This is a genomic window from Ureibacillus sp. MALMAid1270, assembly GCF_049202975.1.
Taxonomy (GTDB): Bacteria; Bacillota; Bacilli; order Bacillales_A; family Planococcaceae; genus Ureibacillus.
In genome coordinates this window covers 1-57,671 of record NZ_JBMIRP010000037.1, presented here as the reverse complement: position 1 = coordinate 57,671, position 57,671 = coordinate 1, and the positions used below count along the sequence as shown (strand labels likewise).

At 34.1% G+C, this 57,671-nt stretch carries 57 protein-coding genes and 2 pseudogenes (1 of these 59 running past the window's edge); 22 read left to right on the top strand and 37 right to left on the bottom strand.

Going from position 1 to position 57,671, the window contains the following annotated elements; translation table 11 throughout:
* Positions 1-837 carry the 5' portion of an MFS transporter gene (locus tag ACOQFO_RS04515; protein WP_421688511.1) on the bottom strand. 339 nt of this gene lie to the left of the window's left edge, so the window shows 837 of its 1,176 coding nt (coding positions 1-837); its start codon is at positions 835-837; its stop codon lies beyond the left edge, outside the window.
* 631 nt (positions 838-1,468) lie between these two features.
* Between ACOQFO_RS04515 and ACOQFO_RS04510 the strand changes: the two genes are divergently transcribed.
* Positions 1,469-1,666 (top strand): SE1561 family protein, encoded by a 198-nt coding sequence (locus ACOQFO_RS04510; protein ID WP_421688510.1) that lies wholly within the window; start codon positions 1,469-1,471, stop codon positions 1,664-1,666.
* 251 nt (positions 1,667-1,917) lie between these two features.
* The gene (locus ACOQFO_RS04505) at positions 1,918-3,474 is read left to right on the top strand and encodes a fumarate hydratase (protein WP_421688509.1); all 1,557 of its coding nucleotides are present in this window, start codon (positions 1,918-1,920) and stop codon (positions 3,472-3,474) included.
* A 229-nt stretch (positions 3,475-3,703) separates the two neighbouring features.
* On the opposite strand, the gene ACOQFO_RS04500 is transcribed toward ACOQFO_RS04505, so the two are convergent.
* From ACOQFO_RS04500 to ACOQFO_RS04485, 4 genes are all read right to left on the bottom strand, one after another.
* Positions 3,704-5,899, bottom strand: coding sequence for a YhgE/Pip family protein (locus ACOQFO_RS04500; protein ID WP_421688508.1), 2,196 nt, complete (start codon positions 5,897-5,899; stop codon positions 3,704-3,706).
* Between the two features lie 87 nt (positions 5,900-5,986).
* A complete protein-coding gene (locus ACOQFO_RS04495) occupies positions 5,987-6,562 on the bottom strand; it encodes a TetR/AcrR family transcriptional regulator (RefSeq protein WP_421688507.1) in 576 nt (191 codons plus the stop codon).
* Positions 6,563-6,725: 163 nt separating this feature from the next.
* Positions 6,726-7,655 carry a YihY/virulence factor BrkB family protein gene (locus tag ACOQFO_RS04490; RefSeq protein WP_421688506.1) on the bottom strand — a complete coding sequence of 310 codons (930 nt, stop codon included), beginning with the start codon at positions 7,653-7,655 and terminating at the stop codon, positions 6,726-6,728.
* Positions 7,656-7,685: 30 nt separating this feature from the next.
* Positions 7,686-8,009: a YtxH domain-containing protein gene (locus ACOQFO_RS04485; protein ID WP_421688505.1), complete on the bottom strand. Its 324-nt coding sequence runs from the start codon at positions 8,007-8,009 to the stop codon at positions 7,686-7,688.
* Between the two features lie 183 nt (positions 8,010-8,192).
* Here ACOQFO_RS04485 and ACOQFO_RS04480 point away from each other — a divergent pair, with 183 nt between their 5' ends.
* Positions 8,193-8,414 (top strand): DUF1128 domain-containing protein, encoded by a 222-nt coding sequence (locus ACOQFO_RS04480; protein ID WP_421688504.1) that lies wholly within the window; start codon positions 8,193-8,195, stop codon positions 8,412-8,414.
* A gap of 139 nt (positions 8,415-8,553) precedes the next feature.
* Here ACOQFO_RS04480 and ACOQFO_RS04475 read toward each other — a convergent pair whose 3' ends face one another.
* The 4 genes from ACOQFO_RS04475 to motA form a co-directional block, all read right to left on the bottom strand.
* Positions 8,554-9,471: a pseudouridine-5'-phosphate glycosidase gene (locus ACOQFO_RS04475; protein WP_421688503.1), complete on the bottom strand. Its 918-nt coding sequence runs from the start codon at positions 9,469-9,471 to the stop codon at positions 8,554-8,556.
* Positions 9,471-10,565 (bottom strand): PfkB family carbohydrate kinase, encoded by a 1,095-nt coding sequence (locus ACOQFO_RS04470; RefSeq protein WP_421688502.1) that lies wholly within the window; start codon positions 10,563-10,565, stop codon positions 9,471-9,473. The genes ACOQFO_RS04475 and ACOQFO_RS04470 overlap by 1 nt, the downstream gene beginning before the upstream one ends.
* A 116-nt stretch (positions 10,566-10,681) precedes the next feature.
* Positions 10,682-11,446 carry a flagellar motor protein MotB gene (motB, locus tag ACOQFO_RS04465; protein ID WP_421688501.1) on the bottom strand — a complete coding sequence of 255 codons (765 nt, stop codon included), beginning with the start codon at positions 11,444-11,446 and terminating at the stop codon, positions 10,682-10,684.
* Complete coding sequence (gene motA / locus ACOQFO_RS04460; protein WP_421688500.1) at positions 11,430-12,233, bottom strand: flagellar motor stator protein MotA; 804 nt, start codon at positions 12,231-12,233, stop codon at positions 11,430-11,432. The genes motB and motA overlap by 17 nt, the downstream gene beginning before the upstream one ends.
* A gap of 286 nt (positions 12,234-12,519) precedes the next feature.
* On the opposite strand from motA, the gene ACOQFO_RS04455 reads away from it, so the two are divergent.
* Positions 12,520-12,660 (top strand): hypothetical protein, encoded by a 141-nt coding sequence (locus tag ACOQFO_RS04455; protein ID WP_421688499.1) that lies wholly within the window; start codon positions 12,520-12,522, stop codon positions 12,658-12,660.
* A 99-nt stretch (positions 12,661-12,759) separates the two neighbouring features.
* Positions 12,760-13,329 (top strand): beta-class carbonic anhydrase, encoded by a 570-nt coding sequence (locus tag ACOQFO_RS04450; RefSeq protein WP_421688498.1) that lies wholly within the window; start codon positions 12,760-12,762, stop codon positions 13,327-13,329.
* A gap of 42 nt (positions 13,330-13,371) precedes the next feature.
* On the opposite strand, the gene ACOQFO_RS04445 is transcribed toward ACOQFO_RS04450, so the two are convergent.
* Together ACOQFO_RS04445 and ACOQFO_RS04440 are read right to left on the bottom strand one after the other, a co-directional pair.
* A complete protein-coding gene (locus tag ACOQFO_RS04445; RefSeq protein ID WP_421688497.1) occupies positions 13,372-13,968 on the bottom strand; it encodes a GNAT family N-acetyltransferase in 597 nt (198 codons plus the stop codon).
* A 115-nt stretch (positions 13,969-14,083) separates the two neighbouring features.
* Complete coding sequence (locus tag ACOQFO_RS04440) at positions 14,084-14,827, bottom strand: hypothetical protein (protein WP_421688496.1); 744 nt, start codon at positions 14,825-14,827, stop codon at positions 14,084-14,086.
* 118 nt (positions 14,828-14,945) lie between these two features.
* Between ACOQFO_RS04440 and ACOQFO_RS04435 the strand changes: the two genes are divergently transcribed.
* Positions 14,946-15,677 (top strand): tryptophan-rich sensory protein, encoded by a 732-nt coding sequence (locus tag ACOQFO_RS04435; protein ID WP_421688495.1) that lies wholly within the window; start codon positions 14,946-14,948, stop codon positions 15,675-15,677.
* A gap of 27 nt (positions 15,678-15,704) precedes the next feature.
* Here the strand turns inward: ACOQFO_RS04435 and map are convergent, their stop codons facing one another.
* Positions 15,705-16,454, bottom strand: a complete 750-nt coding sequence (map, locus tag ACOQFO_RS04430) for a type I methionyl aminopeptidase (protein WP_421688494.1) — start codon at positions 16,452-16,454, stop codon at positions 15,705-15,707.
* 280 nt (positions 16,455-16,734) lie between these two features.
* Between map and ACOQFO_RS04425 the strand changes: the two genes are divergently transcribed.
* A complete protein-coding gene (locus tag ACOQFO_RS04425) occupies positions 16,735-17,058 on the top strand; it encodes a DUF4870 domain-containing protein (protein WP_421688493.1) in 324 nt (107 codons plus the stop codon).
* A gap of 73 nt (positions 17,059-17,131) precedes the next feature.
* Here ACOQFO_RS04425 and ACOQFO_RS04420 read toward each other — a convergent pair whose 3' ends face one another.
* From ACOQFO_RS04420 to ACOQFO_RS04380, 9 genes are all read right to left on the bottom strand, one after another.
* Positions 17,132-20,209 (bottom strand): AAA family ATPase, encoded by a 3,078-nt coding sequence (locus ACOQFO_RS04420; protein WP_421688492.1) that lies wholly within the window; start codon positions 20,207-20,209, stop codon positions 17,132-17,134.
* Positions 20,206-21,381, bottom strand: coding sequence for an exonuclease SbcCD subunit D (locus tag ACOQFO_RS04415; RefSeq protein WP_421688491.1), 1,176 nt, complete (start codon positions 21,379-21,381; stop codon positions 20,206-20,208). The genes ACOQFO_RS04420 and ACOQFO_RS04415 overlap by 4 nt, the downstream gene beginning before the upstream one ends.
* 195 nt (positions 21,382-21,576) lie before the next feature.
* Positions 21,577-22,806 (bottom strand): aminopeptidase, encoded by a 1,230-nt coding sequence (locus ACOQFO_RS04410; protein WP_421688490.1) that lies wholly within the window; start codon positions 22,804-22,806, stop codon positions 21,577-21,579.
* Between the two features lie 3 nt (positions 22,807-22,809).
* Positions 22,810-23,952 carry a DEAD/DEAH box helicase gene (locus ACOQFO_RS04405; protein ID WP_421688489.1) on the bottom strand — a complete coding sequence of 381 codons (1,143 nt, stop codon included), beginning with the start codon at positions 23,950-23,952 and terminating at the stop codon, positions 22,810-22,812.
* Between the two features lie 121 nt (positions 23,953-24,073).
* Positions 24,074-24,805, bottom strand: coding sequence for an aspartate/glutamate racemase family protein (locus tag ACOQFO_RS04400; protein ID WP_421688488.1), 732 nt, complete (start codon positions 24,803-24,805; stop codon positions 24,074-24,076).
* Positions 24,806-26,026: an ATP-grasp domain-containing protein gene (locus ACOQFO_RS04395; protein WP_421688487.1), complete on the bottom strand. Its 1,221-nt coding sequence runs from the start codon at positions 26,024-26,026 to the stop codon at positions 24,806-24,808.
* Positions 26,027-26,199: 173 nt separating this feature from the next.
* Positions 26,200-27,675 (bottom strand): class I adenylate-forming enzyme family protein, encoded by a 1,476-nt coding sequence (locus tag ACOQFO_RS04390; RefSeq protein ID WP_421688486.1) that lies wholly within the window; start codon positions 27,673-27,675, stop codon positions 26,200-26,202.
* A gap of 157 nt (positions 27,676-27,832) precedes the next feature.
* Positions 27,833-28,066 (bottom strand): hypothetical protein, encoded by a 234-nt coding sequence (locus tag ACOQFO_RS04385; RefSeq protein WP_421688485.1) that lies wholly within the window; start codon positions 28,064-28,066, stop codon positions 27,833-27,835.
* Positions 28,067-28,122: 56 nt separating this feature from the next.
* Positions 28,123-28,821 carry an arginase gene (locus ACOQFO_RS04380; RefSeq protein ID WP_421688484.1) on the bottom strand — a complete coding sequence of 233 codons (699 nt, stop codon included), beginning with the start codon at positions 28,819-28,821 and terminating at the stop codon, positions 28,123-28,125.
* 177 nt (positions 28,822-28,998) lie between these two features.
* On the opposite strand from ACOQFO_RS04380, the gene ACOQFO_RS04375 reads away from it, so the two are divergent.
* Positions 28,999-29,559, top strand: coding sequence for an FAD-dependent oxidoreductase (locus ACOQFO_RS04375; protein ID WP_421688483.1), 561 nt, complete (start codon positions 28,999-29,001; stop codon positions 29,557-29,559).
* Between the two features lie 69 nt (positions 29,560-29,628).
* On the opposite strand, the gene ACOQFO_RS04370 is transcribed toward ACOQFO_RS04375, so the two are convergent.
* Positions 29,629-30,024 (bottom strand): hypothetical protein, encoded by a 396-nt coding sequence (locus ACOQFO_RS04370; protein ID WP_421688482.1) that lies wholly within the window; start codon positions 30,022-30,024, stop codon positions 29,629-29,631.
* 1,104 nt (positions 30,025-31,128) lie between these two features.
* On the opposite strand from ACOQFO_RS04370, the gene ACOQFO_RS04365 reads away from it, so the two are divergent.
* On the top strand, positions 31,129-32,970 hold the full coding sequence (locus ACOQFO_RS04365; RefSeq protein WP_421688481.1) for a trypsin-like peptidase domain-containing protein: 1,842 nt from the start codon (positions 31,129-31,131) through the stop codon (positions 32,968-32,970).
* 133 nt (positions 32,971-33,103) lie between these two features.
* On the opposite strand, the gene ACOQFO_RS04360 is transcribed toward ACOQFO_RS04365, so the two are convergent.
* The 4 genes from ACOQFO_RS04360 to ACOQFO_RS04345 all read right to left on the bottom strand — a co-directional run bounded on the left by ACOQFO_RS04360 (position 33,104) and on the right by ACOQFO_RS04345 (position 36,815).
* Positions 33,104-33,604, bottom strand: a complete 501-nt coding sequence (locus ACOQFO_RS04360; protein ID WP_421688480.1) for a GNAT family N-acetyltransferase — start codon at positions 33,602-33,604, stop codon at positions 33,104-33,106.
* A 70-nt stretch (positions 33,605-33,674) separates the two neighbouring features.
* Positions 33,675-34,667 carry a glutathione S-transferase family protein gene (locus ACOQFO_RS04355; protein WP_421688479.1) on the bottom strand — a complete coding sequence of 331 codons (993 nt, stop codon included), beginning with the start codon at positions 34,665-34,667 and terminating at the stop codon, positions 33,675-33,677.
* A 39-nt stretch (positions 34,668-34,706) separates the two neighbouring features.
* The gene (locus ACOQFO_RS04350; protein ID WP_421688478.1) at positions 34,707-35,720 is read right to left on the bottom strand and encodes a glutathione S-transferase family protein; all 1,014 of its coding nucleotides are present in this window, start codon (positions 35,718-35,720) and stop codon (positions 34,707-34,709) included.
* 198 nt (positions 35,721-35,918) lie between these two features.
* Positions 35,919-36,815 carry a DMT family transporter gene (locus tag ACOQFO_RS04345; protein WP_421688477.1) on the bottom strand — a complete coding sequence of 299 codons (897 nt, stop codon included), beginning with the start codon at positions 36,813-36,815 and terminating at the stop codon, positions 35,919-35,921.
* 290 nt (positions 36,816-37,105) lie between these two features.
* On the opposite strand from ACOQFO_RS04345, the gene ACOQFO_RS04340 reads away from it, so the two are divergent.
* Positions 37,106-37,756 carry a CPBP family intramembrane glutamic endopeptidase gene (locus ACOQFO_RS04340; protein ID WP_421688476.1) on the top strand — a complete coding sequence of 217 codons (651 nt, stop codon included), beginning with the start codon at positions 37,106-37,108 and terminating at the stop codon, positions 37,754-37,756.
* Positions 37,757-37,792: 36 nt separating this feature from the next.
* On the opposite strand, the gene ACOQFO_RS04335 is transcribed toward ACOQFO_RS04340, so the two are convergent.
* Both ACOQFO_RS04335 and ACOQFO_RS04330 read right to left on the bottom strand, forming a co-directional pair.
* Positions 37,793-38,356 carry a TetR/AcrR family transcriptional regulator gene (locus ACOQFO_RS04335; RefSeq protein WP_421688475.1) on the bottom strand — a complete coding sequence of 188 codons (564 nt, stop codon included), beginning with the start codon at positions 38,354-38,356 and terminating at the stop codon, positions 37,793-37,795.
* Positions 38,357-38,369: 13 nt separating this feature from the next.
* A complete protein-coding gene (locus ACOQFO_RS04330; RefSeq protein ID WP_421688474.1) occupies positions 38,370-39,083 on the bottom strand; it encodes an MBL fold metallo-hydrolase in 714 nt (237 codons plus the stop codon).
* Between the two features lie 356 nt (positions 39,084-39,439).
* Here ACOQFO_RS04330 and ACOQFO_RS04325 point away from each other — a divergent pair, with 356 nt between their 5' ends.
* The 3 genes from ACOQFO_RS04325 to ACOQFO_RS04315 all read left to right on the top strand — a co-directional run bounded on the left by ACOQFO_RS04325 (position 39,440) and on the right by ACOQFO_RS04315 (position 40,984).
* Complete coding sequence (locus ACOQFO_RS04325; protein ID WP_421688546.1) at positions 39,440-39,934, top strand: L,D-transpeptidase family protein; 495 nt, start codon at positions 39,440-39,442, stop codon at positions 39,932-39,934.
* 188 nt (positions 39,935-40,122) lie between these two features.
* Positions 40,123-40,734 (top strand): YitT family protein, encoded by a 612-nt coding sequence (locus tag ACOQFO_RS04320; protein WP_421688473.1) that lies wholly within the window; start codon positions 40,123-40,125, stop codon positions 40,732-40,734.
* A 28-nt stretch (positions 40,735-40,762) separates the two neighbouring features.
* Positions 40,763-40,984: an EAL domain-containing protein gene (locus ACOQFO_RS04315; protein ID WP_421688545.1), complete on the top strand. Its 222-nt coding sequence runs from the start codon at positions 40,763-40,765 to the stop codon at positions 40,982-40,984.
* On the opposite strand, the gene ACOQFO_RS04310 is transcribed toward ACOQFO_RS04315, so the two are convergent.
* From ACOQFO_RS04310 to ACOQFO_RS04300, 3 genes are all read right to left on the bottom strand, one after another.
* Positions 40,943-41,818, bottom strand: coding sequence for a radical SAM/SPASM domain-containing protein (locus ACOQFO_RS04310; protein WP_421688472.1), 876 nt, complete (start codon positions 41,816-41,818; stop codon positions 40,943-40,945). The two genes, ACOQFO_RS04315 and ACOQFO_RS04310, sit on opposite strands and share 42 nt — an antisense overlap.
* 118 nt (positions 41,819-41,936) lie before the next feature.
* Positions 41,937-42,239, bottom strand: a complete 303-nt coding sequence (locus ACOQFO_RS04305) for a YunC family protein (RefSeq protein WP_421688471.1) — start codon at positions 42,237-42,239, stop codon at positions 41,937-41,939.
* Positions 42,240-42,306: 67 nt separating this feature from the next.
* Positions 42,307-43,008 (bottom strand): hypothetical protein, encoded by a 702-nt coding sequence (locus ACOQFO_RS04300; protein ID WP_421688470.1) that lies wholly within the window; start codon positions 43,006-43,008, stop codon positions 42,307-42,309.
* A 241-nt stretch (positions 43,009-43,249) separates the two neighbouring features.
* Between ACOQFO_RS04300 and ACOQFO_RS04295 the strand changes: the two genes are divergently transcribed.
* Both ACOQFO_RS04295 and ACOQFO_RS04290 read left to right on the top strand, forming a co-directional pair.
* Positions 43,250-44,914 carry a ribonuclease J gene (locus ACOQFO_RS04295; RefSeq protein WP_421688469.1) on the top strand — a complete coding sequence of 555 codons (1,665 nt, stop codon included), beginning with the start codon at positions 43,250-43,252 and terminating at the stop codon, positions 44,912-44,914.
* A gap of 365 nt (positions 44,915-45,279) precedes the next feature.
* Entirely contained in the window at positions 45,280-46,914 is a 1,635-nt protein-coding gene (locus ACOQFO_RS04290) for a catalase (protein WP_421688468.1), read from the top strand.
* A gap of 81 nt (positions 46,915-46,995) precedes the next feature.
* Here ACOQFO_RS04290 and ACOQFO_RS04285 read toward each other — a convergent pair.
* Positions 46,996-47,628: pseudogene (locus tag ACOQFO_RS04285) on the bottom strand (SpoVR family protein); the annotation flags it as partial.
* A gap of 1,121 nt (positions 47,629-48,749) precedes the next feature.
* Between ACOQFO_RS04285 and ACOQFO_RS04280 the strand changes: the two are divergent.
* The 3 genes from ACOQFO_RS04280 to ACOQFO_RS04270 all read left to right on the top strand — a co-directional run bounded on the left by ACOQFO_RS04280 (position 48,750) and on the right by ACOQFO_RS04270 (position 51,267).
* Positions 48,750-49,232 carry a hypothetical protein gene (locus ACOQFO_RS04280; RefSeq protein WP_421688467.1) on the top strand — a complete coding sequence of 161 codons (483 nt, stop codon included), beginning with the start codon at positions 48,750-48,752 and terminating at the stop codon, positions 49,230-49,232.
* Positions 49,233-49,258: 26 nt separating this feature from the next.
* On the top strand, positions 49,259-49,702 hold the full coding sequence (locus tag ACOQFO_RS04275; protein ID WP_421688466.1) for a hypothetical protein: 444 nt from the start codon (positions 49,259-49,261) through the stop codon (positions 49,700-49,702).
* Between the two features lie 1,031 nt (positions 49,703-50,733).
* Positions 50,734-51,267, top strand: a complete 534-nt coding sequence (locus tag ACOQFO_RS04270) for a hypothetical protein (protein ID WP_421688465.1) — start codon at positions 50,734-50,736, stop codon at positions 51,265-51,267.
* A gap of 519 nt (positions 51,268-51,786) precedes the next feature.
* On the opposite strand, the gene ACOQFO_RS04265 is transcribed toward ACOQFO_RS04270, so the two are convergent.
* A complete protein-coding gene (locus ACOQFO_RS04265) occupies positions 51,787-52,038 on the bottom strand; it encodes a hypothetical protein (RefSeq protein WP_421688464.1) in 252 nt (83 codons plus the stop codon).
* Positions 52,039-52,610: 572 nt separating this feature from the next.
* Between ACOQFO_RS04265 and ACOQFO_RS04260 the strand changes: the two are divergent.
* Positions 52,611-53,686: pseudogene (locus ACOQFO_RS04260) on the top strand (IS4 family transposase).
* 141 nt (positions 53,687-53,827) lie between these two features.
* On the opposite strand, the gene ACOQFO_RS04255 reads toward ACOQFO_RS04260, so the two are convergent.
* Genes ACOQFO_RS04255 through ACOQFO_RS04245 form a run of 3 tightly spaced genes read right to left on the bottom strand, consistent with a single transcriptional unit; the run spans position 53,828 to position 54,857 of the window.
* On the bottom strand, positions 53,828-54,130 hold the full coding sequence (locus ACOQFO_RS04255; RefSeq protein WP_421688544.1) for a recombinase family protein: 303 nt from the start codon (positions 54,128-54,130) through the stop codon (positions 53,828-53,830).
* Positions 54,070-54,675 carry a recombinase family protein gene (locus ACOQFO_RS04250; RefSeq protein ID WP_421688463.1) on the bottom strand — a complete coding sequence of 202 codons (606 nt, stop codon included), beginning with the start codon at positions 54,673-54,675 and terminating at the stop codon, positions 54,070-54,072. The genes ACOQFO_RS04255 and ACOQFO_RS04250 overlap by 61 nt, the downstream gene beginning before the upstream one ends.
* 35 nt (positions 54,676-54,710) lie before the next feature.
* Positions 54,711-54,857, bottom strand: coding sequence for a hypothetical protein (locus ACOQFO_RS04245; RefSeq protein WP_169716208.1), 147 nt, complete (start codon positions 54,855-54,857; stop codon positions 54,711-54,713).
* A 140-nt stretch (positions 54,858-54,997) separates the two neighbouring features.
* Here ACOQFO_RS04245 and ACOQFO_RS04240 point away from each other — a divergent pair, with 140 nt between their 5' ends.
* Positions 54,998-55,327: a helix-turn-helix domain-containing protein gene (locus tag ACOQFO_RS04240; protein WP_421688462.1), complete on the top strand. Its 330-nt coding sequence runs from the start codon at positions 54,998-55,000 to the stop codon at positions 55,325-55,327.
* Between the two features lie 95 nt (positions 55,328-55,422).
* On the opposite strand, the gene ACOQFO_RS04235 is transcribed toward ACOQFO_RS04240, so the two are convergent.
* The gene (locus ACOQFO_RS04235) at positions 55,423-55,653 is read right to left on the bottom strand and encodes a hypothetical protein (RefSeq protein WP_421688461.1); all 231 of its coding nucleotides are present in this window, start codon (positions 55,651-55,653) and stop codon (positions 55,423-55,425) included.
* 128 nt (positions 55,654-55,781) lie between these two features.
* Between ACOQFO_RS04235 and ACOQFO_RS04230 the strand changes: the two genes are divergently transcribed.
* The gene (locus tag ACOQFO_RS04230; protein WP_421688460.1) at positions 55,782-57,245 is read left to right on the top strand and encodes a recombinase family protein; all 1,464 of its coding nucleotides are present in this window, start codon (positions 55,782-55,784) and stop codon (positions 57,243-57,245) included.
* A 108-nt stretch (positions 57,246-57,353) separates the two neighbouring features.
* On the top strand, positions 57,354-57,557 hold the full coding sequence (locus ACOQFO_RS04225) for a hypothetical protein (RefSeq protein WP_421688459.1): 204 nt from the start codon (positions 57,354-57,356) through the stop codon (positions 57,555-57,557).
* The last annotated feature ends 114 nt before the right edge of the window (positions 57,558-57,671 follow it).

Below are 57,671 nucleotides of genomic sequence, written 5' to 3'. Positions count from 1 at the left end.
TGCTATTAATAGTACATTTCTTCTTCCAATTCGGTCTCCTAATAGACCAAGCGGGACTTGAGTGATGATCCCACCAACTGAAAAGGCTGAGATAATCATAGAAACCATCGTTAGATCATAATTCATTCGAAGCGCATAAACCGGGAATAATGCATTGATTGAAGTTTCCAAAACTCCATAAGCAAATGGTGGCAAAAACGCAATCCATGCATATTTAAAAGACAGCTTATATCGAGTAAAACTATTAGAGCCTTTCGCGTCTCCCGCAAGAACTTCAGGGTGTTCATTTTGTATGAAAAATACAAGTGACCATGCCATTAAACATAGGAGCGATGAAACTATAAATGGAAACGATTCAGAAACTCGTACCAGTGGTGTCATTAACGGACCTACAGCAAAACCTACTCCGAAAGATAATCCGTATATAGCCATGCTCTTACCCAGTTTTCCTTGTGGAGCTGAGCTTGTTAACCACGTTTGCGTCGCAAAATGCAAACAATGATCTCCAATCCCAATAAGTAATCGTAAAATAAACCAAAACACAACATGCTTCCATAAGGGGAACATTAAAAGGGATATAAATACAACTGCCCCACCACCGATAATAATTGGTTTATAACCAAATTTTCTTAATGGTTGCTCAACAAATGGGGAAATTAATAATGTACCTATGTATAAACCTGTCGCATTTAACCCATTTAGTGTAGAAGAAACTCCATCCGTTTCAAAAATAATGGAAATAAGCGGCAATAACATTCCTTGTGAAAATCCTGAAATCGATACAATGATAACTAACGTCCAAAACCGTCGTTGCTCATTGTTTACTGCTAAATTCATGCTTGTCCTCCGAATAACTGTTAATATACGTAAATATGTTAACACATCGTTCACGTAAAGCCTCGTATTTTCGATAAAAATTAAGTTAAGATTGGAATCATTTTGGATTATTATTGGAGTTATTCGCCAGATTTGTGGTTATATTCGCCAATTCGAAGCTGTTATTCGCCGATTTGAAGCATTTATTCACCGATTTCTTGAAAGTATTCGCCAACCCGAAACGTATTCGTAATTCTGATGCAGTTATTCTCCAATCCTAACACCCCCACAAACAACAACAACACCCACACATTTTCAAACACAAACAAAAAAACCCTAGCACTGAATGACTTCATCCATTCACTAGGGTTTACATTTTACATTTCACCATCGTTCATTTAAACTACAAATCCGGCAATGATCGCCGAAAAACGTTTAAACTCCCTCCTTTTCGTTTTAGAGTGAGCATTTTTTTCTTTGATCATCTCCTTCGTAATATTTGTTATTATTTTACCACATTGTTTAAATATTGTAAATATTCTGATAACAAATTATTTTATTTGTTTTTAATTTAGTCAAATACTTATTCTTCTCATTTTAATGAACATGCTATAATTAGCGATGTTACAATTAAATGAGGTGAATTTAAAAAATGTCCAATCCAATCACAGATAAAGATTCTCAAATCAGTTATTTAAAAGAACGCCTTCAAATGTTCCTTGAAGTATTAGAAGCAATTGATCCTGAAACTACAAGTCTTGAAGATATAGATAATTTAATTCAAATGATCAATGATGTCGAAGAGAAAATTGAATTATTTAACAATCGCAATAAATTTACAAAGGAATAATGTTTTCTCAAAAAAGTCTTTACATGATGTGCAATACGGAGATGGTCGCCACATTTTAATGTGACTACCCTTGTGTTTAGCAAAAAATCATCATAAAATTCAAGAGAATGTCTTAAATGTGCAACAACATTTTAGACATTCTCTTTTTATTTCAAGATATATAATTTTACGAGACTTTTATTCATAGATTTAAAGGAGTATAATAATATTTGGATTACCAATATAGCTAAATATATGGGGGGAACAAAATAATGTCACAAGTGGCAACTTCTTATTTACAGACTTTAGAGAAAAGTCTTTATGATTTAGTGAGCGAAACTTCAACTAATCTACCTACCGACGTACGTCGTGCTATTAAAAAAGCAAAAGATGCAGAAAATGCTGGTACTCGTGCTGCAATGAGTTTAGCAACAATTACAAACAATATTGTAATGGCAGAAGATAATGTATCTCCAATTTGCCAGGACACAGGTTTACCAACTTTCAAAGTAAAAACTCCTGTAGGCGTTAACCAATTAGAAATTAAAGCTGCTATAAAAAATGCAATTGTACAAGCTTCAAAAGATGCAAAATTACGTCCAAATGCTGTTGACTCATTAACAGGTAAAAACAGTGGAAACAACTTAGGTGATAACTTCCCTGTTATTAAATTTGAACAATGGGAAAACGATTACATAGAAGTAAAGCTAATTCTTAAAGGTGGCGGTTGTGAAAACAAAAATATCCAATATAGCTTACCTTGTGAATTAGAAGGTCTTGGCCGTGCTGGTCGTGATTTAGATGGTATTCGTAAATGTATCCTTCACTCTGTATGGCAAGCTCAAGGACAAGGTTGTTCTGCAGGTTTCATCGGAGTAGGTATTGGTGGAGACCGTTCATCTGGATATGACCTAGCAAAAGATCAATTATTCCGTGCTGTTGATGATGTAAATCCAAATGAAGATCTTGCAAAATTAGAAGAATATATCGTTGAAAAAGCAAATACTCTCGGTGTAGGAACAATGGGATTCGGTGGTGAAGCTACATTATTAGGTTGTAAAATTGGAGTAGGTCACCGTCTACCAGCTTCATTCTTCGTTTCAGTTGCTTATAACTGTTGGGCATACCGTCGTATGGCAATCGATATCGATCCAACTACTGGAGAAATTAAAAAATGGCATTATCAAGATGGTGAAAGAATTACTTTCCGTGATGAAGAAAAAACTGAAAGTAACTCTAACTCTGAAAGTAAAGTAGTAGAACTAAAAGCACCTATTACAGAAGAACAAATTCGTGAGTTAAAAGTTGGGGACGTGGTAAAAATTAGCGGACGTATGTACACTGGCCGTGACGCAATTCACCACCACTTAATGAGTCACGATGCTCCTGTTGACTTAAATGGTCAAGTTATTTATCACTGTGGGCCTGTAATGGCAAAAGATGAAAATGGTAACTGGACAGTTAAAGCTGCAGGACCAACAACTTCTATTCGTGAGGAGCCTTACCAAGGAGATATCATGAAAAAATTCGGTATTCGTGCTGTAATTGGTAAAGGTGGTATGGGACGAAAAACTCTTGCTGCATTACAAGAACATGGCGGCGTTTACTTAAATGCAATCGGTGGAGCAGCTCAATACTATGCTGACTGTATCAAATCTGTAGACGGCGTAGATTTAATGGAATTTGGTATTCCAGAAGCAATGTGGCACTTAACTGTTGAGGACTTCACAGCGGTTGTAACAATGGACTCTCATGGTAACTCTTTACACGCTGATGTTGAAAAATCATCGTTAGAAAAACTTTCTCAATACCAAGAGCGTGTATTCTAATTTATAAGTAAGATCTCTGTAGCTTGATAGGCTACTTGACAGAGGCCATAATTTACTCGTAAGAAATTAACTTGATTTCTTACGAGTTTTTTTATGATCTCAGAAAGATTCATTCAAGCGGAAACGTCAGATTACAAGACACATTAATAAGAAATAAAAAACCGAGCTACTACGAAACACAATTTAGAGTTTCGTTAAATAGTTCGGTTTCTTATTTTTTCAAATCGCTTTATGCATGTTGTTCAACATTAGCTTGTTTAGAGTGACGTTTTTTCACTAGTAAAGTGAAATAACCTAAAGTTAGTGCTAAACATACCACCACAAAAATACTTAAAATTGACCAGTTATACATTAAGAATGATGTATCACCCGTTGAAATTGCCGCTTTAAATGCCTGTACTGAGAATGTCATTGGTAAAAATGCATTAAAGATATGCAATTGACTAGGAACTAATTCTAATGGGAATGTACCTGCACTAGTTGTTAATTGTAAAATTAAAATCAGGATTGCAACGAATCGTCCTGGGTCACCCATAACAGAAACTAGTAACTGAATCAATGCTAGGAATGTAAAGCTAGTAAGAATACTTGTACCCATGAATAACAGTAAATTGTTGACTTCTAAGCCTAGCACACCAATTACAACGATTGCTGTAATTACTGATTGGATAATACCAATTACAGCCAATACAGATACTTTACTAATAAACCACTTAAACCCACTTGTTGGACGAGTTGCTGGTTCAACTAATGGGAACACAATCGATACTAATAATGCACCAACAAATAACCCTAAAGATATAAAGTATGGTGCAAAACCAGTTCCGTAGTTAGGAACATGATTTACAGAAGTTTTCTCCACTTCCACCGGTGCAGCCATCATATCGTAATTATCATCTGATACATTAATGTCTACATTTCCACTAGCTTCCGATAGTTTTCCAGATAACGTTGATGTACCGTCTGTTAATTCCTTTGATCCGTCAACTAATGAAGTAGATCCTTCTGCAAGTTCACCTGTTTTTTCTGAGAGTAAAGTTGTACCATCTGTCATTTGGTTTGTTCCATCTACTAATTGATTAATACCTGATGTTAAGTCATTAGCACCCGCAACTGCACTATCTGCACCAGTTGCTAATTGTTGTAACCCGTTAGCTAATTTAGCGTTGCCATCAGCTAGGCTTGTAACACCTGATATTAATGCGTCCGAATTATTTATTAATTGGTCAATACCTGCAGAAACTTGTAGGTTGCCTTCATTTAAACTTGAAGCACCTTCTGATAGTGCTGCGATGTTATCATCAATACCAGCCGTACCCTCTTTTAGCTGACCTAATCCATTACTAACTTCTGAACTACCTGCTTGAAGTTGAGCCAATGTTTGGAGAAGTTCCTGCTTATTTGCCTCTGGTAAGTTTGCTAGAACCGGTTGTAGCGCTTCAGTTAACTGTTCTATTCCACTTGTGATCGCTTCGGAACCTGCAGCAAGAGATGCAATTTTGTCGTCAAGGTTTTCTGTTCCATTAGCTAGCAATTGTAAATTTGTAGCTAACTCTTGACCACCATCAGTAACTTGTTTTTGTCCTTCTGATAATTGTGCCACTCCATCTGTATAATCCGTGATACCTTGTTGCAATTGTTTGGCACCTGCACTTGCTGCATTTGCACCATCCAATAAAGGAGACGTACCGTTTTGAAGTTGCTTAATACCATCTAACAACTGAGATGAGCCAACTGCTGCTGATTGCATACCTTCTTGTAATGTTTTTGAGCCATCAGAAAGCTCAATTGTACTTGCAGCTAGTTGTTCTAAATACCCATGTAAATCTTCTGCACCCTCAGTAACTTTTTGAGCTCCTTCATCGATTTTTCCTGCGCCATCTGCGGCCGCTATTACTCCATCACCTAATTCAGTAATTGATGTAAATAATTTTTCAGCATATGTTTTAGAGACTTGCGTATTTACCTCTGACTTCACTCGTTCCATAGCTGTATCACCGATTTGTGCACCTAAGAAGTTATACCCTTCGTTTGGAATATACTCAATCGTTAACTTCTCTGGATTTTCATCAAGTAAAGTTGTTGCATGTTGTGAAAAGTTCTCTGGAATTTTTATTAAAATATAATATTCCTGATTCTTTAACTGTTCCTCTGCTTTGTCTGCATCAACTTCTATAAAATGAAATTGTTTACTATCTATAAGTTTTTTCGTTACCTCATCACCAAGTGCAAGATGCTCTCCTTCCATCGTTGCACCAGTATCTTCGTTTAGAATAGCAACAGGCATGCTATTTAAGTTTGCATATGGGTCCCAAAATGCCCACAGGAACATGCCGCTATATAATACCGGAATAAATAATATCGCGATTACTGAAATGAGCATTTTTCTCGTTTTAAAAATTTTTAACCATTCTGCCTTTAACAAAATATCATCTCCTCGAAACTAAGTGACCAAACCTGTCAATCAGTCATTTTATTGGATAAAAAATTTGTTTTCCTATAGAAAACAAATTTAAGGTGCTATGGCTAGCCCTCGAAATATCGTTTCTTTAAAGAGTCCCAAAATTTCCTCTTCATGAAGCGTTTCTTCATGTGTTAGTTGCCAATCAACAACCATCGCCAAATACGATTTTAATAATAGATAACCAACAAGCTTAGTATTACATGGTCGTATTTCGTTCTTATTAATCCCTATTTGAATACGGTTTGCTATATAAGTAACAATCTCTTCTTCTATTTTCATGAGCATCTGTTTTACAGCTGGTGTTTGCATTGCCTTTTCCTCTTCAATTAACTTTGCAAACAATAAATGCTGTTCTCTAAATTGAAGCATCTTCATTAACCCATTGTGAGCATTCTCTATAAAGCTCGCATCAGGCGATATCGTTTGGTCTGCCTCTGCTTTCATGTCACGAATCATAGAAATAACAACTTCTTGTAAAAGTTCTTCCTTATTTGTAAAGAAATTATAGATTGTTCCTTTTCCAACATTCGAAATTTTAGCTACTTGCTCCATAGTCGTAGCTTTATATCCAAACATGGAAAAAGACTTTGTCGCACCAAGCAATATTTCTTGTCTACGATCCACAAGCATTCCTCCAATAAAATGACTAAAATCCAAATTCGGTCAACTAGTCATTATTATACATAAATAAATTATAATTGCAACCACTACATATTCGTTAAAACCAAAAAATAGGATGAAAAACAGCTTTCGCAAGGAACCCACCGTTACGAAAGCTGTTTATTAGTTACTTTTTTCTTTCTTTCATAGCCAATCTTCGACTTTGAAACGTTGCATTTATTAGCCCGCCATAAATTAAAATCATACCAGTAAAATACAACCAGAGCATTAATACAATGACACTTGCAATGCTTCCATAAGTAGAAAAAATATTTCCAAAGTTGTTAATGTAATAAGAAAAAGCATAAATTAGTACAACCCATGCCACTGTTGAAAACATTGTTCCTGGTAGTACACTTAAGATTTTTAATCTTGGTTCTATATTTGGCACTATCCAATATAGCAATAACAAAACAATAAAAATGAGTAATGGGGGTAGAAACAACTGTATATTTGTCCAAATAGTAATAAATGAAGCTTCGACACCTAAATTTTCGAAAAATTGATAACCGTATCTAAAACCAAATATCGGGATTGTTAGTGCAATTAGTATAATCGTAACTAAAGCAATCGTAAAAACAATTGACCAAGCTCTGACAATAAAACCGTTTTTCGGTTCTGTTTCATAGGCTTCGTTTAATGCTTTTATTAAAGCGTTAACACCTCTAGAGGCTGACCATATTGTCCCTATTATACTGATTGATAATATTCCTCCATTATTAGTACTTGTTAAAATATCAACAAGTGCTCCTTGAGTGAGTAAAAAAACTTCAGTAGGTACAATACTTTGCATAAAATCAAAAACGTGTTCATGATTTAAATTTAATAACGGAAGTAAAGCCACTAGGAAGATTAATAATGGAAAAAATGATAGTAAAAAGAAATACGCCAATTGTGCGCCTAATCCTGATACATCAACAGCATACATACGCAGAATTAAATCTTGTATTAAACCTTTAAATGTAGTGATATCTACTTTAGATTTTTCAGGAAAAAGGAAAGAAGTGATCCAGTTTAGACCTTTTTTTGCTGGTAATTTTTTGTCTTCACTCACCATCTATCCCACTTCCTTTCACCTTGACGAATGTTAGTTAATTGGTTTAGTAAAGGTTGTTTTTGTTTCATCCATAATATCTTGTACTGCAATCGGAATTTCTTTAACTTCGTCTATTTTATCTTTTATAAATGAAACATTATCTTGTGTAGTTTCATAAAGCTTTTGAACTTGCGCCATTTTATGTTCAATTATTTGCTGTAGTTCTTCTCGATGTGTCGCATAATATTGAACTGTATCTTTCGCTTTTTTCAAACCTTGTATCGTATGTTCTCTTGATTTCCGGTCAAACATACTAATAGCTGCTCCTATTAAAGCGCCTGCAATCATTGATTTTACTAATTTACTTTGACTCATTTATAAAACCTCCTGTTTGGAAATATTCATTCGTTCCCTTTTATTGGGGATATATCTTTCATTTAACATTTTAAATAAATTTCATGTTTTTTGAAAGTGAGCACCATAAGGGTTACGATATTATTGACATCTTGCTTTTGAAATGAAATGATACTTAAGTAAATATGAAAGGCGGATTATGAAATGGATTTATCGAACCCTACAAAAGAAAATGTTGTTTTCATGATTGAGCAAATTAAAGAAAAACTTCGTATGGTTAATGTGGATGCCATGAATTCTGAACAATTTAATGAAGACAGTTATGAAGACATTCATTACCTATACGAGATGGTAATGAAACGCAACTCATTTAGCCCTAGTGAAATGCAGGCAATTGTTTCAGAACTAGGCTTACTAAGAAAATAAAGCATTAATTTAAAAGAAGTTCTAATATGGGCTCGTAACTTTCCTGTCTTAGCTTTCGCCAACAAGGAGTTTTTTACACCCTATTAGAACTTCTTTTTTTGCAATCTAACCAATGCAATTTAAGTAAAGGATTCGCAAATTATTTTTTATTTTTTTGTAATGCAACGGCAATTTGAGTACCGATTCTAGCATTATTTTTTACTAAAGCTATGTTTGCTTCTAATGATTTACCTTCAGTTAATTCTTTAACTTTTCCTAGCATAAATGGTGTAACATCTTTCCCTTTAATGCCTTTTTCATCTGCTTCTTTAAGAGCATTTTCGATAATTCCATTGATAAATGATGGATCCATCGCATCTTCTTCAGGAATTGGATTTGCAATTACAGCTCCACCTTTTAAGCCAAGATCCCATTTTGCACGCATAGTGTTTGCAACTTCATCTGGCGTGTCAGCTCTTAAAGTTAAGCCAAATTCACTTGCTCTTGTGAAAAATGCAGGCAATGTATCTGTACCATACCCAATCACCGGAACACCTTTTGTTTCTAGATATTCAAGAGTTAAACCTAAATCTAGGATTGATTTTGCACCTGCACATACTACAGCTACATTTGTTTGTGCTAATTCTTCTAAGTCAGCAGAAATATCCATTGTTGTTTCCGCACCGCGGTGAACCCCTCCGATTCCTCCAGTTACAAACAATTCAATACCTGCTAATTCTGCAGCAATCATTGTCGCAGCAACTGTTGTCGCACCTAATTTTTTTGTAGCCACTAAGTAACCTAAATCTCTTCTAGATGCTTTCGCTACATCTTTTGCATTACCAAACATTTCAAGTTCTTCATCAGTTAAACCGATTTTAATTTTCCCATCAATAATAGCAATTGTTGCTGGAACAGCTCCGTATGAACGTACAATGTCTTCTACTTCACGTGCTGTTTGAACGTTTTGTGGATAAGGCATACCATGTGAAATAATTGTTGATTCTAATGCAACAATCGGTAAACCTTTTTCTTTCGCTTCTAATACTTCTTGTGAATATGATAAATATTTTTCCATTATAAATTCCTCCAATTATTCAATTCATCGACTGTTAAGTCTTGTCTTACTGTGTAATCCGATTCAATTGTTTTCGATGCGTTATATAAACCTAATTGAACTGCCTCTTCAAATGTTTCACCGACTAAAATGCCATGCATTGTTGCACCTACAAAGGCATCTCCTGCACCTGTAACATCGTTTACTTCATTTGCTTTAATTGCTTCTAAATGTTTAATACCTGAGGAATTCCCTATATAAACACCTTTGTCTCCAATTGTTAAAACGACATTTTCAGCACCTTTTTTCAGCAGTTCCTCAATTGCTTTTTCGTAGTCACCGCTTTGCTCGATGCGCTTATTTAAGTATGTTTCTGCCTCATCTAAATTGCAGATGAAATAAGTTACTCCATTTAAATCTTCCGGCATATTTTTCATTTTTGCTGATGATACCGGGACAATGGTAAAGTCTATATTTTTATTTATCGCAATATCACGTAAATACTCAACCGTTTCTTTTGGACAGTTAAGATCAACGATAATACATTTAGAATTCAGTAGTGTAACTTCATGTTTTTTTATAATTGGGGGTAATAACGAATCATAAATAGCCATATTAGCTAAACCTAAAACTAAATCACCCTTATTATTTAATATCGCGGAATAAGATCCTGTTTTTTCTTCTTCTAATTTTTCAACTAGTTCAAAATCAACAAATGCACTACTTTTTTCTTCTATAAAAGCTGCATCTTGATCTTTTCCCATCAAAGTAATGAGTTTCGCTGTATGGCCAAGTCTTCCTAAATTTTCAGCAATATTTCTGGCAACACCGCCAACACTAATCGAGATAGTGGATGGATTCGATGTTCCATATTGTACTTCTTCAACTATGTGAAATTTTCGGTCTACGTTCGCTCCACCTACGACAACAACTGTACCTTTTTCAGGCAAAATATAGGCACGTCCAATGATTTCACCTTTTTTCATAAGCCCAGAAATTATATTTGCTAATGTTGGACGAGATATGTTCAATTGTTTTGCCATATCTTGCTGTGACAAATAAGGATTATTTTTAATCATTTCAAGGATCTGTATCTCTTTTTCCGTCAAGCCCACAACCCCCTCTCGATTTTTGCGAACATCTGTTTAATATTATAAACAAAAGTTTTATAAAAATAAAGAAAAAAAGACAAAATCCACTCTATCTTTTAGCTTGAGATTTTGTCTTTAGTTTATTCTACATTATTTGTTGTACCATCTTCGTTCACTAATTGTTGTATTAAAACTTCAACTCTTCTATTTTGCGCTCGTCCTTCAACCGTATCATTTGTAGCAATTGGATTATACTCGCCAAATCCTTTAGCACTAAAATAACGAGGATCTAAACTTGGATTACGTTCTAATATAACTTCTAGTAAACTCACCGCACGCATAACTGATAATTCCCAATTCGAACTAAAGTTACCACCAACTTGTGGGACGTTATCTGTATGTCCAGTAATCACAATATATCGCGCTGGCTCCATTGTAAGAATTTGAGATAATTCGTCAGCTACTGCCATGTATTCAGGTTTAATATTAGCTTTTCCAGGGTCAAATAATATACTATCACGTATTGTTATTAGTAAACCTTCGTCGGTCATAGAAGTTGCAAAGTTATTTTCTAATTCATTTACAGCAATGAAATTATCGACTTCCCCTTGGATTTCCTTTAAAGCTTCTTGATCTTCTAAGTAAGCTTTCTGTGCTTCAGTTAAATTTTCCAAGTTAGGTGCTTGTTCAATGATGGCATTTTCCTCCATAAAGCCTGTCCCACCAGTGAATATTTGGTCAAAGACTTTAGACATTTGTTCTAATTTATTTTGATCAATTGTACTTGATGAAAAAAGGATAATAAATAACGCTAATAATAAAGTTAAAATGTCAGCGTAAGGCACTAGCCATGATTCGCTAATATGCTCTTCATGCTTTTTATGACGTTTACTTTTCTTTGCCAAGGCCGTTCGCCCCGCTTTCAGCCGTTATTTTTCTACGTTCTTCCATCGTTAAATAAGATGCTAATTTTTGTTCAATTACACGAGGAGCTTCTCCTTCAAGAACAGATAATACCCCTTCAATCATCATTCTCTTCTGTCTAATTTCTTCCGCTGATTTACGCTTTAATTTATTGGCAAATGGATGCCATAATACATAACCAGTAAATATACCCAGTAACGTTGCAACGAAAGCAGCAGAAATGGCATGTCCTAGTTTTTCCATATCCGACATATCTCTTAAGGCTGCAATTAGACCTACTACTGCCCCAAGAACCCCTAAAGTTGGAGCATATGTACCAGCTTGTGTGAAAATAGCGGCTCCACTTGCATGGCGCTCCTCCATCGCTTCCACTTCTTCAGATAAAACATCTCGTATGTAATCAGCGTTCTGTCCATCAATCGCTAAAGTTAAACCATTTTTTAAGAATGGGTCTTCAATTTCTGCAGCTTTACTTTCAAGAGCTAATAAACCCTCTCGGCGTGCTAAATCAGCCCAACTTGAAAACATTTTGATTATTTCTAAATCGCTCGTTAACTTTTTATTTTTAAATAAGATTCCAAATAGTTTTGGAGTACGTTTTAACTCTTTCATAGGGAATGCGATTGTAACCGCTGCAATTGTCCCAACAATGATGATTAATATTGCGGCAGGGTTTATTAATACATCAGGCGTTACACCTTTGAAGTACATACCAGCTATAAGTGCAATTGCAGCTAGTAATAACCCCAATAAAGAAGAAATATCCATATGTTAACCTCCAATGACTCTCTTAATTTATATTTCGACATTTATTTGATTTTATTAACAATTCATTAATAGGTATAAAGGGTAATATTTTTGATTTCGACGAAATTATGAATCTTATGAAGTTTGTATTGAACTCATTACCTTTCTTTCATTAGATAAAATGACAAATTTTCGACCCATGCACTAATATTGGCAAGAGATTTTTCGGGATTACCCTATCATTTTCATTCAAGTGTATAGTATAATATTTCTAGACTACTTGGCTTAATAAGAAAGGGGTTTAACGATGGGCTTATTTATAGCAACTATAACTGGATTCATGGCAGTTTTATTAATTAGCATGTCAATGTTTATTCACTATTTACGTGTAGGATTAAATTCTCATTCTTCTGTAGTAATTGATCCAAAACCAACTGAAAAACTATAATATTAAGAAAGTCGACAAAATTTATTATTTAATTTTGTCGACTTTTTTTATTGTTTCTTGGTATAGTATTAAAAACTAATTGAAAAGGAAGTAATATGAATGTCATCACTTCAAGAAATTTTAAATTTTAACGAATCATTTGTTAAGTTTAAACAATACGAACCATTCATTACATCTAAATTTCCTGACAAAAAAATCGTCATTTTAACTTGTATGGATACTAGATTGGTGGAACTTTTGCCTAAAGCCATGAACATGAGAAATGGTGACGTAAAAATCGTAAAGAGTGCTGGTGCACAGGTCAGTCATCCTTTTGGAGCAGTTATGAGAAGTATTCTTGTAGCGGTTTATGAATTAAAAGCTGATGAGGTTTATGTTATTGGTCATTATGATTGTGGTATGAGTGCTATTGAACCTGAACAGATGATTGGCAAAATGGTAGAACGTGGTGTCAATAAAGACATTATTAACATCGTCAATTATACTGGTATTGATTTAGTAGAATGGTTAAGAGGTTTCGGAGATGTTAGTACTAGTGTCCTAAAAAGCGTAGATATTATACGTAACCACCCTCTAATGCCAACTGGAGTTCCAGTTCATGGACTAGTTATGGATCCAGGTACGGGCAAACTAGACTTACTTTCAAATGGTAACGAAAATATTAAATAAGACTAATAAAACAAGGGAGACTCAAGATGAGCTCCCTTTTATTTATAATCGATAATCATCTTTCAATATTGCATACATATAGTGATCTTCCCAAACACCATTGATATAAAGAAGTTTTCTTAATAACCCTTCACGTACAAAATTAGCACGTTCGAGTACTTTAATAGAACCGATATTTTTAGGTGAAACATAAGCTTCTACTCGATTTAAATTCAATTCATTAAATGCAAAGCGCACTAGGTGATTTACAGCTTCTGACGCAATTCCTTTTCTCGTAAACCGCTCATCTATAGAGTAACCAATAAATGCACTGGAATATGGTAGTCTTTTGATTGCGTACAACGAAATATGTCCCATTAGTTGGTGTCTTCCTTTTGTATAAATACCAAAAGAATATTCACGATTTGCACGCATTAACTGAATACTTTCTAAAATTTTTCTAAACTGAGCGTCTTCCGTATAAAAATAATCATCATGTAAGGGCTCATATTGTGACCAGAAATATTTATTGTTCGTTAATAAATCAGATAAGCTTTTTGCATCTGATTCAACGAACGTTCTTAAAAATAATCGTTCCCCCTCAATTCTTACCACTTGATCACCTTTTTTCTGAAGTAAATTTAGAAACTTTCTCACCATGTTCCACCCTGATATACCCTTTCTATTTTAGTGGTTTTTAGTTACTTCCATTCTATTTCAGTTTAATTTGCTACACAAACTATGTGAATATGTTTATTTTCCTGTTTTCCTCTTGTTACTCATGTGGAAGGAAAGGAAAACCACGTTCATTTAGTTGGTGTTTCACCCAGCTAATGGTTTCTTTTAATACTTTTATGCGAGCATAATTTTTATTATTTCCTGGAACCAATACCCAAGGTGCATGAACTTTGTCTGTTTTCTGGAAAGTTTCATTTGCAGCTACTATGTATTCATCAAATTTTTCACGGTTCCGCCAATCTTCATCTGTTAGTTTCCATTGTTTGTAAGGGTCATTTTGGCGATTTTGGAATCGAATTAGCTGTTCATCTTTATCTATATGAATCCAAAATTTCAGTAAAATATAGTTTTCATCTGTTAATGTTTTTTCAAAAGAATTGAGTTCTTCATAGGCTCGTTGCCATTCTTTATCGGTTGCAAAACCTTCAATTCTTTCAACCAATACTCTCCCATACCAAGAACGGTCGAAAATTCCGATTTGACCATGTTGAGGTATTTTTCTCCAAAATCGTTGTAAATAGTGGTATCTTTTTTCATGAAATTTTGGTGCAGAGATTGGATGAACAACAAATCCTCTTGGGTCAAGTCGTTCTGTTAATCTTTTAATTGCACCTCCCTTTCCGGCTGCATCCATCCCTTCAAAGACGAGTATGAGTGCAATTTCTTTTTCAAAGAGAAATTGTTGTATATTCAATAATTCAAATTGAAGTTGCTTTAATTGTTCTTTGTACTGTTTTTTGTCTAATTGTTTTGTTAAATCGATCTTTTCAATTCTTTTCATGAAGGTCACTCCTCCAATATTTTCTTTTATATTTTAACAAAAACTTGTCTGTTATTGGAAATTGTTGTTGAATGTTATTTATATGTATATAATTTTAATGAAAGGAGTGAACGCAAATATGGTTCGATTAATGTCTATCCTTCTGTCCATTATTGTAGCTGCAGTCATTACATTAAATGCTTTTTTGCTAAAGCTTAATGGATATACAACAATTGAAATTATTAATCGACTACCCGTATTATTCGCACCTTCTGATTACGTCTTTTTAATTTGGATATTTGTGTACGTCTTTCTTTTCATTTGGGTTTTCAATTATTTTAAATTACGAAAGGACAATCAAACTGTTACTAATTTACAAACAATCCTTTTCGTATTAACCATGTTATTTCAAGTTACATCAATCCTTAGTTGGAATTACGAGCAATTTATCTTGTCGCTCTGTTTGCTTGGATTACAATTAGTCACATTATTTATATTATATTTGACGTATCCATTAAAAACTAAGTCGATTCAATTAAGGTACCCAATTGCAGTATATTTAGGTTGGACAATCTTTTTATTCATTTTTTGTATATGTTATGTATTAGTACATATTCAGTGGCACGGATTTGGTTTAAGTAATGCATTATGGTGTGTCTTTGCAATGACAATTGGTGCTGCCATTGTATTACATCTACGTTATCACCATCACGATATTGCTTCTCCTATTGTATTTATTTGGTGTTACATAGGTATTGCCATTTCCAATGGTTTTGATGAATTGTTAGTAGCTACAGCAGCCATTTTCTTAAGTGGTGTAATGATTGTAGGAATTTTATTTATGAAAAAAAATCCTGTTTCCTCTAAATAAATTAGAGAGAACAGGATTTTTTATTGATTAATCGATTTTTGTAATAATAATTGGCTTATCTTTTGTAACTATAATCGTATGTTCAATTTGTGCTACTAAAGATTTATCTGGTGTAATAAAAGTCCAGCCATCCCCAGATTCAACAATATGTTCAGCTTTTTCAGAGATAAATGGCTCTACTGCTAAAACCATTCCTTCTTTCAATATTGTTGTATCCCAAGCATCATAATAATTAAGTATGTGATCAGGAGCTTCATGTAATGCTCTTCCAACACCATGTCCTGTTAGATTCATAATTACATGTAATCCATGATCTTTTGCTTCGCGTTCAACTGCTTTACCAATTTGGTTTAACTTTGAGCCAGCTTTAACTTTTGTCATTGCTCTTTCAAATGCAGATTTTGCAACCTGACAAAGTTTCTCTTGTTTCTCATAGCCTTCTCCAACAACAAATGAAATTCCAGTATCCGCAAAATAACCATTATATGAAGCAGATACATCGATATTTACCATATCGCCTTCTTGAATGATACGCTCGCCAGGAATTCCATGAGCAACTTCATGATTCACACTTATGCAAGTGTATCCAGGGAAATCATACTCACCCTTTGGTCCTGAAATAGCTCCAGATTCTTCAAACATACGACCAGCAATTTCATCTAATTCTTTTGTAGTGATACCAGGTTTAGTTGCTGCCTTCATCGCATCTCTAATTTCTGCACATATTCTGCCAATTTTTTTCAGAGCTTCTAACTCCTCTTGTGTTTTAACTATCATGTAATGATTCCTTCCTTCTACAATCTCTTTATATAATATACCACATCTATTCCATTGAAATTAGGCTGATTGTATTTCACAATTGTAATTATTGAAATCTTCAATTTCCCGGACCAATTACTCAACAAAATTGTTACTTGAGATTATTAATAAATCTAAATTATCCTAGAAATATTTTTATATGCGAATAGAAATGAAATTTAATATCAATAATTGTATTAAACCATTACCATCTAAACAAAATAATGGTAGTTTTTCTTTATTTTTTTGGAGGGATCTTATGTTTAACCCTAAAACATTATCAGCCGTAAGCTATTTAAGTATTTTATTTGCACCATTTTTACTTCCGGTCATTTTATTCTTTGTATCAAAAGAACAAGAAGTTAAATATCATGCAAAACGTGCATCCATATCTCATCTTATTCCAACTGTAATTGGTGTTGTTATTTCCTTTGTAGCTCTCATTAGCCTATTTTCTTTTAACGGTACCATTTATGATGCAACGTTTTATTCCAACTTTATGATTTGGATGTCTGTTTATTTTGTCATTTCAATTGCAATCGTCATATGGAATTTAATACAGGCTGTAAAAGTATATCGGTAATATGTAGTAAACGAGTCCACAGGTTATATGGACTCGTTTTATTTTTGTGTAATTTTATTTTTCTTTTACAATGTTATTTTACTAGTATAGAAGTTTTACTATACCCTTCTTTAAGTTTTTCAACTTGGAGTATAGCTGGCATGGCAGCTTTTAATTCGGCAACATGGGAGATTACCCCAATCATTCGACCTGATTTTTGTAGGTCAATTAATGTATCGATTGCTTTCAATAAGGATTCTTCATCAAGCGAACCAAAACCTTCATCGATAAACATTGTATCAATTTGAACATTTCCTTGGTAGCTTTGGATAACATCTGCCATTCCTAACGCTAAACATAAGGAAGCATTAAACTTCTCTCCGCCAGATAATGTTTTTACATCACGGGATTGTCCAGTATAAGTGTCATAAACATCTAAACTTAATCCACTTTGGCGACCATGAGATTCTTGGCGTTCCGAACATTGTAAATAAAACTGACCATTTGATAAATTTCGTAATCGAATGTTTGCAGCTTCTGTAATTTGTTCTAAGTATCCCATCTGAACATAACGTTCAAAGGAGATTTTTTTACTGTTTTGACCGCGCAATAAATTATATAGATCTACAATTTGACCAGATGTCTCTTCAAGTTGAACGATCTCATGTGCGATTTCGTTTAATTTCTCTCCAGAACTAATACATATATCTACGTAGTTAATCGATTCGTTTAAATGTTGTAACGCACGTTCATAATCTCTTTTCAATAAATCTAATTGTTCCTCTGCCTCTTGCAAATCGATTTTCTCTTTATCCTTTAACTGCTCTTTTTCTTCATTTACTTGTGTTGTTAATGAATGCAGTTCTTTTGAATAATTTATAAATTGATTGTAAAGATGTTGTTGTTCAGATTCTGATCTTTTTGCCATCTGGAATTGTTCAAAGCGTTCGAATCCAGCATTTTTCAATGCCGTTTGGAACTCTTCTTTTGAAAGGTCTAATTTTGCAGAAAGCTCTTGCACTTGTTGAGAAATTAAATTTAATGTTTCTTCATTTGTTGCAAGTGAAGTTTGAGCATCTTGATAAACTTTTTGTGCGTTTTCCAAATCCTTCATCAGTTTTAATTTTACTTCTACTGCTTTATTTAAAGCCTCTTGTAATTCATTTAAACTATGAATTTCGCTTGGTATAGATAGCTTTTTCTGTTCCAAAATTGTCTTTTGTTCTAATAGTTGACTGTTTTTTTCAACATAGCGTTGTTCTACCTCATTTTTTTGTAACTCTAATTCAGATTCCTCAGAGGCAATAGTCTTTAATTGTTTTCTTTTTTCAGATAGTAACTCTATATCTTTTTGTAAAGCTACAACTAATTCATTGATTTTTTCGAATCTACTTTGGAAAAGTTCCTTTTCTTCAATTTTCACATTCAATCTTTGTAGTTCTTGATTGATTGTTTCTAATTGACTATTGGTTGCGTTTATTTTAGCTTCAAGTTCAAATTTTTGTTTTCCCTTATTTTCTCGCGCCAGTTTCAATTGTTTAAGTAAACTTTCATCAACCATCTCAGTTAATTCTTCGATTGATACTTGATGTTCGGTACTTCCACAAACTGGACACGGTTCTCCGGGTACTAATTTCTTCGCTAATAAAGCAGCCTGATTACTTAGCCACTTTGCTTCTTCAAGCTCATATTCCTTTTCTGCTTCCTCAAAATGTTGTAAAACAATTATCAATTCATCATTAAGTAGATGGAGATTATTTTGTACTACTTCATATTGCCTTAAGGCTTGTACAACTTCTTTTAGGTAGTTTTGTTCATTAATAGTTGATTGGAAGTTTTCTGTTCTTGTCTCAAGTTGTTCAATTAATGAATCGATCGATTGACGTATTGATTTTTTCTCCTGGAGTTTATTAATAGAATTTGTAAGCTCCGCCTTCTTCGTTTCAACTTCATTTTGTAATTGTTCAACGATTTTTACTTGCTTTTCAATTTCTTCAAACATAGGAATTAGCTTTTCTAAATCCATTACTTTTTTAATAGACTCTTCACGTAAAGCTGCTTTCTTCATCTCTTCTTCATATTTTTCTTTTGATTCAAGTAGCTTCACTTTAGACAGGTCTAATTGCTCTTTAACCTCTAGCAATTTCTTTTGTTTCATTTGGCATTCATCATCTACTGAAACTACTTGGTTATATAAAGGTGCAATTTGACTAGCACGGACTGCAGATTCGTACTCTACTCTCAGATTTTCAAAGAATGGTTTTTGTTCTTCAAGTGCTTCTAATTTTGTAAGCTTTTGATAATAAGCATCGATTCGTTCATTTAATGATTTATTCGCAAGATACAGCTCGTATTTTTGCTTGTGAAGGTTGGATGAATCTTCATACACTTTACGATCTTCTTCAGTTTTTTGTTGATAATATATTAACTCTTCCTGAAGTGCTTCTTGAATTTGGTAAACGTTTGAGTTTTTATCTAATAGAGTAAATAAAAGCGAATCACGTCTTGGTAATACACTTGATATTTGGCTTATATAACTGTTTTTTAAGACTTTTGCTTCATTTAGCTTTTGTTCAGCATGCAGCTTTTTTGCCTCAAGTTTAATTGCCATTTCACCATAGCGATTCGTTTTAAAGATTTTACGTAATATTTCTTCTTTATTTTCGGTTTGAGATGTAAGTAATTTTCGAAATTCTCCTTGAGGCAACATAACGATTTGGCTGAATTGGTCATAGGTTAAACCAATTAATTCCTCAAGTTTTTTATTAACATCGGTTGACTTTTGACGTTCAACTGCTGGAACTTCTTCTCCATTATCTAGTATTTCGAAGAGCTCATATTTTTCACCTGTTGCACTTTTATTTCCTTTTTTCACATGAGGTATTTGACGTAATACTCTATATGTTCGGTTATGAATTTCAAAAATAAGTTCGACAGCTGTATGAACATCATCGTCAGCAAAATCACTACGAAGCATCTTAACTTCTTTTCGATCTGATCCACTTCCTAAACCATATAAAGCAAAACAAATTCCATCAAAGATTGTCGTCTTTCCCGCCCCAGTTGCTCCAGAAATTACGAAAAGTCGGTTGTCATGTAATTTAGAAAAATCGATTGTCTCTTCTTTCTTATATGGACCAAAAGCGCGCATAGTTAGCTTAATAGGCTTCATTTACTCATCACCTCCACTTTAGATTCTCGTTCTTCAGATAACATCTCATTTAATATTTCTTGAAATAGCTCTACTTGAACTTCAGACGGAGATTCACCGACTATTTCAGTATAAAATGCCTTAAATAAATTCAAGTCATCCATTTGTTCACGACGAACAATATTTCCTTCAGGTGTAATAAGTTGTTGCTGCAATGCTTTTCGTTCAACGTGCATCGCATTTGGATAAACTGAGCGGATTTGTTCCATCGCACTTACAACAGGATTTGGGTCCGTTAGACGAACAAAAACATAATCTTCGCTTGGTTCGTGTTTTAATATGTCATGAAATAATCCTTCAACAATTTTTAAATCTCGTCTCGGTTTAAAAGGTCTTTTTTCTACTGAGACTTGTCCATCCGCATCTAAGTCAACAATTAAAAAACCTTTTTCATGATTTGCTTCTGATGCAGAATATTTTAATGGTGAACCTGAATATCGAATTGTTTCATTTAATACGTAATGTGCCTTGTGTAAATGGCCTAAAGCCGTATAATGGAACGATTTAAACAGTTCAGCACTAACATATTCAGAACCACCGATTAATAAAGGTCGTTCTGATTCACTTGTATTCTCTTCCATTTCCCCATAAGGCGTTACAAAGGCATGTCCAATAAAGACACGTCTTTTAGACTTGTCCATCTTTTCTTCTATTACTTCAACTATTTTTTTCATAGCATCGTTGTAATTTGAGATGGAGTCATCACCAAACACGTGCTTCACTGTTGATGGCTCTGAAAAAGGAATTAAATAAAACTGAACCTCGCCGTGCTCATCATTTAGGATGACAGGTTCAATTGATGCGCTTTGTTCACCAACAATGTACAGGCCACTTTCCTTTAGTAATTGCTGTGCAAATCCTACTCTGGTCGGGCTATCATGGTTTCCCGCAATACTTAAGACTGGGATTTTTTTCTTTAATACTATTTCAGCTAAAACTGAATCTAGTAAATTAACTGCTTCAACTGGAGGTACTGCTCTGTCGTATAGATCCCCTGCGATTATCACTACATCTGGCTTTTCTTCATCAATTGCATGTAAGAACTGGTTTAAAACGTATTCTTGGTCCTCTGTCATGTAAACACCTTGAACTAGTTTCCCTAAATGCCAATCAGCTGTATGAAATATTTTCACTGTTGTTCCTCCTACTATTTATCGTACTGCTATTCTAACATTTATTATGGACGAAAACCACAAAAATAGAACAAACGTTCTTATTAAACTTTTAATTATATATTTCCAATTATATTAAATTCGCTCCATGAAACAGAAAAAACTGCCAAAGCACTATATGCTCTGACAGTTTTGAAAAAATTCTATTCATTAACATTAAAATGCCCAATTACCATTACGAAAAATTGCAACAGTAGTGCCGTCCGGAAGGATTCCGTCAATATCCATTTCAGCACTTCCAATCATGAAATCCTCATGAGTAATAGAATTATTAATTCCTAAAGAATCAAAATCTTCCTCATCAAGATCGCGTCCACCCTCGTAACAAGTAGGATACGCTTCACCGATTGCTAAATGGTTAGAAGCATTTTCATCAAATAACGTATTGTAATACAAAATACCAGATGTTGAAATTGGTGATTCATGTGGTACTAAAGCAACTTCGCCTAAATAACAAGAGTTTTCATCTGCAGAGATTAGTTCTTGTAAAAGTTCATTACCTACCTCTGCTTCTGCTTTCACAATCTTACCATTTTCAAAAGTTAACTTAAATCCATCAATGATATTCCCTTGGTATGCTAATGGTTTTGTATTACTTACATATCCATTCACACCGTATTTTGAAGGAAGTGTATATACTTCTTCTGTTGGCATATTTGCAATAAATACAGTACCCTCTGGAGTTCTGCTACTACCTGAAATCCATAAATGTTTTTCAGGTAATTCAATCGTTAAATCAGTTCCTGGTGCTTTGTAATGTAACTTCGCAAATTTCTTTTCGTTTAATTTCGCTGCTCTATCTTCTAAGTTCACAATATGAGCCTGCCATTTTTCAACTGCGCTACCTTCACCAATTCGAACCGTTTTGAAAATTGCTTCCCATAATGCTGATACTTGTTCAGTTTCTGGTAAGTTCGGAAATACCTTAGCTGCCCATTTTTTAGAAGGTACCGCAATAATTGACCATGCGATATCATCGTTCATAACTGCTTTACGATAATTAACTAGGGCAGTTCCACCTGCTTTTTGGTTTGCAGAAATACGTGATACTGGAATTCCTGCAAGTAAATCTGGATCTTCGTCATCAATCCAAAGAAGAGCTCCTTTTTTCTCAATTAACTCTTCACGTTGTGCTACAATCCATTTCGGATACTTACTAAATTCCTCCTCAGCACCATTTTCATAAAACTCTCGAGTCATGACAGAATCTGTTAACTGTACATGAACTCGGCCTGCTCCTGCCTCATATGCTTTTTTCACTACGATTCGAGCAAACTCTAATGCATCAGTTGATGTATTGATTAATAAGTATTGCCCTTTTTGAATATTAACCCCTACTCTTACCGCTAATTCAGCATATTGTTCCAACTTTTCTTGAAATCCCATTTCTTATCCTCTCTTTGCAACGGTTTTAGAATTACCTTCCACTATATTACCTTTTAGCCAAACCTTCTGGATAGCTTTTATTTCCAATTCTCTTGTTAATTTTTTGTAAGTCTTTTCATCTTTATAAGAGAGTAATGTTAATACTTCACCATCTGCTCCTGCACGACCTGTACGCCCAGAACGGTGCGTATATTGTTCGATTGTATGAGGAACATCTACATGAATGACATGAGTTAAGCCTTGAATATCTAAACCTCGTGCTGCTAAATCAGTTGCAATAAGAATTCTTGCTTCACCTTTTCGGAATGAATCTAAAGCTTTCTTTCTTTCCTCTTTTTTCATATCCGCGTGTAAAGTTACAACCCTTGCATCATGGAATTTTAGTTTCGATTCTTTCATAATGACTTGGTCTACGTTATTACTAAATGCAAGTCCTCTTACACCTTCAATGTTTGCAAGTCTTCTTAACATATCTGTTTTATCGCGTTCATCAACTTTAATATAGGAATGAACTACCTTTCCTACCTTCACCATATCTTCAGGTTTAATTGCGATATGAATAGGCTCAAACATCATACGACTCGCAACTAGTTTAATCTCTTCTGTTATCGTTGCAGAAACGACAACAACTTGTCGACCAAAAGCAGCACCCTCGATAAAGGACTTGATGACAACTCGATAATCTCTACTTAATAGTTGATCACACTCATCTAATACGATTGTCTCTATTTCTTTTAGTTTTAATTTGTTTGCTCTAGCCAACTCGTTAAGGCGACCAGGAGTTCCTACTACGATTGTTGGTTTTTTCTTTAGTTTTTCGATTTGACGTGCTGAATTCGCACCACCGATTAATTGTTGAACTGTAATGTCCGTGCCAGTAGTCCATTCACGAATTACTTCAACAATTTGCATAGCAAGCTCCTGTGATGGAGCAACGATAAGTGCTTGAGTTTGTTTTTTGCTACCATTTACTTTATTTAAAATTGGTAATACATATGCAAGCGTTTTTCCTGATCCTGTTGGAGACTCTGCAACGATATCTTTCCCTTCTAACATTGCAGGAATCATTTCATCTTGTACTTTCATTGTTTTTTCAAATTTCCATTTACTTTGTAATGTTTCATTCAATAAATTAATTACTGACATGTCTTCCCCACCTTCATTTCTTGCGTTTAGTGTACCATATTTTTGAAAAAATACACGAAGAAGGGGTGCCCGAGAAAGTAAAGTCTCACGACACCCCATCTAATACTATCGATTAAATTGTCTATCTAATTGTCTGGATCATTTTCTTAGAGGGTTGATCTACTATTTCATAACCACAAGAAACAATGGCACTTTCAGCAAGTACTATAAGCGAATCAATGTAATAATCACTTAGTTTAAGATCCTTATTAACGATAGATAATTCTGTACAACCTAAAATTACTTTTTCACAGCCAAGTTTTAACATGGCTTGCTCAATTGATATCCACTGCGAAGCAGTAACATCTTTTCCAGCTTTCACAAAATCATAAATGATGGACATAACCTCTTTTTGGGTTGCCTCATCCGGAATGACGGGTTCGATCCCTTCTTCCAATAAAGCCCTTTGATAAACTTCGGCTTTAATGGTGCCATCTGTTGCTAGTAATCCAACACGTTTTGCACCTAAACTTGAAGCTCTTTTTGCAGTTTCACGAATCATATGAATCACAGGAAGTTTAGTTGCAGCTTGTAATTCATCGTAAAATGTATGGGCTGTATTACAAGGAATACAGATTATATTAGCTCCAGCATTGGCTAATTTATTTGCATCTCGAATTAAATAAGGAACTGGGTTTTCCTTTGTTTGATCCAAAATATAAGCTGTTCTATCAGGTATTGTTGTATCATTATCAATGATCGTGTGTACGTGTTCCTGATCTGTAGATGCTAGTGTTCGGCGTACAATCATTTCACCAAGAAACATAGTTGCAAGTGGACCAACCCCACCGATAATACCTAATACTTTTTTCATTTATTCAGCCAAACCCTTTTTATTAAAGTATTTCTTATATTTGCGATAATAATTTAAATTATTTAACGTTAATTTTAACCAACGTTTGAAATTCATATCTTCTTTAAAGAAGAGTGAATTCGTCCACTTTCCTTCGTGGATTAATTTTTTGGCTTCAAGCTTTAATTTTTCATTTGAAGCATATTTAAATAAGACACCTTTTGGGATAATCATCCATAAATGCTTATTATTAGCGTATGTTAATTCTTGTGGAATGTTCAACATATGGTCATCAGCCACATATTTCATAATATTATAGCCTGCAGCTGTTACAAAGTAGCTTGAGCGTCCATTTCTTAAGTTGATTTCAAACAGTTTGTATTCTCCATCACGGGCATCATATTTCATGTCAAAGTTTGCAAATCCTGTGTATCCTATATCTTCAAGGAAGAAGCGTACTTTGTCCATTAATTTTTCATCGTATGTCGTAATAATAGCTGCGTAACTACCAATCCCCTCCGGTGAATGCTCTTCTAATATAGGATTACCTAAACACATTAGTTTCACTTTACCGTCTTTTCCTACATATGCATTTAGAACACGCATGTAGGAATCATCACCAGGAATAAATTCTTGAACGATCATCGTGTCTTGATAAGAAGAAGCATAAATTGCTTTTAAAATTGCTGACTTTTCCTCTTCGTCATGCGCAACGAATACTTTCTTTTTACCCGGAAACGAACATGCCCAATAAGCAACTGAATTAGAGGCTTTTAAAATAATTGGGTACTCAAATGGCGGAGTGAAGTTTTCATAATTATCCGCTGTAACTGTTGTCGTTCCAGGATATTTAAATTGATACTTTTCACACATTTTATAAAAGTTTTCTTTTAATAAAATTTGATCCATTAATGATTCGTCAATGTATGGAACAGTAAAGTATTTTTGTAATGCTGGTTTATTTTTAATAATAAGTTTTGCGTAGTCATCGCCACAAGCAAGTAATAATAAATTCTGACCACTATATTCTTTAGCGATTTTTTCCATTGCAGGTACAAACGTTTCTTGTTCGTTTAATTTTGCAATCTGTTTAAAATGTAAAATGCTACTATCTTGTGTTGCAGTTAAATGCGAACGTCCTAACACAAGGGGTTTAATGCCATATGCTTCGTAAAAAGCACGTGCCATTCCATATGCGTTCATATCTGAACCTAGTAATATTGGTAAAAATGATTGCTCCATAAATCTCAGCTCACTTTATAGTTTTTATATTGAAAAAAGCTTTCGTCATTAAGTATACATACATATATAATCTCATATACTATATTCTTTTGAAAAATAATAACGCTAGCTATTTCCATTTTAGCTAGCGTTTTATAAATATCATATTAAATTTATATGAAATTTTCACTACATTAAAGTCTTAATGTATGTTTTAACACTTTTCCTGAAGCATTTCTTGGTAATTGTTCTAAAAATTCTACTTCATATGGAATTTTATATTTCGCTAATCGAGTTGCACAATAAGCTACAATTTCTTCGCTCGTAATGGATTGACCTTCTTTTAACACAACGTAAGCTTTCGGTACTTCACCATAAACCTCATGTGGTACACCAACAACTGCGGACTCAAGCAACTGTGGAATTTGGTATAAAACTTCCTCAATCTCAATTGGATAAATGTTTTCGCCGCCTCGAATAATCATATCCTTTTTACGATCAACTATATAAAGGAATCCTTCTTCATCAAAACGTCCTAAATCCCCTGAATATAGCCAACCATCTTGGATTGTTCTTGCGGTTTCTTCCGGATTGCGAAGATATCCTTTCATGACTTGAGGACCTTTTACACAAATTTCACCTACTTCACCAAGCAGAACTGGTGCACCTTCAGAATCTACTAACTGAACTTCGGTATGTGATAGCGGTTTTCCTACTGAACCAATTTTTTGTAATGCAAACTCATCCGTTAAAGAAGTTGCTGCCGGTGTGTTTTCAGTTTGACCATATAAATTTTGTACTTTTACTTGAGGGAATGTATCTTTTAATTTTTTCACTAATTCGTACGGCATTGGTGCTGCACCATAACAGAATAGCCTTAATCGACTAAAATCGTAGTTTTTAAGCTCAGGTTTATTTAATAAAATGGCATACATAGCTGGTACACCGAAGAAAATAGTACTTTCAGTTTCCACAAGATTCTTTAAAGTACGGTCTGGAGAAAATGCTTCTTCTATAACAACGGCTCCACCTTTATACATCGTAGGTACTGCAAAAACATGACTTCCTGCACAATGAAATAATGGTGTACAGATATACATACGGTCATTTTCTGTCATTTTCATTGATTCCGACCAAATTTCTGCAGTGGAATATATGTTTTTATGTGAAAGCATTACTCCTTTTGGTTTCCCAGTAGTACCAGATGTATACATGACAACTGCAGTATCATTTTCATCTAAATCAATTTGATGGTTAAAAGTCGTGTTGCTTTTTAAAATATCTTTTATTTGAGTAGTGCTGATTTTTTCTTCAAAGTTGTAGGATGTTTGTTCGATGATGTTCGATATTTTCTCATCATAGAATAATACTTTAGCTTCCGAATGATTGAAAATATACTCAATTTCAGGTGGAGCTAGCTTTGTATTTACAGGCATAATTGTCAGTCCAGCTAATTGAACACCGTAATAAACTGCGAGGAATAGATCCGAATTTAACATAAATTGTGAAATAATATCGCCTTTTTTATATCCCTTCTCTAGTAAATAAGCGGCGATTTTTTTAGAATGGTTGTAAAGTTCACTATAATTCCACTCGCTACTTTCAAATACTACTGCCGTTGCGTTAGGATTTGTTGTTGCGTGATTCGCTAGAACATTAATTATAGACATGCATTTCCCCCTTAACAAAAATATACTTGTTTATATATATGCAACGGCCAGTTAATATAATATAAACCAGTAATTTTATATTGATAAATTCGTGTTAAGAGTTAACGACAAAATAAAAATACCCTGAAATTGACGTTCAGGATATTTCTAAATTGGTTTATGAATGTTTTTTCTCATCCGGTGACTCTTTTCTCCATACTTCTTCTAACAGCTCATCACCTTCTGTTTTTACTCTTTTATTTAGCTCTATTACAGGGATTGCATCAACAGTCTGCATATCTTCATGTAAATCAAAAAGACTAATATTTTCTGTATCTACCATGTCCGGTTTTTCTTTAACTGGTAAATCCATAAATGCTTTTTTTGATTCGGGAATTGTATCCTTTTTCATGACAACACACTCCTTTTTAATAGTGTGTTATTTGTTTTTTTTATTATACATTTCAACTATGCCATTAAATAATGAATTTGGTCTGCTAGTGTTAAATTATTCGTTTTCCATCTCCTTGATGGACAATCTACAACTTTAAAAGGAATATTTAACGATTTAACAAACCGAGTAAACTCGTTATCAAACCAAGGTGGACTCCAAGCACCAGAACGGCATATATGAATTACATTTGTACTTAAATTGATTAAGTCTTTCATTTTTAAATATTTTATATTAAAACGTTTGTTCATTTTATTAAAATATTCAGGTCTTTCCTTCGTATAAGGACTATAGATTATATTCGCTTCTTTAATTTGTTTTTGTTTTAACAAATGTCCAAGCCAATTTGCACAATTTACTTCAAATGTTAATGAAGAATAGCCTCCATACCCTAAATCAGCATGGGCATCAAAAAGGTATACTTTATCGCATTTGAAGTTTTTCGCAATATTATAAGACAGTACATGAGAATCAGATACAAATACTTTCGTGCTTTCTTCTATTCGAAAGATTTGCTTTATTTTATCCCAAAATGTATCAATTTCATTCGATAATTGATAATACTGATGAATGTCCAAACCTTTTGATTTCATTTTGAAATATCGTTTATACCATTCTTCAATGATTGTTCTATTATTTTCTACACAAGATAAGATATCTTGATCCTCGGAAGAAATAAAATAATCCCAATCAATCGATAATAAACTGTTCCCCATACGATCACCCCAAAAATTTAATATTAAATTATTAATCTTTAAGAATATAAAAAACAGTTTATACCTTAATTTTAGTAACTTAGATTTGGATTTTCAAATAATGACATAAGCAGTATTTAAGATTTGAATGGGGATTTTTGATAGAATTATAATGATGAATTTTAAGGAGGAATACATATGTATGATGTAGCGATTATTGGGGGCGGACCAGCTGGAGGTAGCGCAGCAATTTACACAGCTAAAGCAGGTAAAAAAACTGTAATCATTGATAGTAATCAAGGTGTTACAAAACGTGCAATGCTTTATAACCACTACGGTGTTGCTGAAATTACAGGTCCAGATTTAGTTGAAACTGGCTTAAACCAAGCAAAAAAATTTGGCGCAGAATTAGTTGAATCAAAAGTAACAAACATTACTAAATTAGATGAAGGCTTTAATTTAACTACTGAAAATGGCGAATATGAAGCTAAACATGTTATCCTAGCTACAGGTTTTTTAACTGATCTGGCTGAACAAGTTGGTTTAGCTACAAAACCAGGAACTGAGCCAAGAGTAAAAACAATTTTTGATGTGGATGCTAATGGTAAAACAAATATCGAAGGAATTTGGGCAGCGGGTACTTGTGCAGGAGTAAGTGTTCATACGATTATTACTGCCGGTGATGGAGCAAAAGTTGCCATCAATTTAATTAGTGAATTAAATGGCGAACGTTATGTTGATCATGATGTTTTAAAATAATTTTTACTCATAATTAAAAATATTTTACACATAATAAAACGCCCCTGATATAGAGGCGTTTTATTTATTTTATTGATTGAAGTTTTTGTTTTGGTTTGACTGTGCATTTTGACGTTTTACTTCGTCAATATCTGTTCCGGCAACTGTTTGGTTACCTGATGATTGGCTTGATTGGCGAGAAGCTTGAGTTCCAAAAGGTCCTGCTTCTTGAGCAATTTCTTCACGCACTTTTTGAATATCTGTGCCTGAAGCTGTTTTGCCAAATGTTGATTGGCTTTGTGAGCTTGGTTTGCTAGCAGCAGATTGACTTCCACCAAATCCAAATGGTCCAGCTTCTTGTGCAATTTCTTCTCTCACTTTTTGAGGATTAGTCCCAAAAGAGCCACTTGCTGAACCACCTGCATTTTGTTGTTTTACTTCATTAATGTCAGTACCTGTAACTGTACGATTTTTATTGTTTTCCATTATTGACACCTCCAAATTGTGTTACGTCTTTTATCATTCCAAAATCCCTAGTAAATATGAGTCATTTTCTAAATTTTTTTTTCAAAAATGACGTATAAAATTAGCGGTCTTAATTAGAATAGCTATTCATAGGGTCTTGTAATTTGTTTGCAATTTTTTCCTATAGATTAGTGCCAGAAGTATGAGGGAATGAAGATGAAATTTTGTCGGAGTAAGTCTTAGGATGGTGAAGGACAGAACGAGGCGAAATTTGAGTGGAACTAGCCATCATAACTGTGATGAAGGACAATACGAGCCGATTTTTGATTGAAACTTGCTTTCATAAGCGGGATGAAGGACACAATGATCTTTTTTTTGAGTGGAACAGTCCTTCATGACGATTAAGGCAAAAATAGGTAGATAATAACCATCTCCGCTTCATTATATCGATATAACTCTTTGTAGCATCCTACTGTAAAAATTTTTATTCTTCCTCACTGTTCCCGAATGGATAATCTTAATTGTGCACCATATAATGCATACTAACAGACATAATTATTATACAAATACGAACGTTTAACCCCCATCAAAATCGTTTAGATCAAATCCAATTTTTCTTTGGATCGCTCCAACGTCTGCAAATGGAGATTTCCTATCCTCACAAGTTTTTTATTAATTGTATGAAATGTAAATGGGATTTTCGTCATATCATAATAATAAAAATACCTATTTCCTCCTAACTATACGAATGAACTCTCCATCAATTTTTTACTTTTTTTACTCTTCTCTAAATCCAATATCATACAAGTTCATCAAACCCATTTAAAAAGAATAATTCAAAAAAGTTATTTCGTATCTGTTTTTAATCGGTTAAAAAAATTTCAATTACGATTCCCTCTAATCCATTCGGTAGGTATATTGATTGTTAAAGTATATTTTCTAAATTTTAGAAAATTTATCATTTCCTGTTTACAGTTCATCATGTATATTAAGTATGTGATAAATTAACTTAATACTATTAAAATATGGCCTTATTTTATTTAATACATGATTACCTTTTTAATAGTAAAATAGTTTTAGTATGTTTTAAAAATATTTAAAATTTATTTATTAGGAGGTGGGGTAATGTTTTGTCCAAATTGTGGTGGAAATAACGATCAAAGCGCGAAGTTTTGTGGGAATTGTGGGCACGCTTTTTTAAATAACCACTCTGGAAGTCAGCAAAATAGCGATTCTTTTCAATCACACGATGAACAATCATTAAATCCTTTTTACGATGATCAACAGCAACATCATTTTAAACAACCAGGAAATCAGCATGTGCAACAACCAAATGATGGTGCATTTCAACAACCTGGAAGCAATCAGTTCCAACGTCCGGATTCAAATCAGTTTCAACAACCTGGTAATCAACAGTTCCAAAAACCGTATGATGAATTTCAACGTCCTGATAATGGGCAGTTCCAACAGCCTATTAATCAGCAGTTCCAGGGGCCAGAGAATGGACCATATCAACAACCAGTGAATGGCCAATTCCAGCAATCTGGTGGTGGACAATTCAGACATCAAGGAAACCAACAGTTCCAACAGCCTGGTAATCAGCATTTCCAACCGAATCAGCCACAACGATCGAATCCAAAACCACCTAAAAAGAATATGAAAGTTTGGATTATTTCTGGCGTTGCAGCACTCCTAATCGTTATATTGGCGGTAAGCTACGGGCTATTTACTTATTTTAACAGCCAAAACAATGCAAATCCTAATAATGATAATAATTTAGGTCAAATGATTAACAATAATAAAGACAATGAAAATAAAGATCCTGTTGAAGATGAAGACGATAAAAAGGGAAAAGACACTAAAGAACAAAAAGAAATAAAAGTAGTACAAGAAAAAGAAAAAACACAAGTCATTAAAGAATCCATGCCTAAAGTATTCACAATTATCACTCAAGATAGCCTTGGTTCAGGCTTCCTATATGCTGATGGTGGATATATTGTAACAAACGCGCACGTTGTAGCAGGTTATTCTGATGTCCTTGTTAGAAATAGTGCAGGTCAAGAATCACCAGGAACAGTTATTGGTATTTCTGATACTTTAGATATTGCACTAATTCAAAGTGATGCTTACGCAAAAACGGAGCCACTTCCGATTGAAAATAAAACATCTGACATTGGTATAGAAGTAATTGCAATTGGTAGCCCTCAAGGATTCGAAAACTCAGCTTCTATTGGTTACCTAACTGGTACAAATAGAGAAATGACAATTGATGGCTATAATTTTGTCTATGATGAGTTGTATCAAATTGATGCACAAATTGACCAAGGTAGTAGTGGTGGACCATTATTTGATGCGAAAACTGGTAAAGTTATTGGTATTAATTCGATTGTCTACTTAAACTATCAATCTTTTGCATTTGCAATACCAGTTTATACTGTTACTGATTATTTTGATGATTGGATTAAGAACCCAATGTCAGCAAGCGAAGTGATAGCTGTAGACGTTTATGCGGGTTATGAAACGGATGTTAATGACCTTGGCGAAGATTACTCAGATGTATGGGATAATGATGATTTCGATTATGGCTATTACTTTGATGAAGAAACTTTATCAAGCTTTATAACTTCATACTTCGAGTATTACGAATGGTCAATTAATGACGGAGATTTCTATTGGATACAAGATATGATCTCACCAGATAGTAATGCTTATCTTGAATTACAAAGACAAATTGAAGACTATTACGGTGCCAATTACACATTTGATTATTGGTATACGGAAATAACAGGTATTGATATATTCCAAGAAGAAGGTTATGCAATAGTCACAACCTATGAAGAATATGATGTGTATGATGAAAATGGAGAATATACAACCTACGCCGAAAACGTTGAATATTATGTAGAAATTGATGAGTTTGGTTACTATTTAATCTCTGATATTTATTACTATCAAGTAGAAGAATAAACGGAAAAGAGGCATCGAAATTGTTCGGTGCCTCTTTCTAGTATAATAACGTGAGATTGCTAAAGGTTTTCTGTCCCTGTGCCTAGGTGGGACAGGGACAGAAAACCTTTCCCTATTGTCCCATAATTGCGAATTAGAAAGTGATACGAAATGCTTTTACAACAATTCCATCTTCTAACGGAATAAAGTCCTCTTCTGGTGTTCTTACAAATCCTATTTTTTCATACAACTTCATAGCAGTTTCCATATAATCAGCTGTATGTAATCCCATAGAAGCATAACCCTTCTTTTTAGCACGATTAATACACTCTTGAATTAAAGCTTTTGCTACACCTTTCCCTCTTGCCTTATCAGAAACTGCTAATTTTCTTAGTTCTGGATAGGATAGTTGGTTGTCAACTAATCCTTGATATGCTGAGGTTTCTGCAGGATATAATACTGCCGTTCCGACAATCTCTCCGTCAACTTCTGCTACTATTGTTTCGATCCCTGGAGTATCTTCGTCTGCTATAATTTGTTGTTTTAAAGCATTCCAGTGACTCTCAGGTACTTTTCCTGCATGTTCTTCATAAGCAGCGAGTCGTATTTCCTTAACTTTTGCAAATTCAGTTGGTAATGCGTCACGAATAATCATTTTTATCTCCCTTTTGTTTCATTAGCTTCTATCAAACTACTACTCATGTGAGATTCTCTTACTGATAAAGTTATACTAGAAATTTTTCCTTTTTACCACTAATAGTTTCACGATTATGTGGCGCATTATAATCAATATTATTTGGACCTTTAGGTAATATTGTTTCACCTTTCTGATCATTACTTGCTATATGGTTCGATAAATGATAGTGAATCTTAATTGCTTCAAAATTGGTTGTATCACCAAATCCAGGAGTTTGATATAAATCTCTTAAATATCCCCATAGATTCGGGAAATCTACTATCATATTTCTATTACATTTAAAGGCATTATAATAAGCTACATCAAATCTTGCTAAAGTAGTATAAAGCCTTACATCTGCATCCGTTATATAATCTCCGAATAAGAAACGATTTGTTGATAGGCGCTCTTCTAACTGATCAAGTCTCGCAAATAGGATATCGTAAGATTCCTCATACGCTTCTTGAGAACGAGCAAATCCACATTTATAAACCCCATTATTTACTTCGTGAAAAATAACTTCACTTAGTTCATCTATTTCTTCGCGAAGATGTTCAGGATATAAATTAGGTGCACCTTCTTTATGGAAAGGTTTCCATGCAGTTTCGAAATAGTTTGTTAATCTAAAGTAATCGTTATTTACAACCTTTTGCTCTTTTAAATCCACTACAACAGGAACAGTTGGACGACCCTCATAGTCAGGATCTGTATTTAAATAAATTTCGCTTAAATATTGAATACCTAATATCGGATCTATATTTCCTTCATCAAGAGCGAACTCCCAATCTACTCTCTCAATTTTTGGACGTAGTGGAGCAACCGTTCCTAGACTAATCACATCTTCAAGACCTAAAACACGACGAACAATGACTGTACGGTGAGCCCATGGACAAATTTCTGACCAAATTAATCGATACCTTCCCGCTTCAACAGGCAATTCACCTTCTCCATCTCCAAATGGAGTACTAAAACGATTTCCTTGTCGGATAAATTTCCCTTTTCCATCGACCTCTTTAGGTATTTCTTGATTTACCTCTGCCATTGAATTGTCTTCCTTTCCCATATACCGTTATTTTTGCAACTAAATATTTGAACTTAACGATTCACGATTATTTGGTGTATTCCAAACTGAAATATCTGGACCTTTTGGAACAATCGTTAGTGGGTTATGAATTACGTTTGCTGATGCAAAATAACCTTTTTTAATCGCTTCAAAATCCGTTGTGTCACCAAATCCAGGTGTTTGATACAAATCACGAGCATATCCCCAAAGATTCGGAAAATCTACTAAACGGTTTCGATTTGTTTTAAATGCAATATGGTATGCAACATCAAAACGTGCAAGTGTTACATAAAGTCGTATATCTGAGTCAGTGATAAAATCACCGAATAAATAACGAGTTGTTGAAAGACGTTCTTCTAAATCATCGAGTCTTGCAAATAATGTGTTAAATGCCTCTTCATATGCTGCTTGTGAATGGGCAAATCCACATTTATAAACACCATTATTTACTTCATGAAAAATGATGTCATTTAGTTCGTCTATTTCCTCGCGTAGATGTTCTGGATATAAATCCGGTGAACCTTCCTTGTGAAATGGTTTCCACACAGTTTCTAAATAGTTCGTTAGTTTAAAATAATCATTATTCACGACTTTCTTTGTAGTAATATCAACCACCGCAGGAACTGTTGCACGTCCGTTATAATCTGGATCTGCATTTTCATACACTTCACTTAAATAACGGATTCCTAAAACAGGATCAACTCCACCTTCATCTAATGAGAACTCCCAGCCATTAACCGTACGAATCGGATTTGCTGTTCCAAGACTGATTACATCTTCTAAACCTAATAATTTTCGAACAATAACAGCACGGTGCGCCCATGGACAAATTGGAGCCCAAAGTAATCGATATCTACCCGCCTCAACTGGAAGCTCACCTTCACCATCTCCAAATGCGGTAGTAAATCTATTTTTTTGACGATTAAAGGAACCATCTGCTTTAATTTCATGTTCTGTTTCTGATGTTGCAATATTACTTTTTTTCTTTGCAGAAAAATCTAATTGGCATAAAGCTTGTTCATTTTCAGACATTATAAAGAACACTCCTTTTGTATAAAACAGGGTATTTTACTATGTTTTATATGAATTATAGAGTTAAATTATTTCAATTTCAAGATAATTATTATTAATAAAATATAAAACGATTCCCCACTCGTATTCCAAGTACTTTCGACTTCCCAAAAATGAAAAAAGTATCCGACATGATCGGATACTCTTCCATATTATTAATCATTCACTTTTTATAATCGGCTCTTCACTTATATTTTTATTCTTCATAAATGATAGCTTTGTCTCAGAAAGTATTATTGCTGCTAATATTAGGATTGCACCAATAATCATTCTATATGTAAGTATTTCACTTAGTAATATTACCGAGAATACCATACCCCAGAATGCTTCTGTTGATAGTATAATGGCTGTTTTTGTTTCATTTGTATACTTTTGAGCAACCGTTTGGAAGCAATAGGCTAATGTAGTGGAGAATATACCTAAGTATAAAGTTGACAGAACTCCTTCCATTTCAAAGGAGAAGCTAAATTCGCCTTTTACTAGAACCGCTATCCAAGAAAATAATGCTGCAACTCCCATCTGAACAATAGTCAGTAATATTGGATCCTCATCTTTGACGAACTTTGCAGTATAAAAAATTTGATATGCAAAGGCAAATGCACACGCTAAAGTTAACAAGTCTCCAATATTAACTTCCCCTGTAAATTGAAGCGATAAAAATGCTATACCAATTATCGCTAAAAATGCTCCTGATAATTCGAAGCGATCAATTCTTCTACGATATGCAAAAAACGCGATAAAAGGAACAATTACAACATTAACTGCTGTTAAAAATGCATTTTTTGAAGGGGTTGTATATTGTAAACCTACCGTTTGAAGTAAAAACGCTAAGTATAGAAAAATACCCAACAACAAACCTCTTTTTATAGTAGATTTTTTAATATACTTCAGTTTTTTATAAAAAACTAAACTTAATATAATAACACCAATTGAAAATCGAACAGCCAGTAGTTGATATGGAGTAAAATATTCTAATGAAATTGCGGAAAATACAAATCCGCTTCCCCAAATGATTGCTGTAATGATTAACATGGCTTCGCCTAAATATTTGCGCATGTCTTCCTCCATACTTCATTTATTTTTAGAACAATCTCAATTATAAAGTAATTTTGTATTATCTTATAATAATAATTTCTATGTACAATAATTGATACATTTACTTTCATATAAAAATTAGTCGATTTTTATTTCACAAGTCGACTATTTTTATTTTCATTCGACTTATTTCCCGAGAAATGATGAATATACAAATTATGGTTTTAATTCCTATCCTATTCATGATGAACATAATTTAATAATAAACAGAACCCCCTTTTTTCATTAATATTTCATTTCAGGAGGTTAAAATGATCAGTAAAGATAAAAGATTAATGATTTTAATTTCCCCATTGGCTATCATTTTCTTAGGTTTTTTAACTGCTTTTCTTTTTTCGAAGTACATACATGAATGGGCTTGGATTCCTCTAGCACTTGTTTACTGGCTTTCACTTGGCCTTTGTATCCTTTACTTTAAAGGAACAAAACATGTTAAAGACTGGTTCTTACCAACTAAAATAACTAGTCTATGGAATGTTATATCCCTATTGCTCGGGATGATCCCTCTATCCATATTAGCCATGAACTATCATTTACTAGATTCAACTGTATTAATAGTGCTTTGGATTGTATTTGCATTGGTTAATCCTTGGTTCGAAGAGTTATATTGGCGTGGATTGTTGTTAGATGCAACAAAGGAGATATTTCCAAAGTGGATAAGCATTGTATATAGTACATTTTTCTACTGTATTAGTCACCCATTCATGTGGGGTGTATTTTCAATTGCTAATACTTCTTATCACCTTTATATCTATCTAGTTCTAATGGGGATTATTTGGTCAATCTCATACTACAAGACAAATAGTTTAAAATGGATTACCGTTTCCCATTTTATCGTTGATATTGGAAATTTAGCAGTTTTATGTTTCTTAAACATTTATATACCACCTGGAATTCAATAGCCCGAGCATTGATCGCTCGGGCTTTTACTAACACTTTTATGACCTCTGTTTCAATACTGAAATAAATGAATTGATCATAAATTCAAAGCTTTCTTCTATGCTGATTGGTATTCCAAAAGCACCTTTTTGCTCTAAGGAAGCAAAACCATGTAAAATGCTTCTTAGTCCACGAATTGTGTGAATCATTTTATCTTCCTCTAAATTGTAATCCTGTAATACTTTCATAATCAGTTCAATAATTTTACTGCTTACTATATTAAGTTCATGATCACTTTTTTCAGGAGCATGTATCGTCAATTCATATAACCCTGGATGTTCTTGGGAAAACTCTTTATAGGCTTTTGCCATCGCTAATATGGCAATGTCCTTTTTCTTATTTGCGGTAGCTATGCTTAGTTTTTCAAAAAGTATATTTAATCCAAATAAAGACAATTCCCTTTTTATACTTGGCAAACCGTCTATGTGATTAAATAATGAGGGCGGTTTTACCGACAACTTCCGCGCAATCGCTGCTAGAGTTACAGCCTCTACTCCTTCATTATCTACAATTTCCACTGCTGTTTGAATAATTTTAGTTTTATCTAAACCTACTCTTGCCACGAATATGCTCTCCTTATATGCTCACTAATTTCTTTTCTGCTACTTGAATTGCATGTTGAATATTATTTTGGGGATTTACTATTATTTTCCCATGACCTACAGCTAATAATGTAGGTTCTAGTTGAATTATCTTTTTTACACTTTCGACTGCTACTTCCTTACTCCAAGTCGCTAACATTGGAAATGGAAAAAGAGGTACTAGTTGACCTGAAATTGCAATCTTTCCTTTCGTCTGCATTGCATCGCCCACTATAATATGACGACTTTGAGGATTAAATAAAGAAATAGAACCCGGTGTATGACCTGGTGTATGAATAACCTCCAATAAACCAATTCGGTCACCTTCGACTAATAGCCGTTCAGGAACCGTTTTTAACTTTTTGTCGAATCCGCCTTTTATAGGGTTTTTAGGCTCAAGATCATCTAATGAAAAATCTCCTCCTAATAATCGACTATCTCGTTTCGAGATAGAGACAACTGCATTTGGAAATCGTTCCTTTAATAAATCCAATGAGCCAACATGATCTCCATGGGCATGAGTTAGAACAATATTAGTTAGTGGTTTATTAATTTCTTCTACAAGTTTAACAATACCATTAAAACTCGCTGAAATTCCTGTATCAATTAATGTAAGCTCACTGTCTTCTTCATAAAGATAACAATTGACCGGAAATAAATTCGGCATGATTGTTAATTGGTATAATCTATCAAATTTCGTTATTTTCATCTTTTCATCTCTCCCTTTTTAATTCCAACAATAATCCTACTTGCAAAAAACAAAATAATGGAGACACCTTGAATGACGAATTGTAGTAGTTGAAGAATATTTACATTTAGATAAATCCTGCTTCAAATCCAAAATGTCCAACAAAACATTCACATTGGCTAATCGATAAAAACTAATGCCATTAGTTTTATTATAACTAATACCATTAGTTTTGCAACAAAAACTTTGTAAATTTATGTTAATCCGATGCAAAAATCAGAAATGATTTGAAAACTCATACTGTCATTACTTATCACGAAACGATTTCACTTTTTCACATAGAATGTATAGATAATATATGGAACGGAGTGATTCCGCTGTATCACACAGTATTGCCAGGAGAAACACTTGTTCAAATTTCAAGGGATTATCGTCTTCCACTTGCCGTAATCATCGGAGCAAATCCCACTATTAATCCAGATGTAATCTACGTGGGACAACGAATTGAAATTCCCGGTTTACCAGATCCTAATACAATACCTTATAAAATCGATGTATCTATTAATAACCGAAGATTGAGTTTATATCGAAATAATGTTTTACAAAAAACTTATCCTATTGCAGTTGGAAGAATGTTATTTCAAACACCTATCGGGAATTTTGTCGTTATTAATCGTGCACCTAATCCGGGTGGCCCATATGGAACAATGTGGCTTAGTTTATCAAAGGAGCATTATGGTATTCATGGGACAAATGATCCAAGTTCAATAGGTAAGGCCATCTCGAGAGGATGTATTCGTATGCATAATCATGATGTTGAGGAACTCGCAGATATAATCCCAAATGGCACTACCGTATCTATCCATCCATAAATCCAATAATTCCCTGAGCCTGTCTTTCATCCTATGATGAAAGGCAGTTTTACATTAGAATCTACAAACTACCTTCAAAAATTGCAGCCATATTTCTATCACACTTTGCTATATTCAATATTACTAAACTCATGATTCGTTTATTGTTTTCATATCATACAACATGTCCACTTACTTGGAGGAAATGTATGTATTTTTGGAAAAAGGGTTTAATCATCATTATTAGTAGTATTGTTATCGCATTAGGAATTAATCTTTTTCTAGTTCCATTTGAAATTTTAGATGGAGGAATTATTGGGATTGGTTTAATACTAAACTATCTTTGGAATTTAAAACCTGGACTAATGATTATTTGTTTAAGTATCCCAATATTCACAATTGCTTGGTTTTATTATCGAGATTTCTTTTACAATAGCTTACACGGAATGATTATTTCCTCATTTTTCATCGACTTTTTTAGACCACTTCAGTACTTTATTCGACTAGAACCCGTAGTTAGTTCGATGTTAGGTGGAATTTTGGTTGGTTTAGGAATTGGTATTATGCTTCGATTTAAGACAAGCACTGGTGGAACGGATTTAATTGCCCAATTTATTTGCGATAAAACAGGAATTAACATAGGGGTAATCATCTTTTTCATTGATGCCATGGTCGTTCTTTTAGGAGGACTACTAATATCAACGTCTACTCTACTCCTCTCCATCATCACAATCATGTTTGTTGGAATAACGACAAGCCTTATCACACGAAATATCCATTACTCCAATAAACATAAAAGAGATGTAACAACAACTATTTAGATCGTCACATCTCTTTAATGTATCTGCTATTTATTTAACACAGGATCTCTTTAAACTTGGTCATCTTCTAATAGCAACAAAACAACTTTTTCAAAGCTTAAAGGCACATAATACTGGGTTACAAGTAGTAGCAGAAGGTGTCTTGGAAAAAGAACAATTTGATATGCTTGTTAAAAATAATTGCGAGCTTATCCAAGGATACTTTATACTACATTCCAAATTTTTGACGGAACCCACATTTTCGACATAATTCTTCAACTGCTACGCGATTTGAGAAACCATCTACGATTCGGTTAGCTCGTTCGCCCTCAACAATTTCAGAAAATGATTGTTCGTTCACATTCCCAAGTTTTATAATACCATCCCCATCAAGACAGCATGGTACAACTGTTCCATCCACAAGAATTGCTGCATGACTTCTTAGTGCATGACAGAAGCCTTTTCCTTCATCTTCTGGTGCTAATAGACTCGGCCAACGAAACTCGTGGTCTTGATTTAAGTACACATTATGGGCAACTTTCACACCGCCGCCAGGTACTACCTTTTCTTCAATCTTATAGTCTAAATTATATTCCTTTTCGATGATATCTAGTGTTTCTCTATTTCTTCTTCTAGCAAGATCAGTAGATTGCCCTCTTTGTAAGTTCCATAAACGATAAGAAATAAGAATACCTTGTTCCTTCGCTTCACGAACAAATTCAAGAATATCCCCTAGGTACTTTTCGCGATTTTCCGATCCTTCATGTCCGTCAAAGCTATGTAACGAGAAGTTAATTTGTCTTAGCGCAGGCTTACCTAAAAGTTTCTCTCTGTTTTTCTTAATCAATGTACCATTCGTTGTAATGTTAACTTTGAATCCTTTTTCATGGGCAGCATCGAGCAATTGATCTATTCTAGGGTGCATTAGCGGTTCACCCTTTACATGTAAATATATATATTTTGTGTGCGGTTTTAGCTGATCTAATATTCTTTTAAAATCCTCAACTTTAATAATTCCCTTCGTGCGGTTCGTCGGCGGGCAAAAACTACAAGCGAGGTTACAAACACTAATAATTTCTACATAAACTTTCTTAAATGTCTTCACAATCTTTTCTCCATTCAGTCATATTGTGATTCATTTTATCAAACTCCAAGGATTATCGCAGTAATAAAAAAACTGACGTACTTGTTTTGCAAACAAATACGTCAGTGATAATTTGTATTTATATCATTTTTAATAAAGCTTCTTCCCCAATCATACCTTTTACAATTCCATACTTTTCTGCCTCATAAGTAACTGACTCAAGTGGTGCTTTTAATAATTCATCAATCGTTCTTACTCCCACTGCACGACCTGCAACAATTTTACGATCTGCTAGCTTCTCATTCAATAATCCCACATCCAACGCACCACACATAATATACCCAATGTCATTTGAGATTGTTAACAGTGTAGTTTTAGGTAAATACACCGTTACCGCTGAAAAAATGTGTCCTTGAATCGTCAAAGTTTCTGTTGAAATCATGTAAACCCTCCTCCACTTATATAAATATGGAAGAGGGTAAAATAGTGTTAATCGTTTATATTATTTCTTACATCCAATGGCCAATTAATCTTTTCTCATGTTTGTACTGATTGATGGCTAAACTTAACATTTGATACCAGTTTGTACATTCCATCATTAAATCCTTATATTCCTCGCTGTCTTTTTCGATTGAATCGTCATTATCTAAAAAGACATACTCAATTGTGTGGTTTGAAAAGTCATCTACAACAAGTTTTAACGTTACTTTTTTGATTGTGTCTTCGTCTTCTTCATCATACTCATATTCATCTGCTTCAAATACATTAATAATCGGTTTTCCTTCCTCATTTACCGTTCCCCCAATAATACCATCCCTTGGGAACAGATACTTTACTCGACCATCTTCAAGAATTGCCACTTCTAAAAGCTTTGAAAATGGGAAGGACATACATTCGAAATCCTCGTCAGTATATTCTCTTTTCGCTATATAAAAAGTATTACTTGTTTCATCTATCAATAAACTATTAAGTAAATCATCTGATAGCGTATATTTTGTATGTGGAATGCCTTTTATGAACTCTTCACTTTCTTCCAATATCTCTTCTTTTCTTCTATCCATCTCTTTTTTCATTTCAAAATAACCCCATAAAAACATCATAAAAGAGATAAATAAATACGATCCTACCATAAATAATGGTTCTAAGAAAAAGGCTAATATGAAAAAGGCTATTGCTAATAGAAATATCCAACTTATCATGAACATTTTCATTTCATTCATCCCTCTACTATAATTTTTCCAAATATAAACTTATAAAATTCTATTCGAGTTAGTAGAGTTTCATACTTAAATTTAAGAAATTAATAGAAAAAATATGATGAAAGAACTAAATGTTATAAAGTTTAACATTGATTTCCGTATTGGACATTTTGGAAATAGTTATACTAATCAATGTTATGAACTGGAATTAGATAATTGTTTTACAAGATCGTTGTTGAAAAGAGGGATAGAATTGTCTAATAATCAAAACACTTTATCGGTTTTTGCTTTAGGTGGAATTAACGAAATCGGTAAAAATATGTACGTACTTGAATACGGTGGAGATCTAGTTATTATCGACTGTGGAGCAAAATTTGCTGGTGAGGCATTGCTAGGAATTGATTTAATCATTCCTGATGTTACTTACTTACAAGAAAACCATCATAAAATTAGAGGATTAGTTGTTACCCATGGACACGAGGATCACATTGGTGGAATTCCGTATTTTTTAAAGAAGTTAAATGTCCCAATCTATGCAACAAGATTTACTCTAGGCTTAATCGAACTAAAGTTAAAAGAACATAAACTTTTACGTGAATCTACTTTAGTCGAAATTAATGCTGAATCTAAATTAGATTTCGGTAATTTCCAGGTTAGTTTCTTCAAAACAAGTCATAGTATTCCTGATTGCTTAGCCATTGTATTTGATACTCCTGAAGGAAAAGTAGTTCATACAGGGGATTTTAAATTTGATTTAACACCTGTAAATGATCAGTATACAGACATTCATAAAATGGCGAAAATCGGCGATGATGGGATTTTAATGTTAATTTCCGAGAGTACAAATGCAGAGCGACCTGGGTTAACTCCCTCTGAAAGTGAAGTCGGAAAACATATTGAAGAAGCATTTTATGGTGCGACAGGAAAGGTCATTATTTCGACATTCGCCTCTAATGTAAACCGCGTACAACAAATTGTAGAAGCATGTAAAAAAACAAATCGAAAATTGGCGTTACTTGGTCGAAGTATGGTGAACGTCGTTTCTGTTGCAAGAAATAGAGGCTACTTAGATGTACCTGATTGGATGTTAGTAGATGCACGCGATGTTAGACAATTACCACCTGAAAGAATAACGATTTTATGTACTGGTAGCCAGGGTGAACCTCTCGCAGCGTTATCCCGATTATCAACTAACAGTAATCGAGATGTAAAAGTTTTACCTGGTGATACTGTCATTTTCGCCGCTTCACCGATTCCTGGAAATGAAAAAGATGTTTCCAAGATTGTCGATAATTTATTCCAATTAGGGGCTAATGTTATCTACGGCTCATCCTCAATTACAGGTATGCATGTTTCTGGCCATGGTTATCAAGAGGATTTAAAGCTAATGCTTACTTTAATGAAGCCAAAATACTTTATTCCGATCCATGGAGAATATCGTATGTTATATTTACATCAAAAATTGGCAGAAGCAGTCGGTGTGGAAAAAGGTCATACATTTATTATTAAAAATGGTGATGTAGTCGATGTTCAACATGGTGAAGCACGTCAAACTCGCAAAGTAACAGCTGGTGACACATATGTTGATAACGCGGGTGACGATGAAGTGTTTGATATTGTTCTCCGAGATCGTAAGCAATTATCTGAAGAAGGTATGCTCGTTATCGTTTTAACGATTAGTAAAGAAAATGGTTACCGAATTTCTGATCCAGATTGCATTTCACGTGGTTTTGTCTATGCAAAAAACTCAGAAGAACTGCTAAAAAATATTAATGAAGTAGTAAAGAGAACAGTCGATCCATTTAATGATGCCAATATTATGGGTATGAAGCGTGCTATTAAAAAAGAAGTTTCCAACTTTGTATATGAACAGACGAATAAAAAACCAATGATATTGCCGATCGTTCTTGCGATTTAAAAGTGCCTTGATTAGGCACTTTTTTATTTTGAGGATATGTGATGCTCGTTAGGGTTTGAGTGGAGGTATGTGCGGGTTTGCGTAGTTTATGTGAGGGTTCTGGTCTTTTTTGTGCGGGTTTCCACGGTTTATGGGCGGCTTCTGGCATGTTATATGCGGCCAGGGATTTATGTGCGAGTTTTAGCCATTTATGGGCGGGTTCCCGCGGGTTATATGCGGCTTACGGCATGTTATGTGCGACTTTCAACCATTTATGGGCGACTTTGCGTTCTATGAAAATCAACATTATAAAAATTGTTTAATGCAAGCTCTAAACGGACATCATTTTGAGTGTACAGCAAGTTAATAACAGGAGGAAGATTTAAATGACAAATGATCCATCTAATCAAGAACAGTATCAAACGAATATCGAAAATGACGATACTCTTACAAATCGACAAGGACACCCCATTACAAACAACCAAAATATTCGTACGGTCGGAAATCGTGGACCTGCAACACTAGAGAACTATGATTTTATTGAAAAGATTAGTCATTTTGATCGTGAGAAAGTACCTGAACGAATTGTACATGCGCGTGGTGCTGGTGCACATGGTTATTTTGAAGCTTATGGAACGATTGGTGATGAGCCAGCATCAAAATATACTCGTGCAAAACTATTCCAAGAAAAAGGAAAGAAAACGCCTGTCTTTGTTCGGTTTTCTACTGTTGTACATGGATTACACTCACCTGAAACAGTTCGAGACCCACGTGGATTTGCAGTAAAATTTTATACTGAAGATGGAAACTGGGACTTAGTAGGGAACAATTTAAAGATTTTCTTTATTCGCGATGCAATGAAGTTTCCTGATATGATTCATGCTTTTAGACCTGATCCAGTTACAAATATTCAAGATGCACGACGTTTCTTTGACTTCTGTGCAAACTCACCTGAATCTTTCCATATGGTGACACTCGTTTATTCACCATGGGGAATTCCAGCGAATTATCGCATGATGCAAGGTTCTGGCGTTAACACATATAAAATGGTGAACAATGAAGGGAAAGCGGTACTTGTAAAATATCATTGGGAGCCAAAACAAGGCATTAAAAACTTAACGGTTAAAGAAGCCGAAGAAATCCAAGGGAAAAACTTTAACCATGCAACTCAAGACCTCTATGAGACAATTGAAAGTGGAGATTATCCTGAGTGGGAGTTATTCGTTCAAATAATGGAAGATGGACCACATCCAGAGCTTGATTTCGATCCACTTGATGATACGAAATTATGGCCAAATGATAAGTTCCCATGGTTACCAGTAGGACGATTGGTGTTAAATAAGAACCCTGAAAACTTCCATAACGAAGTTGAACAAGTTGCTTTTGGAACAGGTGTACTTGTCGACGGACTCGATTTTTCAGACGACAAAATGTTACAAGGTAGAACATTCTCCTACTCAGATACACAACGTTATCGAGTTGGCGCGAATTATCTGCAACTGCCAATTAATGCTGCGAAAAAACGTGTAGCTACAAATCAAGAAGGTGGACAATTACGTTATTACAATGACAAGGCCCCTGGTCAAAATTTACATGTGAATTATGAGCCTTCAAGTATGGGTGGATTAAAAGAAGCAGAGCAAGTTGGTAAAGAGTATACACCTATGGTTCAAGGAGAACTTGTAAGAGAATCAATCGATCGTAATGACAATACAAAGCAAGCGGGTGAAACATACCGTAACTTCGAACAGTGGGAAAAAGATGAACTCATTAACAATTTAGTGAATGACTTAGCAATTTGTCCAAAAGAAATTCAAGATAAGATGATTGCACTCGCTGAGCAAGCAGACGAAGAATATGGACGTCGTTTAAGAGAAGGATTAGCAGATAAAGCTAAAGAAGCAAGTAATAATCAAGAAGAGTTCTCAGAAGAGTTTCAACCGCGTCCATTAGGTGCAAAAAATGCAAGAAAAGTAATTGATGAAGTAATTAAAAAAGCGCGTAATTCAAAACCATACTAAAAAACTTGGAGGAATTTTTCCTCCAAGTTTTTTTCTTACATGTTAAGTTAATGGTGCAATCTCGAGTAGCCCACTTCCCTACTACATAAATCTACGTGAATTCTTTTTCCCATCGTAGGAGTAAAGAATCGGTTTATCTTCTACAAATGTTTCCACATGTACGGGACGACCCCATAATTTATAAATGTATTGAAGCACCTTTTCTAAATACTGAGCATCTAGCTCGGTACCTTCGTAACCGTGTTTTAAATAAAGTTCCCCACTTCTTAAATAATCGCCATTTTCTACAACGATATATGGGAATCCGCCATTTACTCTCATAGAAACAAGCTGATCTCGAACATTCTCATAATCTTTTGTACTAATACGATATTCAAGACCTTTTTTCTCAAACAAATACATATCTTCCTGCTCAACTAGCTCTTTTGTTAAATAGTTTCGGATAAAGGATATATCTGATTCAATTTCCCGTACTTCAAACATCTTTTCCCGCCCAGATCCAGGTTTCACACCCATCCGGCGCATTTCTTCTGTTGGGTTATCATATCTTCTCTCGATATCTTCAAAGATTTTCAAACCAAGATAGTAAGGATTAATGGATGTTTTAGATGGCTGCACTACTCCAGCATTTAATTTGGCGTATTCAATTGTTTCCTCAGTAGTTAAATTAAGTTCCCGCATGATTCGTTGGTGCCAATAAGAAGCCCAGCCATCCTATCGCATAGGTGTTTTTTGATGAGTTTGAAAATTAGCTTGTGAATGGAACTGCTAAAGCCATCATACATAAACAATACCGCAACAAGATGTATCGTTGCTTACATGTCTACAACAACTTAGCACTTCTCATAATCATTTCCCGCTTGTTAGTGTAAAACTACTTAGCTCCTAAAGACCCAGAGAGATTCTCCCCTATGATTTCCTTGCAGTCAAAAATAATATCTTTGTAAAGTGTATTAGATAAAAGGTTAAATCATTCCCATTCTTCCCTCCACTTTATAAAGATAAAATTATGCTAGTAATATTACTTACATAACATATCAATTCTATAATTACAGGACTGATGTTTACAAAGGTAAAATTACTGGTGCCAAATTACCGAGGTAAGTTTACAAAAGTAACCTAAGAACCGATATACCATTTTTTATTATATTTCCATATTCTAAAAACCCTTTAAAGACGATATATCAGCCTTCTTGCTCTCGGTTTTTGTATAGTCTTTCGATCGATTAACTATCCAAACACCGAGAAAAATATGAATCTCTATCCATAAAACCGAAGCCTTGATTTAAATAAAAAAACTAGATTCCATAAATATCGGGTTCGGTTGGGGATAATTAGTACTTTTTTAACGCTTGCCCAAAGTTAAGCACCAAAGGATTGTCTTTCCCAAATAAATCTAATTAATGCATACAATAATCGCCGACAAAAAACACGTGGCGTTTTTTGACGCTTACTGTTCAAAACATAAAGAACAACATTATAGAGCAAATGATGGGGTGAACTTTTGATATGTTCAAAATTATACTCACCATATTCACTATTTCATCGTTGAAATAAATGCAATAAGTTATAGCAAGAATTGTTTCGTTTTGAATATAGGGTTAGCCAGAATTTTTGGCTGACCTTTTTCTAATTGGTTTTATCATAACGTGCCTCTATTGTGATAAATAATCGGAATAACCTAGGCGTTGGTACAAGTTACCAACCTTTAAAGTGAAAGTTTTATGCTATTATTGTGAGGAAATGGTGGCGGAGGAAAAGTAAGAGTAAGAGGTTGGACTAGAGACTCAGTAATTAAAAATTATTATGATGCAAATTGGGTTTATACGCAAAAGATGACCATTGGATTTGCTCATCCGAGTTGGGCAGTATCTGGATTGGTTGGTATGGTAAGTCCAAACGCATCTACTTTCAGTACAAACATTCCAAGTTTACATTGGGCAGTTGAAGTTTTCAACCTAGTTTATGCAATCACTAAACCAATTACGGGGTATGTAAAACATGATAGGGAAGCATATAATAGACAGTTAGAGGTAATATTTGGAAATATAGGTAGCAATGCAACAGAATTACCTGGTTCAATTACATATAAAGATGCAGAGGCTACATTAAATAAAGCATCACTGAATCAATCAACTAAAAGTGGGGTATCAGCGTATTTTGAATACAATTATAACCCTGGGAGTAGTAAAGGTGATTTAAGAGCCTGGACTAAAGCTTATTATGTTTATGGTAAAGAGGTTTCACCTGGTATGCACGCTGTAATCGGAGTTCGTACTGGAAATGCTACTGTAAACTTTACTATTAATAACAATTAATTGATATGTGGAAAAGAGGGATACGGATGAAAAAACTCATTTTTATATCATCACTTATAATAACTTTCGTCTGTATAATAGTCACGGGGATGAATTTGTATGCAAAAGTAGAGCTAGAAAAGCTAGCGCTAAGTGGATATGATGCACAATTAAATACTATCAATCATCGTATAGTGGAGTTAAACTCAACATTGGAACAAGATCAAGATTTAAATAACAATCAAAGTAACTCAATAATTATTTCTCAGATAAATGGTGAATTAATTAATTCTAGACAATCATTATATACTTTAGCAGTTATAAACAAACTAATAAATGATGATAGATTTAATCAAATGGATGATTATATTAACAGAATAATTACTCTTACAACACAATATCTAAAAAGTAATAATATAAATAGTAAAGAGAAAATTTATGAAGAAATCATTGTAAATATTGGATACTTTAACGATTTAATTGATAAATAAAATACTTTATTTATGGTATTTTGGTTTAAATAAACCAATTAACATTCAATTTAAAATAAATTAGCAATGTAGCTGGCAAGCAAAAACGCTCAGTAGTTTAATCTGAGCGTTTTTCTTATAAATTACTATTCTTCAACTAACACATTAGTGCAAGAAGGTTATTTTTCTAAAATAAGATAATCCTTTTTTTTGGAATACCCTTTTTAGCATATTCAAATAAATCGTTCAAACGTTGCTGGGGGTTAGCAATTCGAACATTAACTCCAATTTTACATTAAAAGGTAAAAATGCAAACATTTTAATAAACTCGTTCAAATTAGGATTTTTAACTCATAAAAAAATAGCAATATTGTTTAATTGTGATGCAAATGCTGCGTTTTGTGTAAATTGATTTTAGAAACGGAGCTTTAACACGCCAAAATTTACCCATATTATCCAATTGTGGGAAAGTAATATAATATTTATAGTTAAATTATAACATCAGTATAATCGAGTAATCATTTTAATGCTGATGTTACAAATTAATTGGTAGTGTCAAAACTTCTATGAAAAACTGAAAATCACAATAGTTCAGGGCGGAAATCATTCTCCGAACGAGAGGACAATTTTAATTATTTTTTCTTGGTACTTGATAAATTCAAGTAAATACGCTAATAATTGAGGGTACAAACTTGTCACTTCCTTATTTGGGATTTTGGTGTCGTGTGGTAACCTCACTATTAACCAAATCTAAGGGGTGACAAGTTTTTTTGCGTAAAAAGCGAAAAAACCAACGATTACTAGCGATTTATATCTTCTAATTACTCAAATATCGAATATCATTCGGTATACTTTAAAGGTAATCTTACAAGTGAATACTCAATTGGTGACACTTTAGCACTTAAATTTAAATTAATTACGATTGCTGAAATTAACGGACAAGTATTTGTGGATTTAGATTATAATCATTACTATGATATAAATTCCGATTATCCAACTATTGAAGAATTTTTAGATTAATTTTAGAATAACCTTATAAGAGTCTTGCAATTTTGAAAAGAGTGATAGTATTGAAAAAAAAACATAAAGTATTAATTTCAATTTCAATAATTTTAAATATTGTCCTAATTTCAATTGTTATAATATCTGTTATTCACATGAACGATATAACAGAACGGACGTTTAAAACAAACGCAATCAATAAGTTATTTGAATTACACAAAACTCTCTCTAAACTGGAAAACGAAAATTGGTCTGATTTAGACTTACTTTCGATACAATTAGAAGATGCTAGTTCGAGCACTGCGCATGCGCTCAACATAGGTGTAACGAGTAAAACAATAAAAACAATGAACCAAGATGATTATGAAATGCTGGAGTTAGGTGCACTCTTAAAAAGATATTCTTTTATTACTAATCCTGATTTTTCAGCAGAAAACGTAGAAAAAATGAAATTGGAGTTAATAAGGTTCAATACAATACTAGCTGAAAATGGGTTTGACAACGAAGAGGCAATTGGTAGCTGGACAAAACAAGATTATCTAAAAAAGGTTAGAAATATCGTTTCAGAACTCGAAAAAGAGTAAGGTAATATTTAGTAAAATTTGAAGTGTCGTCAATTTATTTTTACTAATTATTCTATCCTACAATTTTATAAAAAATTAGGATAATAAATGTATCGGAACAGCTAGTGTAAGCTCGGTTTCCTTTCCCGACTTATTCTGGCTGTTTTAATATAAAGATATCCTTCTAGGATCAACGCACCCTAATTTGGCACAATGTATAAAGTTACATTCGAGAAGAATTAAAAAGACCACCCTTTAGGTGGATTAGTTTTTGTTATTAAATTAAGCCCCAGTTAGCCTCCATGAAGCCATGCTTCACCACAGAAATTGTAAGAAAAAACGTTCTTACATGGTAGTGTAAGAACGTTTTTTCTACAATCAGATAATACTTTGTTTTAGATATTGAAATACCCTTTTCATTAGCAATTCGGACATTAAACTCTTTTTTGACTTTTGTAACTGCACATTTGGTAAAGAATAATGTATTCCTGGGCCATCTATGACAATATCTAATTGTGTAAAGGGGTACGAACCAACGTTCTACTGAAAATATTGCAGTGCATTGGAAGCAGCTTCACCAATTTCGTTATATAGGTCGTCCTTTTCCTCAAATCCAAATACTCGAAAAGTAACATCATTCTTCATTAGCTCAATAACTTTTGGTTGATAAAGGATAGCTATAAAAAGTTCTTTAATATTATTCACTTCAAACTTATTACTAGAAGGACTGGGATATTGATCACGATCACTTGGTGTGGCAACAGTATAACCATCAGGTAAATCATATGTCACTTTAAAATTGCTAAACGTTGTATGATAAGTCCCAATTGGGGAGTATTGGCAATAGCACCAACGAAATCAAAAATGATTGCTTTTACTACTTTCGTAAGTTTACTAGTGTAATTACCCCTTTACCGAACTGCAAATTAGCCATCCTATCCCTTTGCCGAATTGATTAATTTGCTTTCATTAATTTCCGTTCTGCCTAGTACCGTTAAAGCCTTGTCACATATGGGACAAGCCTCTTTTTTTCCCAATCTTAGTTCGGTAAAGGGATAGTTTGGGGATCCCTCAACTATCCCTTTACCGAACTCTAAAAAGCCTATAAACATATGATCCTACCCCTTTGCCGAGCTTTATTGATTAACCTAACGATTTTTATTACGTTTTTTATTATTTTAGCACTAGTGTCGCATTAAAATAATTAATTGCACTCTAATAAACCGAATTTTCTGTAATATATTCATCGGATAAAAAATGCCTTTATAATGGTTTGGTGGTAGTAATCTATCCAAATCCAAAATAAAGGACAACGCATGGATAAGTTTACACGAAAAACATCATTTGAATAATGGTTTTCACCTATTTCAACAGGCTTATTTGAAGAACTAGTGAAAACCTTCCAATTAAATTACTATACAAAGAAGCTTCATATGGCTTCATTTATGAGATTATTACTATTTGCGCAACTTCATGAAACGGAAAGTTTACGTGCATTGAGTGATTGCGTCTTTTCAGAAGAATTGCAGAACGCAACGAACCTTGATTCCATTAGTTTCTCTCAGTTAGGTAGACGATTAAATCAAGTTCCGACTGAGCTCTTTCAAAAGATTTTTCTGGATGTAGTTGGGCAAATTCACAGAAAGACTGATTTTCAAAGAAGACGAAAATTGACGACCCCACTGAAAATCATTGATTCAAGTACCTTACCATTAAACTTGAATAATCATAAGTGGGCGAAGTTCCGTAAAACAAAGTCAGGAGTAAAGCTTCATTTGCGCCTTGTCTTTATGGAAAAAGGTTGTTCCTATCCGGACAAAGCGGTACTCACAAATGCGATTGAACATGATCGTGGTCAGCTTGAAGTACTTGTCGATGACAAAGAATGCATGTATGTGTTTGACCGTGGCTACTGGATTATGAACGATTCGATCGCATGACAGATGAAGGCTATTTCTTCGTCTCTCGTTTGAGAAAAAATGCGGTTATACGCCTGATTGAACCCTTTGAGTTGGCGGAAAATTCGCCCGTTTTATCAGATGAAATGGTCGTCATCGGAACCACACAAAATCGGTCGGAGAATGTGTTTCGTTTGATAAAATTACTAGATACAAAAGGAAACGATTTACATTTACTCACGAATCGATTTGATTTAAGTGCAGATGAAATCGCTGAACTATACAAATCACGCTGGGCGATTGAATTGTTTTTCAAATGGATGAAACAACATTTGAACATCAAAAAATTCTATGGTCAAAGTGAGCAAGCTGTGCATAATCAAGTGTACATCGCGATGATCGTGTACTGTTTGAATGTACTTGCCCAGTTGAACACGAACAGTAAGCGAACTTACTTACAGATCAGTCGGTATTTAAAAGCTGCTTTATGGAAATCTGCACACATTTGGTTACGCAAAATCCAAGGAAATAGCGTCCCATAAAGCTACTTTCTAGTCTCTGTTGCACTCGACAATGGTTATAGTAAAAAAATGGATGTTTACTACCTCAGTTTTAGTGTTTTCGATTTTTCATTAAAATCAGGGAAAACAAAAACTGAAAATTCAGACGTTATTTATGCGACGCTAGTGAGACAATAAATAATTAAAATTTTCTTTTGCTCTCTTTGGCTTTTTCCTATCTTCAATTAATTGTTGTGCTAAAACAAATTCATCTGGAGTGATAACCGCTAACTCATCAACCGAACGCGACACTTCGCGGTTATCAAAACTGGCAACTCGAATCCCCATATAGATTGGGTTTGTAAGGACATCCGATACATTATTCCTAGTCCAATCATTTTTCCCTCTTTTAAGACCGACTTCCTTTAATTTCTGGGCCAACTTTTCCATATTTCCATACTTGTCAGTATTCCATTCCTGAAATATGAATTTAATAATCTTAAGTTCGTCTTCATTTCTAATAATTTTCGTTTTATCTTTATCAGTGGAATAGCCAAAAGGCAAATGGCCAATACTTTTACCCTAAGAAAATTGTTTAATTTAGTATCCGAAATTCGTAAATTGATTTGTTCCCCTTCCCTTTGATTCATTACCCCTATAAATAATTCCATTAGTTCCCCCAAAATATCGAAACGCATTGGAGGTTCATTTTCTGCGATGAAATGTACATCCACACCGTGTCGCATAAAGAGTTTGTATAATTCAAGATGCTCTTCTACTTTTCGTGCTAACCGATCCCTTTTATAAACAAGCAATGTTCCAATTTTCCCAATCCTTATATCTGTCATCAACTGTTTCATTTTGGGCCTTTCGTTTAATTTTTTTCTTGCCGAAACAGCAGGTTCTGGATATTCGATATCAATCAGAATCCCCTTTTTTAGTGCAGATTGGTTGATTTCATATTGCTGCGTCGTAACAGATTCTTCTTGAAGTTGCGTCGAACTCCGATAATAGGCAGCTGTTTGTTTCACTCTATACTCCTTTCATTAATCGTCGTTTTTTCCCCCTACCCTTTATCTTTATTCAAACAACGCTCTGAAAATTGCCTTTTTGTAATTTCCATTAACAACTTCATCCATTCATTCGCCGCCTCTGGGTCATGAACATATTGGATTGATGTTAATCTTCCTTTTACTTTCTTTGTTTTAGCCATTATTAATAACCTCCTTTCTTTGTCCTCTAGAAGGACTGTGCTTAACTTTTATCGAAATAAGGACAAACAATGTGCGCATAAGATAAGTCTAACTGTGCATCATTTTTAAATTTGAATATTTAACTAATGGAGGTACATTCATGCTGCAAAATCTCGGACCACTAATTCGGACTTTACGTATCAATAAGGGAATCAGTTTAAATGCATTCGCAGAAAAATTGGATGTTTCACCAGGTTATCTCAGTAATTTGGAGACAGGAAAAACGGATACGATTCAATTATCACTTCTTGAAAAATTGCAAAATGAATTATATGTTTTACCGCTAAATGCTGGCACATCGGATGAATTAGAATCTCGACTCAATCATGCCCTTGAACAATTAAGAGAATTAGAAAAACTTAATCCAGATGCAGCACAATATTTGCTAAATACATTCGAGCGGGGATTAGAGCTTTTATTAAAAAATTAGGTTACAGGAACATTATTGACACTTTTTAACAACGTTATTCACTATGGTGAACGATATGTTTATAATAATGAATAAATTTCTAAAAAAAGGAGAGTCTAACCAGTAGTGGTTGGACTCTCTTTCATTGTTTCCACAGAAATATCGACAACTTTGCTGGCGTCTAAATTAAGCTCCTTATTTAAGAAATGGATAGCTGAACAACTCCTGACTTTCTTTTCCCAAAGCAGAAAAAATTGTTTTATTTTTTCTTGATTTGTCTCATTTAAGTCTGATATTACATCGAAGCCAATATTTCCAAACCTGAAGCTAATTTTTACATCGTCCATGCAATCCCCCTTTATACATGTCTATGCGGTCGATGCGAGGAATTGAATTGGACAACCCTATTTTCTTTTATTAATGATTTTTACTGTTTTCTCATATAAATGGACAAACAGAACTTGGAGGAAACTTAATGAATGAATTTTCATTAGAAAATGCTAGGTCGGTCGCACTTTACTGCCGTGTTTCAACCGACGAGCAGGCACGAGAAGGAGTTTCATTAGATGAACAACAGGACCGTTTAAAAGCATATTGCCGAGCGATGGGCTGGGATGAAATTCCTCTCCTATTTATTGATGATGGATACTCGGCAAAAAACTTAGATCGTCCACAACTAAATAAGCTTTTAAAAGAGGTAGACAAGGGAACAATATCAAGAATCTTGGTTACGAAACTCGATCGCTTAAGCAGACGCTTATTGGACTTGCTGAAACTGATTGACACATTTCAGGATCATAAAGTTTCTTTTATATCTATTAGTGAATCATTTGACACAAATACCCCTTCTGGTCGATTGACACTTCAAGTTCTTGGAGCTGTTGCTGAATTTGAACGTGAAAGAATTCGTGAACGGGTATTTGATAATATGCTACATGCAGCTAACCAGGGGAAATGGCTTACGCAAAGCCCATACGGCTATGACCTTATCAATAAAGAACTTGTCATTAACGATACTGAATCAAAAGTGGTAAAAAGAGTGTTTGATCTTTACCTTCAAAAAGGATTTGGGTATTACAGCATTGCAAAACAGTTAAATGAAGAAGGTATTCCGTCAAAACAAAAAAAAGAATGGTCGATTCGTTCCATCAAGCTTATGCTTACAAATCCTGTTTACAAGGGGACATTGGTTTGGAATCGAATTGATAGGAGTAATCAAAAGCAAGTAGAAAAAGATGATGAGGAATGGGTAGTGGTTGAACATGCCCTCCCCTCAATTATTGATGAAGAAACTTGGGATGCCGTCCAAAAAAAAGTTCCTGGTAAAAAAATACACCCTCGGTCCAAAACGAGCCCACATTTACTTGGAGGATTATTAAAATGTGGCAGATGTTGTGCTGCGATGAGTATCAGTTGGATGGGGCCAAAAACAAAAAGAAGGCGTGTTTACCGCTGTTCAGCTAATAAGAATAAAGGAACTTGTACAAGTAAATGGTATAACGCTTCGGACGTAGAAAGTTGGTTTAAACGGGGATTGCATCAATTATCCAAATCGATCAATCAATCATATGTTATTATGATCGCCAGTCAAGTAAAAGAAGAAGAAAAAAGAGAAATACAGCAACAAATACATACTGCAAAGAACCGTTACAAACGTAAAGTAGAAGCCTATACCGCTGGCTTAATTGAATTAAAGGATTTACAAGCAGAAAAGGAAAGAATGGAAAGACTAGTAGAAGAAGCAAAAAATCGAGAATCAACCACTTCCGTTAACACTTCGGAGCTTGAAGACAAGGTTAATAAAAAAATTGCGACTGTAATTGACGCAATCGATAATCTTCCCGTTGTCGAAGCTAAATCCTTAGTCCAAACAATGGTAGAGAAGGTTGTATTATATGAAGAAAAAAATATCGAAATTGTACTATTAAACCCATCGTAGGAGTGAACAACATGAAATCCATTACTCTTATGGATATGTTAGTAACAAAATCTTTTAGCAATATTTTAATACTAAAATGCGAATTAATTAATCAAAAAAACATGGGGATTGTCTTTTATAAAGAAGACAGCAAATCAAAATTTCATCTTGGCTGAAAATCAGATTAATCAAAGGCAACTTTACAATGATAAAGTTATTGTTGTATTTGATGATTTTCATAATGGAATTATCGGCATTGTTGCTGCAAAAATTACTGAATTGTACAAAAAGCCTTCGATTGTTATTTACTCAACTTTCGCACCAATAAAGTAGGTGATCCACGTTGATTGTTAAAGGCCTGCGGCCTTTTCATTATGTTACTTGACAATGTTAATGAAAAATGAAAAACACCTCGTTCTTTTGGTATAGTGTAATTGATTAGAAAAC

What these genes read in the sequence shown, in the direction of transcription:
- ACOQFO_RS04445 (WP_421688497.1), bottom strand. Translation starts at nt 13,968, where the DNA reads ATGGTGAGAAAGTTTCTAAATTTACTTCAGAAAAAAGGTGATCAAGTG.
- ACOQFO_RS04345 (WP_421688477.1), bottom strand. Translation starts at nt 36,815, where the DNA reads ATGCGCAAATATTTAGGCGAAGCCATGTTAATCATTACAGCAATCATT.
- ACOQFO_RS04240 (WP_421688462.1), top strand. Translation starts at nt 54,998, where the DNA reads ATGCTGCAAAATCTCGGACCACTAATTCGGACTTTACGTATCAATAAG.
- ACOQFO_RS04385 (WP_421688485.1), bottom strand. Translation starts at nt 28,066, where the DNA reads ATGAAAAAGGATACAATTCCCGAATCAAAAAAAGCATTTATGGATTTA.
- ACOQFO_RS04305 (WP_421688471.1), bottom strand. Translation starts at nt 42,239, where the DNA reads ATGATTTCAACAGAAACTTTGACGATTCAAGGACACATTTTTTCAGCG.
- ACOQFO_RS04420 (WP_421688492.1), bottom strand. Translation starts at nt 20,209, where the DNA reads ATGAAGCCTATTAAGCTAACTATGCGCGCTTTTGGTCCATATAAGAAA.
- ACOQFO_RS04440 (WP_421688496.1), bottom strand. Translation starts at nt 14,827, where the DNA reads ATGAAAAGAATTGAAAAGATCGATTTAACAAAACAATTAGACAAAAAA.
- ACOQFO_RS04375 (WP_421688483.1), top strand. Translation starts at nt 28,999, where the DNA reads ATGTATGATGTAGCGATTATTGGGGGCGGACCAGCTGGAGGTAGCGCA.
- ACOQFO_RS04245 (WP_169716208.1), bottom strand. Translation starts at nt 54,857, where the DNA reads ATGGCTAAAACAAAGAAAGTAAAAGGAAGATTAACATCAATCCAATAT.
- motA (WP_421688500.1), bottom strand. Translation starts at nt 12,233, where the DNA reads ATGGATATTTCTTCTTTATTGGGGTTATTACTAGCTGCAATTGCACTT.
- ACOQFO_RS04340 (WP_421688476.1), top strand. Translation starts at nt 37,106, where the DNA reads ATGATCAGTAAAGATAAAAGATTAATGATTTTAATTTCCCCATTGGCT.
- map (WP_421688494.1), bottom strand. Translation starts at nt 16,454, where the DNA reads ATGATAGTTAAAACACAAGAGGAGTTAGAAGCTCTGAAAAAAATTGGC.
- ACOQFO_RS04350 (WP_421688478.1), bottom strand. Translation starts at nt 35,720, where the DNA reads ATGTCTGAAAATGAACAAGCTTTATGCCAATTAGATTTTTCTGCAAAG.
- ACOQFO_RS04400 (WP_421688488.1), bottom strand. Translation starts at nt 24,805, where the DNA reads ATGAAAAAAGTATTAGGTATTATCGGTGGGGTTGGTCCACTTGCAACT.
- ACOQFO_RS04230 (WP_421688460.1), top strand. Translation starts at nt 55,782, where the DNA reads ATGAATGAATTTTCATTAGAAAATGCTAGGTCGGTCGCACTTTACTGC.
- ACOQFO_RS04320 (WP_421688473.1), top strand. Translation starts at nt 40,123, where the DNA reads ATGTATTTTTGGAAAAAGGGTTTAATCATCATTATTAGTAGTATTGTT.
- ACOQFO_RS04275 (WP_421688466.1), top strand. Translation starts at nt 49,259, where the DNA reads ATGAAAAAACTCATTTTTATATCATCACTTATAATAACTTTCGTCTGT.
- ACOQFO_RS04455 (WP_421688499.1), top strand. Translation starts at nt 12,520, where the DNA reads ATGGGCTTATTTATAGCAACTATAACTGGATTCATGGCAGTTTTATTA.
- ACOQFO_RS04330 (WP_421688474.1), bottom strand. Translation starts at nt 39,083, where the DNA reads ATGAAAATAACGAAATTTGATAGATTATACCAATTAACAATCATGCCG.
- ACOQFO_RS04505 (WP_421688509.1), top strand. Translation starts at nt 1,918, where the DNA reads ATGTCACAAGTGGCAACTTCTTATTTACAGACTTTAGAGAAAAGTCTT.
- ACOQFO_RS04365 (WP_421688481.1), top strand. Translation starts at nt 31,129, where the DNA reads ATGTTTTGTCCAAATTGTGGTGGAAATAACGATCAAAGCGCGAAGTTT.
- ACOQFO_RS04410 (WP_421688490.1), bottom strand. Translation starts at nt 22,806, where the DNA reads ATGGGATTTCAAGAAAAGTTGGAACAATATGCTGAATTAGCGGTAAGA.
- ACOQFO_RS04490 (WP_421688506.1), bottom strand. Translation starts at nt 7,655, where the DNA reads ATGGTGAGTGAAGACAAAAAATTACCAGCAAAAAAAGGTCTAAACTGG.
- ACOQFO_RS04380 (WP_421688484.1), bottom strand. Translation starts at nt 28,821, where the DNA reads ATGGGGAACAGTTTATTATCGATTGATTGGGATTATTTTATTTCTTCC.
- ACOQFO_RS04450 (WP_421688498.1), top strand. Translation starts at nt 12,760, where the DNA reads ATGTCATCACTTCAAGAAATTTTAAATTTTAACGAATCATTTGTTAAG.
- ACOQFO_RS04370 (WP_421688482.1), bottom strand. Translation starts at nt 30,024, where the DNA reads ATGGAAAACAATAAAAATCGTACAGTTACAGGTACTGACATTAATGAA.
- ACOQFO_RS04290 (WP_421688468.1), top strand. Translation starts at nt 45,280, where the DNA reads ATGACAAATGATCCATCTAATCAAGAACAGTATCAAACGAATATCGAA.
- ACOQFO_RS04425 (WP_421688493.1), top strand. Translation starts at nt 16,735, where the DNA reads ATGTTTAACCCTAAAACATTATCAGCCGTAAGCTATTTAAGTATTTTA.
- ACOQFO_RS04510 (WP_421688510.1), top strand. Translation starts at nt 1,469, where the DNA reads ATGTCCAATCCAATCACAGATAAAGATTCTCAAATCAGTTATTTAAAA.
- ACOQFO_RS04475 (WP_421688503.1), bottom strand. Translation starts at nt 9,471, where the DNA reads ATGGAAAAATATTTATCATATTCACAAGAAGTATTAGAAGCGAAAGAA.
- ACOQFO_RS04360 (WP_421688480.1), bottom strand. Translation starts at nt 33,604, where the DNA reads ATGATTATTCGTGACGCATTACCAACTGAATTTGCAAAAGTTAAGGAA.
- ACOQFO_RS04405 (WP_421688489.1), bottom strand. Translation starts at nt 23,952, where the DNA reads ATGTCAGTAATTAATTTATTGAATGAAACATTACAAAGTAAATGGAAA.
- ACOQFO_RS04355 (WP_421688479.1), bottom strand. Translation starts at nt 34,667, where the DNA reads ATGGCAGAGGTAAATCAAGAAATACCTAAAGAGGTCGATGGAAAAGGG.
- ACOQFO_RS04280 (WP_421688467.1), top strand. Translation starts at nt 48,750, where the DNA reads ATGACCATTGGATTTGCTCATCCGAGTTGGGCAGTATCTGGATTGGTT.
- ACOQFO_RS04395 (WP_421688487.1), bottom strand. Translation starts at nt 26,026, where the DNA reads ATGGAGCAATCATTTTTACCAATATTACTAGGTTCAGATATGAACGCA.
- ACOQFO_RS04300 (WP_421688470.1), bottom strand. Translation starts at nt 43,008, where the DNA reads ATGAAAATGTTCATGATAAGTTGGATATTTCTATTAGCAATAGCCTTT.
- ACOQFO_RS04235 (WP_421688461.1), bottom strand. Translation starts at nt 55,653, where the DNA reads ATGGACGATGTAAAAATTAGCTTCAGGTTTGGAAATATTGGCTTCGAT.
- ACOQFO_RS04435 (WP_421688495.1), top strand. Translation starts at nt 14,946, where the DNA reads ATGGTTCGATTAATGTCTATCCTTCTGTCCATTATTGTAGCTGCAGTC.
- ACOQFO_RS04390 (WP_421688486.1), bottom strand. Translation starts at nt 27,675, where the DNA reads ATGTCTATAATTAATGTTCTAGCGAATCACGCAACAACAAATCCTAAC.
- ACOQFO_RS04480 (WP_421688504.1), top strand. Translation starts at nt 8,193, where the DNA reads ATGGATTTATCGAACCCTACAAAAGAAAATGTTGTTTTCATGATTGAG.
- ACOQFO_RS04485 (WP_421688505.1), bottom strand. Translation starts at nt 8,009, where the DNA reads ATGAGTCAAAGTAAATTAGTAAAATCAATGATTGCAGGCGCTTTAATA.